Annotated in this window: 41 protein-coding genes and 1 pseudogene; 17 read left to right on the forward strand and 25 right to left on the reverse strand. The window is 68.7% G+C overall.

Annotated features, from left to right (window positions below):
- Window positions 1-551 (forward strand): MATE family efflux transporter (locus AADI75_RS08395; RefSeq protein ID WP_341208584.1); only part of this gene is annotated, 551 nt, incomplete at its 5' end.
- A gap of 3 nt (window positions 552-554) precedes the next feature.
- Here the strand turns inward: AADI75_RS08395 and rpoN are convergent.
- The 5 genes from rpoN to AADI75_RS08420 form a co-directional block, all read right to left on the reverse strand.
- Complete coding sequence (rpoN, locus tag AADI75_RS08400) at window positions 555-2,024, reverse strand: RNA polymerase factor sigma-54 (RefSeq protein WP_341208585.1); 1,470 nt, start codon at window positions 2,022-2,024, stop codon at window positions 555-557.
- 178 nt (window positions 2,025-2,202) lie between these two features.
- Entirely contained in the window at window positions 2,203-2,997 is a 795-nt protein-coding gene (lptB, locus tag AADI75_RS08405; protein WP_341208586.1) for an LPS export ABC transporter ATP-binding protein, read from the reverse strand.
- Between the two features lie 108 nt (window positions 2,998-3,105).
- Complete coding sequence (locus AADI75_RS08410) at window positions 3,106-3,642, reverse strand: LptA/OstA family protein (protein ID WP_341208587.1); 537 nt, start codon at window positions 3,640-3,642, stop codon at window positions 3,106-3,108.
- A gap of 12 nt (window positions 3,643-3,654) precedes the next feature.
- Entirely contained in the window at window positions 3,655-4,287 is a 633-nt protein-coding gene (gene lptC, locus AADI75_RS08415; RefSeq protein WP_341208588.1) for an LPS export ABC transporter periplasmic protein LptC, read from the reverse strand.
- Entirely contained in the window at window positions 4,280-4,900 is a 621-nt protein-coding gene (locus AADI75_RS08420) for a ribonuclease D (RefSeq protein ID WP_341208589.1), read from the reverse strand. The genes lptC and AADI75_RS08420 overlap by 8 nt, the downstream gene beginning before the upstream one ends.
- Before the next feature lie 269 nt (window positions 4,901-5,169).
- Between AADI75_RS08420 and AADI75_RS08425 the strand changes: the two genes are divergently transcribed.
- The gene (locus AADI75_RS08425) at window positions 5,170-6,012 is read left to right on the forward strand and encodes a cold-shock protein (protein ID WP_341208590.1); all 843 of its coding nucleotides are present in this window, start codon (window positions 5,170-5,172) and stop codon (window positions 6,010-6,012) included.
- Between the two features lie 266 nt (window positions 6,013-6,278).
- Window positions 6,279-7,805 (forward strand): peptide chain release factor 3, encoded by a 1,527-nt coding sequence (locus AADI75_RS08430; RefSeq protein ID WP_341208591.1) that lies wholly within the window; start codon window positions 6,279-6,281, stop codon window positions 7,803-7,805.
- Window positions 7,806-7,838: 33 nt separating this feature from the next.
- Here AADI75_RS08430 and mgtE read toward each other — a convergent pair whose 3' ends face one another.
- Window positions 7,839-9,251: a magnesium transporter gene (mgtE, locus tag AADI75_RS08435; RefSeq protein WP_341208592.1), complete on the reverse strand. Its 1,413-nt coding sequence runs from the start codon at window positions 9,249-9,251 to the stop codon at window positions 7,839-7,841.
- 116 nt (window positions 9,252-9,367) lie between these two features.
- On the opposite strand from mgtE, the gene AADI75_RS08440 reads away from it, so the two are divergent.
- Window positions 9,368-9,823: a peptidylprolyl isomerase gene (locus AADI75_RS08440; RefSeq protein ID WP_341208593.1), complete on the forward strand. Its 456-nt coding sequence runs from the start codon at window positions 9,368-9,370 to the stop codon at window positions 9,821-9,823.
- 178 nt (window positions 9,824-10,001) lie between these two features.
- Here the strand turns inward: AADI75_RS08440 and AADI75_RS08445 are convergent, their stop codons facing one another.
- A complete protein-coding gene (locus AADI75_RS08445; RefSeq protein WP_341208594.1) occupies window positions 10,002-10,886 on the reverse strand; it encodes a LysR substrate-binding domain-containing protein in 885 nt (294 codons plus the stop codon).
- A gap of 308 nt (window positions 10,887-11,194) precedes the next feature.
- Between AADI75_RS08445 and AADI75_RS08450 the strand changes: the two genes are divergently transcribed.
- Window positions 11,195-13,489, forward strand: coding sequence for a CDC48 family AAA ATPase (locus AADI75_RS08450; RefSeq protein ID WP_341208595.1), 2,295 nt, complete (start codon window positions 11,195-11,197; stop codon window positions 13,487-13,489).
- Window positions 13,490-13,615: 126 nt separating this feature from the next.
- Here AADI75_RS08450 and AADI75_RS08455 read toward each other — a convergent pair whose 3' ends face one another.
- Entirely contained in the window at window positions 13,616-14,941 is a 1,326-nt protein-coding gene (locus tag AADI75_RS08455; RefSeq protein ID WP_341208596.1) for an MFS transporter, read from the reverse strand.
- 123 nt (window positions 14,942-15,064) lie between these two features.
- Between AADI75_RS08455 and AADI75_RS08460 the strand changes: the two genes are divergently transcribed.
- Entirely contained in the window at window positions 15,065-15,679 is a 615-nt protein-coding gene (locus AADI75_RS08460) for a methyltransferase (RefSeq protein ID WP_341208597.1), read from the forward strand.
- A gap of 49 nt (window positions 15,680-15,728) precedes the next feature.
- On the opposite strand, the gene AADI75_RS08465 is transcribed toward AADI75_RS08460, so the two are convergent.
- Window positions 15,729-17,177: a S41 family peptidase gene (locus AADI75_RS08465; protein WP_341208598.1), complete on the reverse strand. Its 1,449-nt coding sequence runs from the start codon at window positions 17,175-17,177 to the stop codon at window positions 15,729-15,731.
- Window positions 17,178-17,284: 107 nt separating this feature from the next.
- Between AADI75_RS08465 and AADI75_RS08470 the strand changes: the two genes are divergently transcribed.
- Both AADI75_RS08470 and AADI75_RS08475 read left to right on the forward strand, forming a co-directional pair.
- Entirely contained in the window at window positions 17,285-17,635 is a 351-nt protein-coding gene (locus tag AADI75_RS08470; RefSeq protein WP_341208599.1) for a hypothetical protein, read from the forward strand.
- A 139-nt stretch (window positions 17,636-17,774) separates the two neighbouring features.
- Complete coding sequence (locus tag AADI75_RS08475; protein WP_341208600.1) at window positions 17,775-18,479, forward strand: glutaminyl-peptide cyclotransferase; 705 nt, start codon at window positions 17,775-17,777, stop codon at window positions 18,477-18,479.
- A 185-nt stretch (window positions 18,480-18,664) separates the two neighbouring features.
- Here the strand turns inward: AADI75_RS08475 and AADI75_RS08480 are convergent, their stop codons facing one another.
- The 6 genes from AADI75_RS08480 to AADI75_RS08505 all read right to left on the reverse strand — a co-directional run bounded on the left by AADI75_RS08480 (window position 18,665) and on the right by AADI75_RS08505 (window position 23,174).
- Window positions 18,665-18,799 (reverse strand): hypothetical protein, encoded by a 135-nt coding sequence (locus AADI75_RS08480; protein WP_341208601.1) that lies wholly within the window; start codon window positions 18,797-18,799, stop codon window positions 18,665-18,667.
- 210 nt (window positions 18,800-19,009) lie between these two features.
- A complete protein-coding gene (locus AADI75_RS08485) occupies window positions 19,010-20,434 on the reverse strand; it encodes an ammonium transporter (protein WP_341208602.1) in 1,425 nt (474 codons plus the stop codon).
- 11 nt (window positions 20,435-20,445) lie between these two features.
- Window positions 20,446-20,784, reverse strand: coding sequence for a P-II family nitrogen regulator (locus AADI75_RS08490; RefSeq protein WP_028967359.1), 339 nt, complete (start codon window positions 20,782-20,784; stop codon window positions 20,446-20,448).
- A gap of 132 nt (window positions 20,785-20,916) precedes the next feature.
- Window positions 20,917-21,117: a DUF2007 domain-containing protein gene (locus AADI75_RS08495; RefSeq protein ID WP_341208603.1), complete on the reverse strand. Its 201-nt coding sequence runs from the start codon at window positions 21,115-21,117 to the stop codon at window positions 20,917-20,919.
- Complete coding sequence (locus AADI75_RS08500; protein WP_341208604.1) at window positions 21,117-21,668, reverse strand: pyridoxamine 5'-phosphate oxidase family protein; 552 nt, start codon at window positions 21,666-21,668, stop codon at window positions 21,117-21,119. Before AADI75_RS08500 ends, AADI75_RS08495 begins: the two co-directional genes overlap by 1 nt.
- 138 nt (window positions 21,669-21,806) lie before the next feature.
- A complete protein-coding gene (locus tag AADI75_RS08505) occupies window positions 21,807-23,174 on the reverse strand; it encodes an O-antigen ligase family protein (RefSeq protein ID WP_341208605.1) in 1,368 nt (455 codons plus the stop codon).
- Between the two features lie 222 nt (window positions 23,175-23,396).
- Here AADI75_RS08505 and AADI75_RS08510 point away from each other — a divergent pair, with 222 nt between their 5' ends.
- Window positions 23,397-24,470 carry an acyltransferase gene (locus AADI75_RS08510; RefSeq protein WP_341208606.1) on the forward strand — a complete coding sequence of 358 codons (1,074 nt, stop codon included), beginning with the start codon at window positions 23,397-23,399 and terminating at the stop codon, window positions 24,468-24,470.
- Between the two features lie 24 nt (window positions 24,471-24,494).
- Here AADI75_RS08510 and tldD read toward each other — a convergent pair whose 3' ends face one another.
- Complete coding sequence (tldD, locus tag AADI75_RS08515) at window positions 24,495-25,910, reverse strand: metalloprotease TldD (RefSeq protein ID WP_341208607.1); 1,416 nt, start codon at window positions 25,908-25,910, stop codon at window positions 24,495-24,497.
- 35 nt (window positions 25,911-25,945) lie between these two features.
- Window positions 25,946-26,182, reverse strand: a complete 237-nt coding sequence (locus AADI75_RS08520; protein ID WP_341208608.1) for a zinc-finger domain-containing protein — start codon at window positions 26,180-26,182, stop codon at window positions 25,946-25,948.
- 82 nt (window positions 26,183-26,264) lie between these two features.
- Between AADI75_RS08520 and AADI75_RS08525 the strand changes: the two genes are divergently transcribed.
- From AADI75_RS08525 to AADI75_RS08545, 5 genes are all read left to right on the forward strand, one after another.
- Window positions 26,265-27,206, forward strand: coding sequence for an ABC transporter ATP-binding protein (locus AADI75_RS08525; RefSeq protein ID WP_341208609.1), 942 nt, complete (start codon window positions 26,265-26,267; stop codon window positions 27,204-27,206).
- Between the two features lie 163 nt (window positions 27,207-27,369).
- The gene (nadB, locus tag AADI75_RS08530) at window positions 27,370-28,950 is read left to right on the forward strand and encodes an L-aspartate oxidase (RefSeq protein ID WP_341208610.1); all 1,581 of its coding nucleotides are present in this window, start codon (window positions 27,370-27,372) and stop codon (window positions 28,948-28,950) included.
- A gap of 19 nt (window positions 28,951-28,969) precedes the next feature.
- Window positions 28,970-30,205: a serine hydrolase gene (locus AADI75_RS08535; RefSeq protein WP_341208611.1), complete on the forward strand. Its 1,236-nt coding sequence runs from the start codon at window positions 28,970-28,972 to the stop codon at window positions 30,203-30,205.
- 69 nt (window positions 30,206-30,274) lie between these two features.
- Window positions 30,275-33,043 (forward strand): DNA polymerase I, encoded by a 2,769-nt coding sequence (gene polA, locus AADI75_RS08540; RefSeq protein ID WP_341208612.1) that lies wholly within the window; start codon window positions 30,275-30,277, stop codon window positions 33,041-33,043.
- A 247-nt stretch (window positions 33,044-33,290) separates the two neighbouring features.
- Window positions 33,291-34,808, forward strand: a complete 1,518-nt coding sequence (locus tag AADI75_RS08545) for a lipopolysaccharide biosynthesis protein (protein ID WP_341208613.1) — start codon at window positions 33,291-33,293, stop codon at window positions 34,806-34,808.
- 158 nt (window positions 34,809-34,966) lie between these two features.
- Here the strand turns inward: AADI75_RS08545 and purH are convergent, their stop codons facing one another.
- The 4 genes from purH to AADI75_RS08565 all read right to left on the reverse strand — a co-directional run bounded on the left by purH (window position 34,967) and on the right by AADI75_RS08565 (window position 40,457).
- On the reverse strand, window positions 34,967-36,541 hold the full coding sequence (gene purH, locus AADI75_RS08550) for a bifunctional phosphoribosylaminoimidazolecarboxamide formyltransferase/IMP cyclohydrolase (RefSeq protein WP_341208614.1): 1,575 nt from the start codon (window positions 36,539-36,541) through the stop codon (window positions 34,967-34,969).
- Window positions 36,542-36,725: 184 nt separating this feature from the next.
- Window positions 36,726-38,447, reverse strand: a complete 1,722-nt coding sequence (locus tag AADI75_RS08555; protein WP_341208615.1) for a heparinase II/III family protein — start codon at window positions 38,445-38,447, stop codon at window positions 36,726-36,728.
- Complete coding sequence (gene rpe, locus AADI75_RS08560) at window positions 38,444-39,106, reverse strand: ribulose-phosphate 3-epimerase (RefSeq protein ID WP_341208616.1); 663 nt, start codon at window positions 39,104-39,106, stop codon at window positions 38,444-38,446. Before rpe ends, AADI75_RS08555 begins: the two co-directional genes overlap by 4 nt.
- Window positions 39,107-39,134: 28 nt before the next feature.
- On the reverse strand, window positions 39,135-40,457 hold the full coding sequence (locus AADI75_RS08565; protein WP_341208617.1) for an RsmB/NOP family class I SAM-dependent RNA methyltransferase: 1,323 nt from the start codon (window positions 40,455-40,457) through the stop codon (window positions 39,135-39,137).
- Between the two features lie 93 nt (window positions 40,458-40,550).
- On the opposite strand from AADI75_RS08565, the gene AADI75_RS08570 reads away from it, so the two are divergent.
- The gene (locus AADI75_RS08570; RefSeq protein WP_341208618.1) at window positions 40,551-40,712 is read left to right on the forward strand and encodes a DUF1674 domain-containing protein; all 162 of its coding nucleotides are present in this window, start codon (window positions 40,551-40,553) and stop codon (window positions 40,710-40,712) included.
- Window positions 40,713-40,931: 219 nt separating this feature from the next.
- Here the strand turns inward: AADI75_RS08570 and AADI75_RS08575 are convergent, their stop codons facing one another.
- Window positions 40,932-41,447 carry a beta-carotene hydroxylase gene (locus AADI75_RS08575; protein WP_341208619.1) on the reverse strand — a complete coding sequence of 172 codons (516 nt, stop codon included), beginning with the start codon at window positions 41,445-41,447 and terminating at the stop codon, window positions 40,932-40,934.
- Between the two features lie 51 nt (window positions 41,448-41,498).
- Between AADI75_RS08575 and AADI75_RS08580 the strand changes: the two genes are divergently transcribed.
- On the forward strand, window positions 41,499-43,088 hold the full coding sequence (locus AADI75_RS08580; protein WP_341208620.1) for a lysine--tRNA ligase: 1,590 nt from the start codon (window positions 41,499-41,501) through the stop codon (window positions 43,086-43,088).
- A gap of 9 nt (window positions 43,089-43,097) precedes the next feature.
- Here AADI75_RS08580 and AADI75_RS08585 read toward each other — a convergent pair whose 3' ends face one another.
- Genes AADI75_RS08585 through hemC form a run of 3 tightly spaced genes read right to left on the reverse strand, consistent with a single transcriptional unit; the run spans window position 43,098 to window position 45,539 of the window.
- A complete protein-coding gene (locus AADI75_RS08585; RefSeq protein ID WP_341208621.1) occupies window positions 43,098-43,970 on the reverse strand; it encodes a hypothetical protein in 873 nt (290 codons plus the stop codon).
- A gap of 31 nt (window positions 43,971-44,001) precedes the next feature.
- The gene (locus tag AADI75_RS08590; RefSeq protein ID WP_341208622.1) at window positions 44,002-44,649 is read right to left on the reverse strand and encodes a uroporphyrinogen-III synthase; all 648 of its coding nucleotides are present in this window, start codon (window positions 44,647-44,649) and stop codon (window positions 44,002-44,004) included.
- A complete protein-coding gene (gene hemC / locus AADI75_RS08595; RefSeq protein WP_341208623.1) occupies window positions 44,646-45,539 on the reverse strand; it encodes a hydroxymethylbilane synthase in 894 nt (297 codons plus the stop codon). Before hemC ends, AADI75_RS08590 begins: the two co-directional genes overlap by 4 nt.
- 178 nt (window positions 45,540-45,717) lie before the next feature.
- On the opposite strand from hemC, the pseudogene AADI75_RS08600 reads away from it, so the two are divergent.
- Window positions 45,718-46,088, forward strand: a pseudogene (locus AADI75_RS08600) (tRNA (adenosine(37)-N6)-threonylcarbamoyltransferase complex transferase subunit TsaD); the annotation flags it as partial.

Raw genomic sequence — 46,088 nt, forward strand, 5'->3', positions numbered from 1 at the left:
CGATGGCGGTCGGCGCGGCGGTCAGCGCGATGGCGGCGCAGAATATCGGCGCGGGGGCATGGTCGCGGGTCGACCGCATCACGCGCGTCGGGATCGTCACCAACCTGGCGCTGACCGGCGGGTTGGTCGTGGTGCTGGCGCTGCTCGACCGCGACGTGCTGTGGCTGTTTCTTGGGCAGGACAGCGGCGCGATCGACATCGCGGTGCGGATCAACCTGATCGCGGCGTGGAGCTTTGTGTTGTTCGGCGTGTCGATGGTGCTGTCGGCGACGGTGCGCGCCAACGGATCGGTGGTCGGGCCGCTGGTGATCCTGGCGCTGGCGATGTTCCCGCTGCGGCTCGGGATGGCGGCCGGGCTGGAGCCGTCATGGGGGGCGGAGGCGATCTGGTGGAGCTTCCCGGCTGGGTCGATCGGATCGATGCTGATGATGATCGCTTTCTATCGCCACGGCGGCTGGCGCCGCAGCAAGCTGCCCGCCGCGCCGCACGAGGGCGAAGAACAGACGATGGCCGAATGCCAGCCCGCCGCGAAGACGATGCCGGTAGGCTGACCTTCAGGCGCGTTGCAGCGCGCGGGCGCGGCGGCGCTGGACCGAGCTGCCGATCCCCATCGCCTCGCGATATTTGGCGACGGTGCGGCGCGCGATGTCGAAGCCCTTGGCGTTGAGCTGCTCGACCAGCGTGTCGTCCGACAGGATCATGTCGCCTTCACCCGCGATCAGCGCGCGGATCGCGCTCTTCACTGCCTCCGCCGACACCGCATCGCCGCCGTCGGCCGCGGCGATCGCCGAGGTGAAGAAGTATTTCAGCTCGAACACGCCGCGCGCACAGCTGAGATATTTGTTGCTGGTGACGCGGCTGACGGTCGATTCGTGCAGGTCGATCGCCTCGGCGATCTGGCGCAGCGTCAGCGGGCGGAGATGTGCGACGCCGCGCAGGAAGAACGCCTCCTGCTGCTTCACGATCTCGGTTGCGACGCGGATGATCGTCCGTTGCCGCTGATCGAGCGCCTTGACCAGCCAGTTGGCGCTCGCGAGCTTGTCGGCGAGCCACGCCTTGCCCGCCTTGTCCTGCTTGCCGCCCGCCAGTTCGGTATAATAGCCCTTGTTGACCAGTACGCGCGGCAGCGTCGCGGCGTTCAGCTCGATCGCCCAGCCGGCCTTGATGCGCGTCACCGACAGATCGGGGATCACCGGCGCGGGCGGGTCGCCGCCATAGCGGCAGCCCGGCTTGGGATCGTACGCGCGCAGCTCGCGGATCATGTCCGTCATATCCTCGTCATCGACCTGGCACAGCCGCTTGAGCCGCGTCAGGTCGCCGCGCGCGAGCAGGTCGAGATGATCGAGCAGCCGCGCCATACACGGATCGTAGCGATCGACCTCGCGCGCCTGGATCGCGAGACATTCGGCAAGGTCGCGTGCGCCGACCCCCGTCGGCTCGAAGCGCTGGATGATGGTCAGCACCCGCTCGACCCGCGCGACCGCGACGCCCAGCCGCTGCGCCAGCTCCGCGACGTCGGCGCGCAGATACCCGGCTTCGTCGATCTGGTCGATCAACGCGCGCGCGATGAACAGCTCCGCTTCGTCGAACGCCGCTCCTGCCTGCGCGAGCAGCACATCGGCGAGGCTTTCGCTGGTGTCGGCGAACGCGTCCAGATCGGGCGCCTCGCCCGAGCCGCTGGCCGGGGCCGCGCTCGACGACAGGCCGGCATGGTCGGCCTGCGAATCGTCGAAGCGTTCGGCGGCGATATCGACGTCGAGGGTCTCGCCGGTCGCCTCGCCAGAGACGACGAGTTCATCGGCTCCGGCCGGTTCGTCGCGGGTCGGCGTCTCGATCGGAACCGCGTCCGGTGCGTCGTCGCCACCGCGCGTCGCCTCCAGCAGCGGGTTGCGTTCGAGTTCCTCGGCGATGACGCCCTCGATCTCGAGATTGCTCAGCGCCAGCAGCTTGATAGCCTGCTGGAGCTGCGGCGTCATCACCAGCGATTGCGATTGCCGCAGGTCGAGGCGCGGGGCGAGACTCATGCCGCTATGACCCGTCGCCCCTGCGAAGGCAGGGGTCTATGACTGTCGAGTTTCGACGGGCGGCGGGACACATAGCCCGCCAACTGTGTGTCGAGGTTGTACTCGCAATCTGCAGCCATGGGCCCCTGCCTCGCAGGGGTGACGGGTCGGAGAGGGCGCACATCCCGACCCGCATCGCCTACAGCGCGAAATCCTCACCCAGATAGAGCCGGCGGACGTTTTCGTCGCGCACCAGTTCTTCCGGGCTGCCCGTAAAGAGCACCTTGCCGTCGTAGATGATGTACGCGCGGTCGACGATGTCGAGCGTCTCGCGCACATTGTGATCGGTGATCAGCACCCCGATGCCGCGATCCTTCAGCTGACAGACCAGATTGCGGATGTCGGCGATCGAGATCGGGTCGATGCCCGCGAACGGTTCGTCGAGTAGCATGATCGACGGATCGGCCGCCAGCGCGCGCGCGATCTCCGCGCGCCGTCGCTCGCCGCCGGACAGCGCCATCGCGGGGGCGTCGCGCAGCCGGGTCAGTCCGAACTCGCCGAGCAATTGCTCCAGCTTGTCGGCGCGCGCCGCGGCATCCGGCTCGGAAAGCTCGAGCACGGTCGAGATGTTCTTCTCGATCGTCAGCCCGCGGAAGATCGACGTTTCCTGCGGCAGATAGCCGAGGCCGAGAATCGCGCGGCGGTACATCGGCAGCCCGGTGATATCGTCGCCATCGAGCATAATTCGGCCCGAATCGGGCTTCACGAGCCCCATCACCGAATAGAAGCAGGTCGTCTTGCCCGCACCGTTCGGCCCCAGCAGCCCGATCACCTCGCCCCGCCCGACCGTCACCGACACGTCGGTCAGCACCACGCGCTTGTCATAGCTCTTCGCGATCGAGACGACCTGCAGCCCGCGGCCAAGCTCGGCCTCGTGGATCGGCTCCACCCGGTCGAGCCCTTCGCGGTTCAGCGTCGTCGTGGTGCCGTCCATCGTCTGTCGCTCTCTCAGAACAGGGTTACCGCTTCGTCAACGCCGCGACTGGCAGGATTCATGCAGGAAGCCGGCGCGGACGGGAACCCCCGACGTGCCGCGCCGCGATCAGTTGCGCTTGGGCACCGAGAAGGTGCCGGTGACGCGCCCACCCGGCGCCTGCGTGACCGCACCGGTGCCCGCAGCCGCGCCGCCGGCGACCGACGAACCGTCGATCACTGCGCGGCCGCTGTCGAGATTGATCGTCAGCCGCCCGCCGTTGACAGTATTGCCCCCCTGCGTCAGCTTCACCCCGCCCAGCATCGTGATGACACGACGATTGAGATCGTAGACGCCGAACTGGCTGCGCGCGGTCTGGTCGGGGCGCACCACCGTCACCCCGCCGCTGGCATCCAGCCGCGATACCTGCGGGCTGCCGTCGATCACCTGACCGGTATAGGCGACGGTCATCCGCTGAGCGGTCAGCGTCATCTCGGACTGGCGGACCTTGACGTTACCCGACAGCACCGCGCGGTTGGCGCGATCCTGCAATTCGATGTGATCCGCGCCGAAATCGATCGGCGCGGCGGTGTCGTGCCGCGTCTGCGCCGCCGCGGGAACGGCGAGCATCGTCAGCAGGGCAGGGGCGACGGCAAGGCGCAACATGCGAAGGCTTCTCTATTTTCTGGGGGTAAACCGCAAGCGGGCATTGCCGTCGAGCGTGACGGTGCGCGCCTCCAGGTCGGCGCTCATCGTGTCGCCGCTGAACGTGCCCTGGCGCACCGTGCCCGTCGCCGCGCCCGTTGAGCGCAGGCGCCGCGATTTCAGGTCGACGACCGCATTGTCGGTGTCGAGCGTGTAGTTATTCGGCCCGCGCACCTTGATCGGGCCGTCGACGTTTACTTGCTCGCTGTCCATATCGTAACGGCCGGTCGGCGCGGTGAGCGTCGCGGGACCGTCCGACAGCTGGATCGCGGCGGCCATTTCGGCGATCCGCACGATCGGCTCGGCGGAGCTTTTCTGGACCGCCGAGCCGGCGTCGAGTTCGAACGGCTGCCCCTTGGCGTCGGTGCCGCGATAGCGCGCCTCGCGCAGCTTCATGCGTTCCTTGGCGACCTCGACACGATTCTTGTCGAGGACGAACGACGCGTCTCCGCCCATCGTCAGTGGCGCCATCACGAGGAACGCGAACAGCACGCCGATCGAGGCCGGCAACGCGCGGTTGGCGATCGCGATGACGCGATCGTGCCGCCCGCCGGGCTGCGCCCAGCGCTGCCGTTCCGATCGGACGCGGAGCGCAACGTCAGACATGCGCGAAGATGTCCACCTCCGGCCAGCCCGCCAGGTCCAGCTCGGCACGCGCCGGCAGGAAGTCGAAACACGCCTGCGCCAGCGCGGTGCGGCCCTCGCGCGCCAGACGACGGTCGAGCTCTTCCTTCAGGCGGTGCAGGTAGCGAACGTCCGAGGCGGCGTAATCGCGCTGCGCATCGCTCAGCACCGGGCCGCCCCAGTCGGAGGATTGCTGCTGCTTCGAGATGTCCTGCCCCAGCAATTCGCGCACCAGCTCCTTCAATCCGTGCCGATCGGTGTAGGTCCGCACCAGCCGCGACGCGGTCTTGGTGCAATAGACCGGCGCGGCCACGACGCCGAGATAGTGACGGATCGCCGCAATGTCGAAGCGGCCGAAATGATAGAGCTTCAGCCGACCGGGATCGGCCAGCACCTGTCGCAGCACCGGCGCGGCATAGTCGCTGCCCGGCGCGAAGCGCACGAGATGCTCGTCCCCGCCGCCATCCGACAATTGCACCAGGCACAGACGATCGCGCGGGGTGACAAGCCCCATCGTCTCGGTGTCGACGGCGATCGCGGCGCCGGCGGCGAACACGTCGCCGGGCAGGTCTTCTTCATGCAGGTGTACAGCCATATGCGGCCTGTAACGGCGCGGGTCGCCGGGCTCAATCGCTTCGTGACTCGTGCGCACCGCGACGACGGAACGTGGCAACAATGCGACCGATCTGCGGCACTTGGCGGTCATTGCTTGAAAAGATGCGGAAAACGATTCGCAGGGCGGCGCAAGATGGTCTATGGAGGTGATGAGGCGCAGTAGGTCCTGCGTCGAGGGGAGCCGCGTTCGCCGTCCTGCGCGTGGCCCTGATGACAGTTATCGGGCGGACCGGGAAGACGAACAGGGTTATGGGTTACGACAAGGGCGGCCGCGGGCAGCGCGGCGGGCGTGGGCGCGACAAGCGCGACGGCTTCGGCGGCGGTGACGATTTCGGCGGCGGCGGCGGTTTTGGTGGCGGCGGCTTCGGCGGCGGCTTTGAAGATCGTGGCGGTGGCGGCTTTGGCGGCGGTCGCGGCTTCGGTGGTGGCGGCGGTGGCTTCGGCGGCGGCGGTGGCGGTGGTTTCCGCGGCGGCGGTGGCGGCGGCTTCGGTGGTGGCGGCGGTGGCCGCGGCTTCGGTGGCGGCGGCGGTGGCGGCATGCCCCCGCAGGTCGTCGGTGAAGGCACCGGCGTGGTCAAGTTCTTCAACGGGCAGAAGGGCTTCGGCTTCATCGTCCGTGATGACGGCGGCGAGGACGTGTTCGTGCACATCTCGGCGGTCGAGCAGGCGGGTCTGTCGGGTCTGGCCGAGGGGCAGCCGCTCGGCTTCACCCTGGTCGATCGCGGTGGCCGCGTGTCGGCGACCGATCTGAAGATCGATGGCGAGCCGATGGCCGTTACCGATCGTGCGCCGCCGCGTGAAGGTGGCTTCGGCGACCGTGGCGATCGCGGTCCGCGGGCCGGTGGTGCAGCGGGTGGCGCGCAGCGTCAGCTGACGGGCGAGAAGGCGACGGGCACCGTCAAGTTCTTCAACGCGATGAAGGGCTTCGGCTTCATTCAGCGCGACGACGGACAGCCCGATGCGTTCGTGCACATCTCGGCCGTCGAGCGCGCGGGGATGCCGACGCTCAACGAGGGCGACCGCCTGAGCTTCGAGATCGAGGTCGATCGTCGCGGCAAGTACGCGGCCGTGAACCTGGAGTCGGGCAGCTAAGCAGCCCGGTTCCTCGTGAACGAACGGCGGCCCGCGCGACTTCGGTCGGGCGGGCCGTTGTCGTTTGACCTTCCTCCTTCGTCGCCCCGGACGTGATCCGGCTCCCGGCTGTCCTATGCCCGCCCGAAAGAATCAGGATCACGGGTCGAGCCGCAAGAACGGTATAGACGTCCGGCGCGCCCCTGTCCCTCCGCGCGTCATCCTGCTATCCGCGCGCTCCACATCGCCGCGCGACCGCGGCAGTTGCCCGAACCGCTGGAACCCGCATGACGTCTCCCCGCCGTACCTTTGCGATCATCTCCCACCCCGACGCGGGCAAGACGACGCTGACCGAGAAGCTGCTCTATTTCGGCGGCGCGATCCATCTCGCCGGCGAGGTGAAGGCGCGCGGGCAGAACCGGCGCGCACGATCGGACTGGATGAAGATTGAGCAGCAGCGCGGCATCTCGGTCACGTCCAGCGTGATGACGTTCGAAAGCGGCGGGATCACCTTCAACCTGCTCGACACCCCCGGGCACGAGGATTTTAGCGAGGACACCTATCGCACGCTGACCGCGGTCGATTCGGCGATCATGGTCATCGACGCGGCGCGTGGCATCGAGGCGCAGACGCGCAAGCTGTTCGAGGTGTGCCGGCTACGCTCGGTGCCGATCATCACCTTCGTCAACAAGGTCGATCGCGAAGGCCGGCCGACGTTCGAGCTGCTCGACGAGATCGCCGACATGCTGGCGCTCGATGTCTGCCCGATGACATGGCCGGTCGGGATGGGGGGCACGTTCGAGGGCATCCTCGACCTGTCCACCAACCGCATCGCACGCCCCGAGGGCGACAGCCGGTTGTTCCAGGGCAAGATCGAAGAGGCACCGACGCTGCCCGAGGCGGTGGCGGAGGAGATCGAGCTGGCGCAGGCCGGTTACGCGTCCTTCGATGCCGAGGCGTATCGCAACGGCGATCTGACCCCGGTCTATTTCGGCTCGGCGCTCAAGGATTTCGGCCCCGCGGACCTGATCGCGGCGCTCAGCGACTATGCCCCGCCGCCGCGTCCGCAGCCCGCCGAGCCCGCGCCGGTCGCGCCGGAGGAGAAGGAAGTCACCGGCTTCGTCTTCAAGGTGCAGGCCAACATGGACCCGCAGCATCGCGACCGGATCGCGTTCATGCGGCTCTGCTCGGGCACCTTCAAGCGCGGCATGAAGCTGACCCCGACGGGCCATGGCAAGCCGATCGCGGTCCATTCGCCGATCCTGTTCTTCGCGCAGAATCGCGAAGTCGCGGATGAGGCGTTTCCGGGCGACATCATCGGCATCCCCAATCATGGCACGCTGCGCGTCGGCGATACGCTGTCGGAGCGGGCCGATGTCCGCTTCACCGGTCTGCCCAATTTCGCGCCCGAAATCCTGCGCCGCGTCGCGCTCAAGGACCCGACCAAGACCAAGCAGCTTCGCAAGGCGCTCGACGACATGGCCGAGGAAGGGGTGACGCAGGTCTTCTATCCCGAGATCGGCGGCAACTGGATCATCGGCGTCGTCGGGCAGCTGCAGCTCGACGTGCTGCTCAGCCGGCTCGATGCGGAATATAAGGTCGCGGCCGGGCTCGAGCCGGCGCCGTTCGACACTGCGCGCTGGATTTCGGCGGAGGACCCGGCGGAGCTGAAGAACTTCACCGACCTGAATCGCTCGGCGATGGCCAAGGACCGCGACGGCAATCCGGTGTTTCTCGCCAAGAGCGCGTGGGAGGTCGGCTATGTGCAGGACCGCTACCCGAAGGTGAAGTTCGCCGCGACGCGCGAGCGGTAAGTCACTCGCATGCCGGCGGAATGAAGGGGAGGTTTATCCCCCCAATCCCCACAGCGCCGCAAGCCCGAGGAAGGTGAAAAATCCCAGCGAGTCGGTGCAGGTCGTGACGAACACCGACGACGCCACGGCCGGATCGACGTCGAACCGGTCGAGCGTCACCGGTACCAGCACACCCGCGAGCCCGGCGACGATGTTGTTGATGAACAACGCCAACCCGAACACCGTCGCCAGCGCCGGATTGCCGAACCACAGATAGGAGCCCGCCCCGACCAGCAGCCCGAGGCCGACGCCGTTGCTGCCGGCGATGCGCAACTCGCGGACGATCATCCGCATGGTGTTCGAGCCCGTCAGCTGGTTGGTGGCGAGCGCGCGCACGACGACGGCGAGCGTCTGCGTGCCGGCGTTGCCGCCCATCCCGCTGACGATCCCCATCAATTGCGCGAGCACCGCGAAGCGCGCGATCCGTTCGTCGAACAGGCCGACGACGGTCGCGGCCAACATCGCGGTCGGCAGGTTGATCAGCAGCCAGGTCAGCCGGGTACGCACCGTGAACCGGATCGGCTCGTTGATATCGCCTTCGCCTGCGCCCGACAACCGCAGCGCGTCCTCGCCGGCCTCCTGCTGGATGATATGGACGACGTCGTCGACGGTGATCATGCCCACCAGCCGCCCGGAGCCGTCGACGACGGCGGCGGAGATCAGCGCGTACTTCTGGAAGCGCAGCGCGACCTCCTCCTGGTCCATGTCGACCGGGATCAGCGTCTGTTCGCGCTGCATGACGTCGGCGATCGCGATGCTGCGGGGAGTGCGGAGGATCCAGCTCAGCGAGCAGGTGCCGACCGGCTCATGCGTCGGATCGACCACGAAGATTTCCCAGAAATCGGTCGTTAGCGTCTCGTCGGCGCGCAGATAGTCGAGCACGTCGCCGACCGTCCAATGCTCCGGCACCGCGACCAGATCGCGCTGCATGAGGCGACCGGCGGATTCCTCGGGGTAGGACAGCGCCTCTTCGATCGCGGCGCGATCGTCGGGCTCCATTGCGCGCAGGACCTCGCGCTGGTCCTCCGGCTCCATGTCCTCGATGATCGCGACCGCGTCGTCGGTATCGAGTTCGCTGGCGATATCCGCGACCTGCCGCGCGTCGAGCGCGTCGATCAGCGCCTCGCGGACGTAGTCGTTCATCTCCGCGAAGACGTCGGCGTCGAGCAGATCGCTGACCGCCGCGGCGAGATCGCGGCGGCAATCCTCGGGAGTCAGCTCGAACAGATCGGCGATGTCGGCGGGGTGGAGCGGCTCGACCAGCGCATGCGCTTCGGCCACGTCGCCGGCCTCGACCGCGTCGAGCACCGCGCGGACGAACTCGGGCTTGAGCCGGTCGTCTTCGTCGAGGCGCTCCTCGCGGTCGTCCTGCTCCTCATAGGCGTCGCGCAGCTCGGTCTCGCTCATCTGCCGGCTCCCTTGTTGCGCGTCGACGCTCCGGCACCTAGCGCGGGCGTCATGCATTTGCCAGCCGGGCGCGGGACCGATAGGGGCGCGCGCATACGGCAAGAAAGGAACTGCCTGTGACCGAGACCTATTCCACGCTGACCCTGACGCTGGACGGCGGCGACGTGACGATCAAGCTGCGCCCCGATCTGGCGCCCGAGCATGTCGCGCGGATCGCCGAGCTGGCGAACGACGGCTTTTACGACGGCGTGGTGTTCCACCGCGTGATCCCCGGCTTCATGGCGCAGGGCGGCGATCCGACCGGCACCGGGATGCACGGGTCGGACAAGCCGAACCTCAAGCAGGAATTCAGCAAGGAGCCGCATGTGCGCGGCACCTGTTCGATGGCGCGGACAATGGACCCGAATTCGGCGAACTCGCAGTTTTTCATCTGCTTCGACGATGCGCGCTTCCTCGACGGGCAGTACACCGTCTGGGGTCAGGTGACCGACGGGATGGAGCTGATCGACGCGCTGCCCAAGGGTGAGCCGCCCGCGAACCCCGGCAAGATCGTCTCGATGAAGGCGGCCTGATCCGGTCGCGACTCGCCCCGGTGTCCGGATGCCGGGGCGGCTCCTAAGTTGGCAAAGTTTGCGCCACGCGGGGCAGGAGCACGCGCGCCGTTCGATCGCGGTGCGCGGCCCGGCCGCATGATGCCGAATGTTGGACGGTGTAGGACAGCGCTTTCGACAGTCCCCCCGCACACGGAAATCACCCCTCGCGCAGCGTCCGGATCAGCCAGTCGCGGAAGATCTTGACCGGCTTGGTCTGGAGCGCGCGCGGGCGGCACGCGAACCAGTAGCTGTACGGGCTGGTGACATCGATATCGAACAATCGCACCAGCCGCGGGTCGTTCGCGTCCTGGAAGTGATTCTCGTGCATGAAGGCGACGCCCAGCCCCTGCGCCGCCGCCTCCAGAATCAGCACGCCGGTATCGAAATAGTCGATCGCGACCGGCTCCATCCCCGGATAGCCGGCCGCCTGACTCCATGCCGCGAACGTGTCGGGCATGTCGCGGTGGAGCAATACGCTGTGCTGGCGCATCTGTTCGGGTGAGCGCAGTGGATGTTGCCCGTCGAGCAACGCGCGCGCACCGATCGGGTACACCATGTTGCGGTCGAGCCGCTCCGAATAGAGCATCGGGTCGATATCGCGCGCGACGACGATCACCGCATCGAGCCCCTCGCCGAGTCGCGCGAGCGCGTTGCCACCGGTATCGATGTCGAGGTGCAGTTCGGGATGCGCGGCGCGTAGCTCGCCCAGCCGCGGGAACAATCGCTGCGACGCATAAAGCGGCAGCACCCCGAGCCGCAGCCGCAGCACGTCGTTGCCGCTGGTCATCCCCTCGATCGCGTCGGACATGCCATCGAGCGCGGGGGCGATCGCCGCCAGCAACCGCTCGCCATCGGCATTGGGGACCATCGCCTGATGGCGGCGATCGAACAGCGGGCGCGAGATGAAGCGTTCGAGCGTCTGGATCCGGCGGCTGAGTGCCGGAGGCGACAGCGCAAGCTCCTGCGCCGCGGCCTTGATCGAGCCGAGGCGCGCAACGGCCACGAAGGCCTCGATCGCAGTGAGGGGCGGAAGCCGGCGCATGGCGGGATCGCGAATGGTCCAGATTGGCTGTTGCGGTGCATCATGCAACATCCGGTCCCGCGCGCAACAACAATCGCCGCGACACTTGCAGAAAATGCAAGCATACCGCTACCATTTCGCACTTGCGAAGGTGAATGCCGCGGCGCACATAGGATGGGCCTTTCAGGCATCCTCTCCTAAAAACTTCAAACGGCCGGCCCCCTGGGGCTGGCCTTTTTTTCGTCTGCCTCGCGTGGCGCGTCGGCTCGCAATGCGGAACCGCCTCCCTATCTCCTGCGCTCGGCCCCTGGCCGCGCGAAAGGAACGACATGGCGGATGCCGACGAAACAGTGGTGAAGTTGCAGGTTGCGAACGCGCGGCCCGAGGATAGCGGGCGCGGCGTCGCGCATCTGCCGCGTGCGGTGTTCGCCGCGCTGGGGATCACCGACGGCGACGTCGTCGAGATCGTCGGCAAGAAGACCACCCCGGCGCGCGCGATCGGCCCTTATGCCGAGGACGAGGGGCTGGAGCTGGTCCGCATCGACGGGTTGCAGCGTGCCAATGCCGGAGTCGGCTCGGGCGATTTCGTCGAGGTGCGGCGCGCCGAATCGAAGGCGGCGACGCGCGTGGTCTTCGCGCCCGCGCAGCAGAATTTGCGCCTGCAGGGATCGACCAACGCGCTGAAGCGCACCTTCTTCGGCCGGCCGCTGTGCGCGGGGGATATCGTCGCCACCGCCGGCCACCAGCGCGTCCAGAACATGCCGCCGGGGATGGAGCGCTACGTCAACGCGCCTGCCTATGCGCTCCAGGAAATCCGCCTGCTGGTCGTCTCGGCGAGCCCCAAGGGCGTCGTCCATATCGACGAGAGCACCGAGATCGAGCTGCGCCCCGAATATGAGGAGCCGCAGGCCGCGCGCCGTGCCGACGTCACCTATGACGACATCGGCGGCATGGGGCAGACGATCGATCAGCTCCGCGAGATGGTCGAGCTACCGCTGCGCTATCCCGAACTGTTCCAGCGGCTCGGCGTCGATCCGCCCAAGGGCGTGCTGCTGCACGGGCCGCCCGGCACCGGCAAGACGCGGCTGGCGCGTGCGGTGGCGAACGAGTCCGACGCGCAATTCTTCCTCATCAACGGCCCCGAGATCATGGGCTCGGCCTATGGCGAATCCGAACAAAGGCTGCGGCAGGTGTTCGAGGAAGCCAGCAAGGCCGCGCCGTCGATCGTGTTCATCGACGAGATCGACTCGATCGCGCCCAAGCGCGGCCAAGTGTCGGGCGAGGCGGAGAAGCGCGTCGTCGCGCAACTGCTGACGCTGATGGACGGGCTGGAGGCGCGCGCCAATCTGGTGGTGATCGCGGCGACCAACCGCCCCGAGGCGATCGACGAGGCGCTGCGCCGGCCGGGCCGTTTCGACCGCGAGATCATCGTCGGCGTCCCCGACGAGCGCGGTCGGCGCGAGATCCTGGGTATCCACACGCGCGGCATGCCACTGGGCGATGCGGTGGACCTCGACCAGCTCGCACGCCAAACGTTCGGCTTCGTCGGCGCCGATCTCGGCGCGCTGACCCGTGAGGCGGCGATCGAGGCGGTGCGGCGGATCATGCCGCGGCTCAACCTGGAGGATCGCACGATCCCGGCCGAGGTGCTCGACACGCTCGCGGTGACGCGCGAGGATTTCGGCGAGGCGCTGAAGCGTGTCCAGCCGAGCGCGATGCGCGAGGTGATGGTGCAGGCGCCGACCGTCAAATGGTCCGACGTCGGCGGGCTCGATGATGCGCAGATGCGGCTGAAGGAAGGCGTCGAGCTACCGCTGAAGGACCCGGACGCGTTCCGGCGGCTGGGCATCCGTCCCGCCAAGGGCTTCCTGCTCTACGGCCCGCCGGGCACGGGCAAGACGCTGCTCGCCAAGGCGGTCGCCCGCGAGGCGCAGGCGAATTTCATCGCCACCAAATCGAGCGACCTGCTCAGCAAATGGTATGGCGAGAGCGAGCAGCAGATCGCGCGGCTGTTCCAGCGCGCACGGCAGGTCGCGCCGTGCGTGATCTTCATCGACGAACTCGACTCGCTGGTCCCGGCACGCGGCGGCGGGCTGGGCGAGCCGCAGGTGACCGAGCGCGTGGTCAACACGATCCTTGCCGAGATGGACGGGCTGGAGGAACTCCAGTCGGTGGTGGTGATCGGCGCGACCAATCGTCCGAACCTGATCGACCCGGCGTTGCTGCGGCCCGGACGGTTCGACGAATTGGTCTATGTCGGCGTGCCCAATGCGGCGGGGCGGCGGCGGATCCTCGACATCCAAACGCAGAAGATGCCGCTGGCGCCCGACGTCGACCTCGATGCGGTGGCGGCGCGGACCGAGCGCTTCACCGGCGCCGATCTGGAGGATGTCGTGCGGCGCGCCGGCCTGATCGCGCTGCGCGAGTCGCTCGACACGCGCGAGGTGCGCCGCGCGCATTTCGAGCGCGCGCTGGAGGAAAGCCGCGCGAGCGTGACGCCGGAGGTGGAGCGCGATTACGAGCAGATGGCGGCGCGGCTGAAGCAGGAGGCGAATGCGATCCAGCCGATCGGCTTCATCGCGCCGGGCCAGCTGACCGCGCGGCCGGGGGGCAAGGAGGTTTAGGTTCACGCGGAGGCGCGGAGACGCGGAGATGTTGCGCCGCAGGCAAACTATCCATCCGTCACGAAGGATCGTTCGTCAGCCTGCGGCGCAACATCTCTGCGCCTCTGCGTCTCTGCGCGAGAAAACCTATTCCCTGAGCGCCCGCCACCCGAGCGGCAACATCGCCACGCATGCGATCGCGGCGGCATCATAGGGCAACGCATGCCCGACGCCGTAAAGCGCCACGCCGATCGACGGCCCGAGCACGAAGCTCGCGCCGCTGATGCTCGTCACCTTGCCCGCCACCGACGCTTGCAATGACGCGTCGACCGCGAGGCTCGACCCGGCGGTGAACCCCGGCCGGACGAACCCGAAGCCGAGGCTGGCGAGCGCATAGCCGCTGGCGATCGCGGGCAGGGTGGTGGCGTGACCGGTCGCCCAGCAGCCGGCGGCGGCGAGCGCGAGCCCGACCAGCACCAGCGCGCGCGGGCGCAGATCGAGCAGCGGAATCATTCCCCATTGCGCGAGCAGCGATGCGCCCGCCCCGGTCATCAGCACCAGCCCGGTCGCGCCCAGCGCGTCGACCGGCGACACGCCGAGCCGGTCGATGACGAGGAAGCCGATCACCTGTCCGGTCATCGCCTGCGCATGACCCATCACCAGTCCCACCAGCAGCCACCAGCGGAGGCGCGGGTCGAGCGCACCGATCCGTCCGCCGCCCTCCGGCGCGATCGCCGCGGTGACGCTCGCGCCCGAGGATTGGCCGCCGATCGACGGATAGGCGGTGGCGGCGCCGTGCGCGTCGTCGGCGACGCGTCGATCGTCGGGCAGCCGTCGCCACACCGCGACCAGCATCGCCGCGCCGAACAGCGCGAAGACGAACGCCGGTGCCGCAAGCCCGATCGCGACCGGACCGATATGGCCGAGGATCAGATAGGGTGCGAGCGCGGGGCCGAGGATCGTCCCCAGCCCGAACGCGGAGGCGAGCAGGGTCAACGCGCGCGTCCGCTCCTCCCGCGTCGTGCTGCCCGCGACCAGCGCCTGCACCGCGGGCGGGGCGGCGGCGCCGGTCGCGCCGTAGATCACGCGACCGAGGATGAAGAGCACGAACGCCGCGGTGCCGCCGATCCAGCCGTTGATCCCCGCGAGCAGGAACACGCCGCACAGCACGAGGCTGATCGCATAGCCGCCGAGCCCAAGCAGGATCATCGCGCGCCGCCCGTGACGGTGCGAGCGATGCGCCCAGAACGGCGCGGCCAGCACCCAGAACAGCGCCGAGATCGAGAAGGCGAGCGCCACCTCGGCATCGCGCACGCCCAGCGAGCGGCCGAGCGCGGGCAGCACCGACTGCAGCGCGGTGTTGCCGGCCGCGATCGTCAGCATCACCATGAACATCAAGGCGAATGTCGTGTCCCGCGCCTGCTTCACCGCCACCGCTCCCGATCCCTCCCGTGGCCCCGGTCCTGTGCCCATGTCGATTAGGGCCTTGGGGGCCGCGCGCAACCCGGCTATGGCAACCGCTTCGCCTGCAAGGCGTTCGTCATGCGGATGACGCGAAAACGTCATCACACCAGGTTCGGGAGCCGTTTTTTCCACATGACCAGTTCCACCGACGCCGTGCGGCGCGACCGCAGCAAAGCCGCCGGCGTGCCCGGACCGTGGCAGATGTTCTTCACCGGCTTCCTGAAGCACCCCGTCATGGTCGGCTCGATCATCCCCTCGTCGGACCGGCTGATCGCGAAGATGCTGGGCCCGGTGGACTGGGCCAATTGCAAGCTGTTCGTCGAATATGGTCCGGGGGTCGGCACCTTCTGCCGCCCGATCCTCGAGCGGATGGCGCCCGACGCGATGCTGATCGCGATCGACACCAATGCGGACTTCATCCGCTACCTCGACCACACGATCACCGATTCACGCTTCGTCGCGGTGCACGGCTCGGCGGCGGACGTCGAGCGGATCGTTGCGGAACACGGGCATGAGGGCGCCGATTACGTGCTGTCGGGGCTGCCGTTCTCGACGCTGCCCGACGGCATCGGTCCGGCGATCGCCGCCGCGACGCAGCGCGTGCTGCGCGTCGGCGGTGCGTTCCTCGTCTATCAGTTCAGCCCCAAGGTCCGCGACTTCATCGCGCCGCACTTCGACCGCATCGATCACGATATGGAATGGTGGAACGTGCCGCCGGCGCAGCTCTATTGGGGCTGGAAGGACTAGCCGTTCGCCGTCGCCCCGGACGTGATCCGGGGCGACGTCCAAATTTCGCTCAATACAGTCCCGGCGTCTCGCGTTGTGCGGTGGTCGGGTTGGTCGCCAGCACCGGGCGCTGCGAGCCCGCGAACAGCCCCGTCGTCCGCGCCGCCGACGCGCTCGCGCCGATCCGCGTGCAGCCGCGCCCCGCGATCCAGTCGAGCGCGGTGCGCACCGAGGTCTCGTTCGCGTCGCCCAGCTGCCGCGTGTAATCGTCGGCGGCCTGGCAGCTTGATTCCACCTTGGTCGCGAGGCCGTCGTAATAATCGCCCTGCCGCGCCGAATTCTGGAGCGCGAACGCGATCACGCGCAGCCGGTCGTCGCTGCACGACGGATTGTCGCGCGCGATCTGCCCGACCGGCTTGCCGTAGGTGTTGCTGCCGACCAGCGCGAGATCGCCGTGCAGGTACGGGATCAGCGCGTTGATGACATATTCGCTGGCCGACGCGGTCTGCCCGGTGCCGATGAACGCGATCCGCGTCGGGGCGATCGCATTCATCTCGCTGGCGAAGCGGCGGATCTGGTTCTGGCTCGACTTCGACGAGCGGAAGGTGGTGTACGCCTGCACATCGCTGGTCGAGCGCGCGGCGCCGAGCAGGTCGGTGAACGTCTCGGCGGTGTCGAGCAGCCCGCCGCCGTTATAGCGCAGGTCGACGATCACCTGCGTCACGCCCTGCGCGCGGAACGTGCCGAAGGCGCTGCGCAACTGGTCGTCGGCGATGTCGATGAAGGTGCGCAGGTTGACGTAGCCGACCTTGCGCCCGTTATCGTCGATCACCTTGCTGCCATAGCGCGTCGACACCGGCGAGATCGCATAATCGGCGCTCGCCACCGAGATGTCGCGCGTGCCGTTGGCGTCGGTGATGCGCAGGAAGCGGACGGTGCCGGGCCTGGACGTGTCGAGCGCGCTGTCGAGCGCGTCGTTGCCGCTCGCCAGGATGTCGGCGACCGAGCGGATCGACGTCGCGGTGTTGCCGATGCCGACGATCTGCGCGCCGCGATCGATCCCGGCGTTCAAGGCCGGCGCATTCTCATAGGCTTCGGTCACGAACAGCCGGTTGGTCGCATCGAACGCCAGCCGCACGCCGAGCCCCGCGGTCGCGCCCGACGAATAATAGGCATTCTCCTGCGCCAGCGAGGTCAGGTAGGTGAAATAGCGATCCTTGCGCTGCGCCCGCGCGGTGGCGGTGAGCGCGTCGAGGAAGCTGTCGACGTCGGTATAATTGCCCGGATCGATGCTGGTGGGCAGCGTCTCCGGAAAGAGATACCATTCGTTCATCTCCGCCTGCACCCAGTTCTGCCGCGCACGCAGCGCGCAACCGGTGGGGGTGGTGACGCCTCCGGTCGCGCCGCCGCCGGCACTGCCGCTGCTGGACCCCGCACTCGTGCCGCCGCCGTCCCCGCCGCCGCACGATGCCAGCATCGCCAATCCCGCCACCAGCCCGATCGACCGTCGTCCACGCATCACAAAGACCCTCACGATTCGCTCCCCACGACCATCGCAAGGAAGGTGCAACCCGAAGCTGTGAAGAATGTTAAACCGGCGCATCGTTCGCCGTCGAGGGGCCATCCATGATTCGCCACGCCATGATCGCTGCCATCCTGCCGCTGTCGCTCGCCGCCTGCGGCTCGTCGTCGCAGGCGGACAATGCCTCGGCCGCCACGAACAACAGCAGCGGCAATTATCTGGCGCAGATCGGGCAGTTGAACGAGAAAGAGCGCAACGGCGTGCTGTTCCGCGCGATCAGCGACGCGGGCCGCGCGTGCCAGGGCGTGACGCGCTCGATCGCCGGGCCGGCGATCCAGGGCAATCCGAGCTGGGTCGCCACCTGCGACGACGGGACGCCGTGGGTGGTGTCGATCAACGACCAGGGGATCGCAACCGTCAACGCGGTCGCGGGCACACCGGCGAAAGCGGGATGACCGCGCCACGCGCCGCAACGTGATTGCTCCGCGGCGCGCGGCATCGTACCGCAAGCGCATGTCGCGCTGGCTGCTTCTTCCGCTTCTCGCCCTCGCCGGTCCGGCCGGGGCGGCTCCGCCCCAGGCCGCGTCGGCCGTCATGGCGCGCCAGCCTGCGCTGGTCGTCCCAATCGTCGTTCGGCGGCTGCCGCACGATCGCGCCGCCTTTACAGAGGGGCTGGTGTGGCATGGCGGGGCGTTGATCGAGAGTGTCGGGCTGGAGGGGCGATCCGACGTGCGGCGCGTCGATCCGGTCAGCGGCAAGGTCACGCTGCGGCGTACGATCCCGGCGGCGCAGTTCGGCGAGGGGCTGGCGCTGTGGAAGGGACAGGCGATCAGCCTGACCTGGCATGACGGCATCGCGCACCGCTGGACCGCCGCGACGCTCAAGCCGCTGGGGACGATGCGGTATGCCGGCGAAGGCTGGGGGCTGACGTCCGATGCGACCTCGCTGATCCGTTCGGACGGCAGCGCGACGCTGACCTTCCACGATCCGGCGACGATGAAGGTGCGACGGACCGTCACGGTCACCTTCGCCGGGCGGGCGCTCGATCAGATCAACGAGCTGGAGATGGTCGACGGGCAAATCCTCGCTAACGTCTGGCACCAGCCGTTCATCGTCGCGATCGATCCGCGCAGCGGCGTGGTGACGCGCGTGATCGACCTGCGCGCGATCGTCGCCGAGGTCGGCGCGCGCGATCCCGAGGCGGTGGCGAACGGCATCGCCTGGGACGCGAAGGCGCGGCGGCTGTTCGTCACCGGAAAGCGCTGGCCGACGATGTTCGAGATCCGGTTACCGAATTAACCTACCTTTGTCGCCCCGGATCAAGTCTGGGGCGACGGGAATGGCTTTAGAGCGCGGTAGCATCTACTTGCTGCGTCATTGCGAGCGTAGCGAAGCAATCCAGGGCGTCCTGGTCCGGCTCTGGATTGCTTCGCTACGCTCGCAATGACGAGTCAAAGAACCCAATTGCCGTTGTTGCGCGCTCGTCAGCGTATCAGCAGCTCGCCGACATAGACCACTGCATCCGCGGCAAGCTGTGCACCAAGTATCGCAGCGGTGAACATCGCCGCGAGTCCGGCGGCGACCATGCCGTGATGGCCCGCGTTCCTGATCCTCAACATGACCCATCCTCTCCTTCTCGGAGCCGGGGTCTCGCTGGTACGGGATCGCCCGACGCCGGACACTTATATAGCGCATCCCGGGCCCGACGTCATCTTGCAGCGCAGCACGCAAAAAAGGGCCCGGTCGCGTTTCCGCGCCGGGCCTCGAGGTGTTGTCCGCAGGAGGAACATCGGTGGCGGGGCGGCGACCGTCGCCACCCCGCGAAGTCGTCAATAATTGTAGGCGCGTTCGCCATGCTCGTTGATGTCGAGACCCTCGACCTCGACCTCGAGCGAGGGACGCAGCCCCATCGTCGCCTTGATGCCGTAGAACAGCACCGCCGACACGCCGCCCGACAGCACCAGCGTCAGCACGACCGCCTTGATCTGCGTGATGACCTGCGCGGCCATGTCATATTTGCCGGCGACTGACGGGAAGCTGGTGTAGTCGATGAAGCCCTGACCGCCGAGCGACGGGTCGGCGACGATCCCGGTCGCGATCGCGCCGATGATCCCGCCGATGCAGTGGACGCCGAACACGTCGAGCGTGTCGTCATAGCCGAGCTTGTTCTTCACCGTGGTGACGAAGAAGAAGCACACCGCGCTGGCGACGAAGCCGAGGATGATCGAGGTCATCGGCGCCGCGAAGCCCGCAGCCGGGGTGATCGCGACGAGGCCGGCGACCGCCCCCGACACGCCGCCCAGCAGCGACGGCTTCTTGTGGACGATCTGCTCGATCACCGCCCAGGCGACCGCCGCCGCGGCCGTGGCGACGAAGGTGTTGACGAACGCGAGCGCCGCGCCGCCATTGGCCTCCAGGTTGGAGCCGGCGTTGAACCCGAACCAGCCGACCCACAGCAGCGAGGCGCCGATCATCGTCATGGTCAGCGAGTGCGGCGGCATCGGCTCCGACTTGTAGCCGTGGCGCTTGCCGATGATGAGGCAGCCGACGAGGCCCGCGATCCCGGCGTTGATGTGCACCACCGTGCCGCCCGCGAAATCGAGCGCGCCCCAGCCGTACAGCAGCCCGGCGTCGGTCGGCGCGTCGGCCAGGAAGTCCGGGCCCGCCCAGTACCAGACCATGTGCGCCATCGGGAAATAGACGATCGTCAGCCACAGCACGACGAAGATCAGCAGCGGCGTGAACTTCACCCGCTCCGCAAACGCACCGACGATCAGCGCGGGCGTGATGCACGCGAAGGTCATCTGGAAGGCGATGAACGCATATTCGGGCACGTAGACGTTGTTGGAGAAGGTCGCCGCGACCGAAGTCGGCCCGACGCCGGCGAGGAACGCCTTCGACAGCCCGCCGACGAACGCATTGCCGCTGGTGAAGGCCATGCTGTAGCCCCAGCACACCCACACGAGGCTGGCGACCGAGACGATCATGAACACCTGCATCAGCACGCTGAGCATGTTCTTGGTGCGCACCAGCCCGCCGTAGAACAGCGCGAGGCCAGGGATCGACATCATCAGCACCAGCGCCGCCGAGATCAGCAGCCACGAGGTGTCGCCCTTGTTGATCATCGCGACGGCGGCTTCGGCGCCCGGTGCGCGGACCGGGCCGGCAGCGCCCTGCGCCAGCGCCGGCGCGGCGGTGAGCAGCGTGGCGGCCAACGCCCCGGCGCTGCCCGCAATCTTTCTGGAAAGCGTCATCGGTCCCCCCATCACAATGCCGTGTCGTCGGTTTCGCCGGTGCGGATCCGCACCGCCTGTCCGACATCGAGCACGAAGATCTTGCCGTCGCCGATCGCGCCGGTGTTGGCGGCGGCCTGGATCGCCTCGACCACACGGTCGGCGATGTCGCTGGCGCACACGACCTCGATCTTGATCTTGGGCACCATGTTGGTGCTGTATTCGGCGCCGCGGTAGATTTCGGTCTGGCCCTTCTGGCGACCGAACCCCTTCACCTCCGACACCGTCATCCCGGCCACACCGACGGTGGTGAGCGCCTCGCGCACCTCGTCGAGCTTGAACGGTTTGATGATGGCTATGACCAGCTTCATCACGCCCCCTTTGCGTTTGTCCCGTCCGGGAGCTTCGCAAACAGCGTGCCAATTGCACGCAGAGGGCGCGGGCAGGTCGAAAGGTGCTAACGATCGTTAATAATTGTGCAGCGCGTCACCGCTGCTCAAAAATCAGGCAGCGCCCGCGATCGTCTGTGCGGCGAGGAGATCGTCCTCGTCGACCATGACGCGGACCGGGATCAGCAGCCAGCTGCCATCGGCGATGCTCGCGCCCCCGTCGAAGGCGAGCGCGGGAATGCCGTCGGATTCAAGCCGCGCGACGAGGATGTTGGCGAGGTTGCGGTCGTAGCGGCCGAGTTCGACGAGCGCCATCAGGCGGGCACGCGCGTCGGGCTGCGCACGGGCAGCCCGTCGATGCTGTGGGTGCGGACGGCATATTTGCCGAAGCGCGTGGCATCGTCGGTGCTCGCGTGATATTTGTTGAGCGTGTCGCGCTCGCGCTCGAACGCCATGTACGGCACGCCCCAGCCGCACGACGTCTGCACCTCGTCGACCGCGATCACGAAGATCTGCCGCGTGCCGGGCAGCAGCGTGAAATGCGCGGCGAGGTCCGCCCATTCGTCATCCTGCGGCAGCACCGGACGGCCGCGGCCGTAGATGCGGAAGATCAGCGCGGGATTGTCGAAGGCGCAGAACATGATCGTGATCCGCCCGTCGGCGAGCAGATGCGCGTTGGTCTCGTTCCCCGATCCCGCGACATCGAGATAGGCGACCGTCGTGTCGTCGAGGATGCGGAAGCTGTCCATGCCCTTGGGGCTGAGGTTGACGCGCGCATCGGCGGCGGCGGTGGCGACGAAGAACACCGGCTGCTTGGCGACGAACGCGCGATGGTCGGGCGTCAGGGCAGGGAAGAACTTGGCCATCGGTCGGCTCCGCATAAAGGCGCATGGACGATGCCCAGCGCCGTTGGCGCCATGAAGCACGATCCGGTCGCGTCCGACAAGCGTCGACCCGCTCGCGCAAGGAAGAGCGGCCCGCCCGACGGCGGCAGGGCGGGGCAATCAGGCGCCTGCGGGCAGCGGCCCGGCGGCGGGTTCGTCGCCGGAAGCGTCCTTGGCCTGACGACGCGCCGCCAGCGCCTCTCGGCGCGCACGCACGGCATCGGCCTCGACCTGCTCGGCGATCCCGATCCCGAGCCCCAGATAGAAGAACATCACATATTGGACCGGGAAGATCACGAACGCCCATTCGTAGTTCAGGTGCAGCCCGGCGGTGAGCAGGGTCATGCCGAAGCCGATCAGGACGTCGCCGCGCCGGTCGCTGCGGTGGCGGAAGGCGGTGCGCAACATCATCAGCAACCCGCCGCCGATCATCACGACGACGAAGACGATGCTGGCCACGCCGGTTTCGGCCATGACCAGCAGATAGCTGTTGTGGACGTTGGTCGAGCGGCTGCCCTGCGACGCGACCACGCCTGCGCGCGCCGAATAGCCGTCGACGTTGCTGACGATGACATAGCTGTTGGCGCCGACGCCGGCCGGGTGATCGTGGATCATCGCCCAGGCGGCGCGCTTGAACGCCTGTCGCTCCGAGTCGCTGCTCTCGACATTGTTGTGGTTCGACCGCTCGCCGATCATCCGGATCGCGAACGGGGTGACGCACAGGATCGCGACCGCCGCCAGCGCGCTCATCGTCCGCTTGCGCGGGGTCCACCGCCACACGCTCGCCACCACCAGCAACCCGCCCATGCCGATCGCCCCGAAGCCGATCGTCGCGCGCGAGGCGGTGAAGAGGTCGATCAGCAACGCCACCACCGGCCCGGCCTTGGCATACCAGCGACGCCCGCCGGACAGCAGGATCGCCAGCGCCGGCAAGGCGACCAGATTGGTCATCAGCCCCAGCAGGTTCTGCGCGCCGAACGTGCCCACGGCCTGCAGCACCCCCTGGAAATGCTGCTGCACCGCAAAGAAGAGCTGGAACAGCAGCGCGAAGACGCCGCCAGCGACGACCGCCGGCGCGATGCGCGGCGTCGTCGAGAGCCGCAGCGCCGCGAGATACACCAGCAGCATCCGCATGAGCTGCACCGCATAGCCGAGCGCGGCGAGCTTATCGATCGCCCAGGTGACGGTGATCGTCGTCAGAAAGATGTAGAGGAGGAAGGCCCAGACGAACGGGGGGCGCGTGCGCCGTCGCGGCGTGGCGATCAGCACCGCCACCGCCAGCGAATCGATCAGCGATACCTCGATGCCCTTGGTGTGCCCTGGCCAATAAGCGAACGAAACCGGCGCGATATAAAGGTGCAGGAACGACAACAGGAAGGGCAGCGCCCCGAAGGCGAAGCCGAAGATCGGCCGGTAGCGTGGCTGTCGCGCATATTGGATGAACAGCGGACAAAGACCCAGCAGCAGGGCGAGCAAAACCCATTTCAAGGCGTGTGTCTCCGCGACCCGGGCAGGAGGGTGCACGTCACCGCCCTGGCCGCCGTCGATTTATTACCGCGTCAAGGAATCGTCGGTATAGCGGGCGGGTTAAGAATCAAGCTGCAACGTGGACGGTCCTTGGGCAAGAAAGCAGGAACAATGCCTCCCTCCGCTCCGCACGCGCGGGAGGGTGCCGGGACCGTTGCTGCCGGTCCGGCAACACGCTTCGACTTGCTGCAGGTCCTGCGCGGGCTCGCCGCCCTGTGGGTCGTGCTGTTCCATGTCTGGACGCTGCAAAGCATCCGTACCCTCTATACCGCGATGCCGTCGCCGGTCCGCGAGATCGTGTTCGATGACGGGCGCGGCGGGGTGGCGGTGTTCTTCGTCCTCAGCGGGTTCGTGATCGCGCACAGCCTGTGGGGAAAGCGGGTCGACGGCCGCTATGCGGGCACGTTCGCGATCCGTCGCAGCCTGCGCCTCGATCCGGCCTATTGGCTGTCAATCCCGATCGCGCTGGTCGCGAGCGCGGCGGTGGCGATGGTCCACGGCGAACCGCTTCCGTGGCCCGCGCCGGCCACGGTGATCGGACATCTGTTCTACCTGCAGGAATTGCTCGGGCTGCCCGATATCCAGATCGTATACTGGACGCTGACCTATGAGGTGCAATTCTACATCGTCACGCTGCTGGGCGCATGGGCGTGGTGCCACGCGCGGGCGGGCGCGCCGGCCGTCCGGCGTGCGGCCTGGCTGCTGCCCGCCGCCTTCATCCTCGCCGCGGTCGCCTCCAGCGTCGGCGACCAGCATTGGGTGCCGCGCGGCATCTTCCTGAACTTCTGGTTCGCCTTCGCCGCCGGGGCGCTGGCCTATGCCGCGGGCTGGCGGCGCGCCGGCGTCGTGCCGGCGGCGGCGCTGGCGGTGATCGCCGTCATCGCGCTGTGGCGAGCGCCGGGGACCGAGGAGGTGTTCAACACCCCCGCGATGCTGACCGCGATCGGCCTGTTCGGGGCGTCACGCGCCGGCTGGCTCGGGGCGGGCGGGCGGCAGCGGTGGCTGATCGGTCTGGGCGCGATCTCCTACTCGCTGTATCTCGTCCACTTCCCGATCCTGGTGCTGAGCGGCAGCATCGTGCGGCGCGTGTTCGGCGACGGCGTGATCGCGGACAGCGGCAAGGTGCTGGCGTATCTCGTCCTGTGCACCGGCGGCGCGATCGTGTTTTGGCTGGTGGTCGAAGCGCCGACGCATCGGTGGGCGCAGCGCTACGGGCGGGGCAGGGCGCGCGCGGTCGCTGCGGTGCCCGCGGAATAGCACTCGTTCGCGACCGGACGGCGCTCAGGCCGTCCCGCCCACCGTCAGCCCGTCGATCAGCAGCGACGGCTGGCCGACGCCCGCGGGCACGCTCTGCCCGCCCTTGCCGCACACGCCGATCCCCTCGTCGAGCGCGAAGTCGTGGCCGACGCCCAGCACCTTGGTCAGCACGCTCGGCCCGTCGCCGATCAGCGTCGCGCCCTTGATCGGCGCGCCGAGCTTGCCATCCTCAATCCGGTAGGCCTCGGTGCACGAGAAGGTGAACTTGCCCGAGACGATATCGACCTGCCCGCCGCCGAACGATTTGGCGAAGATGCCCTTCTTCACGCGGCTGAGCAGCTCGGCGGGATCGTCCGTGCCGGCCTTCATGAAGGTGTTGGTCATCCTCGGCATCGGCGCATGCGCAAAGCTCTCGCGCCGTCCGTTGCCGGTCGGCGCGACCCCCATCAGCCGCGCATTGAGCCGGTCTTGCATATAACCCTTGAGGATGCCGTCCTCGATCAGGATCGTCTCCGACGTCGGCGTGCCCTCGTCGTCGATCGTCAGCGAGCCGCGCCGGTCGGCGAGGCTGCCGTCGTCGACGATCGTCACGCCCGGCGCCGCGACGCGCTCGCCGATCCGCCCGGAAAAGGCCGAGGTGCCTTTGCGGTTGAAATCACCCTCCAGCCCGTGGCCGATCGCCTCATGGAGCAGCACGCCGGGCCAGCCCGACCCCAGCAACACCGTCATCTCGCCCGCCGGCGCATCGACCGCCTCGAGGTTGACCAGCGCCTGCGCCAGCGCCTCGTCGATCGCGCGGTTCCACATGTCGGGCGTCATCACCCGGTCGTAGAGATAGCGCCCGCCGACCCCGAACGATCCGGTCTCCCGCCGCCCGTTCGCCTCGGCGACGATCGAGACGTTGAGCCGCACCAGCGGGCGCACGTCGGTGGCGACGAAGCCGTCGGCGCGGACGATCTCGACCACGCTCCACGTTCCCGACAGCCCGACCGACACCTGCGCAACGCGCGGATCGCGCGCGCGCGCCGCGGCGTCGATCGTCTGGCACAGGTTCACCTTGTCGGCGAACGGCACGAGATCGAGCGGATCGGCGTCGGTATAGAGGCGATGGTTGGTGCGCGCCGGTGCGGCGGCCCTGGTCGCGGTCGACGGATCGATCAGCGCCATCGTCTCGCCCGCGCGGCGGATCGCTGCCTCGCTCAGCTCGTTGGCGTGCGCGAAGGCGGTCATCTCGCCCGACACCGCGCGCAGGCCGAAGCCGGCGGTGGTGTCGTAGCTGGCGGTCTTCAGCCGCCCGTCGTCGAACCCGAACGCCTCCGCCTTGCGATATTGCAGGAACAGCTCGCCGTCGTCGGCGCGCGCCAGCACATCGGCGGTGACGCGCTGCGCGGTCGCGGGGTCGAGCGTGTCGCGGTACAGGAAGGAGCGGGGATCGGTCATTGCGCCAAGATAGGCGCGCCATGACCGCGCCGCCACTATTGCGGGCTGGCGCCCTCGGAAATGTCGGGCAGCTTGGTGTGGTCGGCCCCGTCCGCCGGCCCGCCGATCAGCACGAAGCGGCGATCGCAATAGCCGCAATCGACATAGCCATGCTCGTCGATCTGCAACCACACGCGCGGATGGCCGAGCGCCGCGCCGCCGGGAATGTCGGTCGCCCCGTCGCAGGCGACGCGGGCGGAGGAGGTGCGGACGAGTTCGGACGGCGGGCGCATGGGCAGGCGATTAGCAAGGCGGGGGCAGCGAAACAATCCTCACGTTATTGGCTTCCGCGCCCCGTGCGCCTATCGCCGCCCCATGACCGAAGCAGCGATCTCGATCCGCGACCTGTGCAAGACCTACGCCGGGGTGAAGGGCGGCGCACCGAAGCGCGCGCTGGACGGCGTGACGTTCGACGTGCCGCGCGGCAGCATCTTCGGGCTGCTCGGCCCGAACGGCGCGGGCAAGTCGACGCTGATCAACATCCTCGCCGGGCTGGTCAACAAGACCAGCGGCGCGGCGTCGATCTGGGGCTTCGACATCGACGACCATCCGCGCAACGCCAAGGCGTCGATCGGGATCGTCAATCAGGAGATCCTGTTCGATCCGTTCTTCACCCCCGTCGAGACGCTGGAGATCCAGGCCGGGCTGTACGGCGTACCCAAGAAGGAGCGCCGTAGCATGGAGCTGCTGCGCGCGGTGCATCTGGAGGACAAGGCCAACGCCTATGCGCGCACGCTGTCGGGCGGCATGAAGCGGCGGCTGATGGTCGCCAAGGCGATGGTCCATACGCCGCCGGTGCTGGTGCTCGACGAGCCGACCGCGGGGGTCGATATCGAGCTGCGCCAGCAATTGTGGACCTATGTCCGCAGCCTCAACGATGCCGGGGTAACGGTCGTGCTGACCACCCATTATCTCGAGGAGGCCGAGGAGCTGTGCGACCGGATCGCGATCATCAACCACGGCCGCGTGATCGCCAATTCGCCGACCGCCGAGCTGCTGGGCAAGGCGCAGGAGAAGATCGTCGCGGTGACGGTCGACCGCGACGTGACTGCGCTGCCCGACAATGACTGTTTCGAAAAGGTCGCGTTGAAGGGCACGCGGACGCTGGAGATCACCTATGCCAAGGATCGCGTGAACGCCGGCGAGGTGCTGGGCGCGATCCAGCGCGACGGCTACGGCATCGTCGACGTCAGCACCAAGGAAGCCGATCTGGAGGACGTGTTCCTCAACCTGACCCGCGCGGCCAACGCGGCATAGCCAGGTCCCCGTCATCCTCGCCGCTGCGGGGTAGACGGGCGAGGGATGACGCAAACGTCTGTCCCTCACGCCCCGATCTATGCCACATGACCGTCATGTATCCCGTGACCGCCGCCAGACCCCGCCAGCGTCTCAACATTCGCAACATTCGCGGGCGTGCGGCATGACGCACAGCGACGTCCTGATCGTCGGTTCGGGTGCTGCCGGGCTTACCGCAGCGCTCAACCTCGCCGACCGTTTCAAGGTGACGGTGCTCGCCAAGGGGGCGCTCAACGAAGGGTCGACCGCCTGGGCGCAGGGCGGGATCGCCGCGGTGCTCGAACCCGGCGACACGTTCGAGAATCATGTCGAGGACACGATGGTCGCGGGGGCGGGGCTCAACGACCGCGCGATCGTCGAATTCGTCGTCGAACGCGCCCCCGCCGCGATCGAACGGCTCCGCGCCTTGGGCGTGCCGTTCGCCGAGGAGGCCGGCGCGCTGCACCTGACGCGCGAGGGCGGGCATTCGCATCGCCGCATCGTCCATGTCGCGGACGCGACCGGCTGGGCGGTGCAGGAGGCGTTGCAGCGCGCCGCCGAAGCGCATCCCAACATCACGCTCGTCCCCGATCAGGTCGCGATCGACCTCGCCACCAGCCGGCATGAGGAGCGCTATTCGGGCGCGGGCAACGTCTGGGGCGTCTATGCGATCGACCGGCGCAGCGGCCGCGTCGCGCTCCACACCGCGCGCGCGACGATCCTGGCGACCGGCGGGGCGGGGCGGACCTATCTGTTCTCGACCGCGCCGCGCGGCGCGACCGGCGACGGAATCGCGATGGCCTGGAGGGCGGGAGCCCGAGTGGCCAACATGGAATTCATGCAATTCCACCCGACCTGCCTGTACCATCTGGAGGTCAAGAACTTCCTGATCACCGAGGCGGTGCGCGGCGAGGGCGGGCGGCTGATCAACCCGACCACCGGCAAGCGCTTCATGCCCTATTACGATGCGGAGCGGCTGGAGCTGGCGCCGCGCGACGTGGTGGCGCGCGCGATCGACGCCGAGATCAAGCGCTACGGGCTGGATTACGTCCATCTCGACATTAGCCACATGCCCGCCGATTTCGTGCGCGGGCATTTTCCGAACATCTACGAGAAGCTGAAGGGGCTGGGGATCGACATGACGGTCGCGCCGATCCCGGTGGTGCCGGCGCAGCATTATACCTGCGGCGGGATCATGGTCGATCGCGACGGGCGCACCGATCTGCCCGGCCTGTATGCGGCGGGCGAGTGCACGCAATCAGGGCTGCACGGCGCGAACCGGCTGGCGTCGAACTCGCTGCTCGAATGTTTCGTGTTCGGCGAGGCGGCGGCGCGGCACATCGCCGATTGCTGGGACACGTTGCCGGTGGTGCCCGCGATCCGCGCATGGGACGAAAGCCGCGTGACCGATTCCGACGAGGAAGTGGTCATCAAGCAGAACTGGACCGAGATCCGCCGCTTCATGTGGAATTACGTCGGGATCGTCCGCACCACCAAGCGGCTGGAGCGCGCGCGGCACCGCATCGACCTGCTCCGCAGCGAGATCGAGGATTATTACGGCCATTTCCGCGTCACCCCCGATCTGATCGAGCTGCGCAACCTGCTCCAGACCGCCGATCTGATCGTCCGTTCGGCGCTGCACCGCCACGAAAGCCGCGGGCTGCATTACACGCTCGACTATCCCGCGCTGCGCGACCCGCCGATCGATACCGTGCTGGTGCCGTGACCCCTAGGGAATCAGCCGGTTGAGCGATACCGACTCGACTCGTCGCGCCGCAGCGGGCGGTCGTCGCAAGCGTGAGTCGCAGGGCTTTGCGCCCGCCGGTGCGCCCGGCACACCCCCGAACGAGGCAGGGGTGACGGCGGCGGACATGGGAAAGACGACATTGGCGCACCGGGTGACGGTGATCGGCTGGTCGCTGCTGATCGCCGGCTGCGGTGCAGGGGCGGGGTCGACGCTGATCCCCGCCGCCCCGCCGCCGCCGATCGTCTCGGTCGCGGTGCCGCCGCCCGCCCCGCCGCGCCCCAAATCCGCGCCGCGCGCCTTGCAGCAGCGCGTGACGCAACTGATCCGCAGCTTCCCCGGCAAGGCGGGCGCGGCGATCCAGGCGGTCGACGAGGACTGGATCGTCCAGGAGGGCGGGTCGCTCTACCTGCCGCAACAGAGCGTCAGCAAATTGTGGGTCGCGATGACCGTGCTGGGGCAGCGCGACGCCGGGCGGTTGAAGCTCGACGATCCGGTGCTGGTGACGCGCGACGATCTGACGCTGTTCCACCAACCGATCGCCGGGCTGGTGACGGGCGAGGGGTATCGCACCACCGTCGCCGGGTTGCTGACGCGCGCGCTGACGCAGAGCGACAATACCGCGAACGACCGACTGCTGACCTATGTCGGCGGGCCGGCGGCGGTGCGGCGCTTCCTTGCGGAAAAGCACATCGCCGGCATCCGCTTCGGCCCCGGCGAGCGCCTGCTCCAGAGCGGCACGGCGGGGGTGACGTGGAACCAGTCGATGGCGCTGGGGCGCGGGTTCGAGGCGGCGCGCGCGCGGCTCGATCCCGAGCTGCGCCGCGCCGCGCTGCAACGCTATATCGACAATCCACCCGACGGCGCGCAGCCGTCCGCGATCGTCGAGGCGCTGGCGCGGCTGGCCCGCGGCGAATTGCTGAGCGAAACCTCGACGCGCGTGCTGCTGGATACGATGGCGAACTCGCACACCGGGCGTGCGCGGTTGAAGGCGGCGACCCCGGCGGGCTGGACGCTCGCGCACAAGACCGGCACCGGGCAGGAACTGGGCAGCCGCAACGCCGGGTTCAACGACATCGGGCTGCTGACCGCGCCGGACGGGCGGCGCTATGCGATCGCGGTGCAGATCGGCGACACGACCGCGCCGATGCGCGTGCGCCAGGTGCTGATCCAGCAGGTCGCCGCCGCGCTGACCGGTGCACAGCCGCGCGCGGGCGGCGCCGACGAGTCGGAATAGTCCTTCCCTCGGTGGAGAGGGCGTAGAACACCGTTCCCCCTGACCCCGATCCGTTATAGGGCAGCCGCCATGCCGCACCTCTATCTCGTCGACGGATCGGGCTATATCTTCCGCGCCTATCATCGTCTTCCGCCGCTCACCAACAAGCATGGCGAGCCGGTAGGCGCGGTCTATGGCTATACGACGATGCTGTGGAAGCTGGCCGACCAGCTCCACAAGGCCGACGGGCCGACGCATATGGCGGTGATCCTCGACAAGTCGAGCCACACGTTCCGCAACGAGCTGTACGACCAGTACAAGGCGCATCGCCCGCCGCCGCCCGAGGACCTCGTCCCGCAATTCCCGATGATCCGCGACGCGACGCGCGCCTTCTCGCTGCCGTGCATCGAGGAACAGGGCTGGGAAGCGGACGATTTGATCGCCAGCTATACCAAGGCGGCGCTGGCGCAGGGCTGGCAGGTGACGATCGTCAGCTCCGACAAGGATCTGATGCAGCTGATGACCGATCCGTCGGTCGACATGCTCGACACGATGAACAACCGCACGCTCGGCCCCGCCGATGTCGAGGCCAAGTTCGGAGTGGGGCCGGAGAAGCTCGGCGAGGTGCTGGCGCTGATGGGCGACAGCGTCGACAATGTCCCCGGCGTGCCGGGCGTTGGACCGAAGACCGCGGCGAAGTTGATCCTCGAACATGGCGACGTCGATGGCGTGCTCGCCGCCGCCGACGCGATGAAGAAGGGCAAGCTTCGCGACAATCTGATCGAACATGCCGAGGCGGCGCGGATGAGCCGCAAGCTGGTCGAACTGGCGTGCGACGTGCCGCTGCCGCAGCCGCTCGAAGAACTGTCGCTCGCCGACGGCATCCCCGATGCGCCGCTGCGCGCGTTCCTCGACCATCACGGCTTCCGCTCGCTGCTGACGCGGCTCGGCGAGGTCGCCGATGCGCCGGTCGCCGAGGCGGTGACCGATGCCGCCTTCAACGCCGACGAGGAGCCGGCGTGCAACCACGACGGTTACGAGACGGTGGTCGATGACGACGCGCTCGACCGCTGGATCACGGTGGCGCGGCATCAGGGCTGGGTCGCGATCGATACCGAGACCACCGCCAAGGACCCGATGCTCGCCGAGCTGGTCGGCGTGTCGATGGCGCTGCACCCGAACCTCGCCTGCTATATCCCGCTGTCGCATGGCGGGAGCGACATGTTCGCCGAGCGCCCGCCGCAGCTCGACCGCGACGCCGCGCTGGCGAAGCTCAAGCCGCTGCTGGAGGACCCCGGCGTCCTCAAGATCGGGCACAATCTCAAATACGACCTGATCGTGCTGGCGCGGCTCGGCATCGACGTCGCGCCCTATGACGACACGATCGTGATGAGCTTCGATCTTGACGCCGGGCTGCACGGGCATGGCATGGACGAGCTGGCCGCGACGCATCTGTCGCACACCTGCATCGCGTACAAGGACGTGGTCGGGACGGGCAAGAAGGCGCTCGGCTTCCACGAAATCGATCTGAAGACCGCGACGCGCTACGCCGCCGAAGATGCCGACGTCACGCTGCGGCTGTGGCGGCGCTTCACCGCGCGGCTGCCGCGCGAGGGCGGGACGCGCGTCTACCAGATGGTCGACCGTCCGCTGGTGGCGGTGATCGCGCGGATGGAGCGGCGCGGGATCAAGGTCGATCGCGAACGGCTGGCGCAGCTGTCGGGCGAGTTCTCGACGCAGATCGCGCAGCTGGAGGGCGTCGTCCACGAACTGGCCGGCGGACCGTTCACGATCGGCAGCCCCAAGCAATTGGGCGATGTGCTGTTCGAGCGGCTGGGGCTGAAGGGCGGGCGCAAGGGCAAGAGCGGAGTCTATTCGACCGACGTCACCGAGTTGGAGCGGCTGGCCGCCGACAAGGATTCGGCGGGCGCGGAGATCGCGACCAAGGTGCTGGAATGGCGTCAGCTGACCAAGCTGAAGAACACCTATACCGACACGTTGCAGGAGCAGATCCATCCGCGGACGGGCCGCGTCCACACCAGCTATTCACTGACCGGCGCGCAGACAGGGCGGCTGTCGTCGACCGACCCCAACCTGCAGAACATCCCGATCCGCACCGAGACCGGGCGGCAGATCCGCGATGCGTTCGTCGCGGAGCCCGGCAACCTGATCCTCGCCGCCGATTATTCGCAGATCGAATTGCGGCTGGCGGCGCATATGGCGGACGTGCCGCAGCTCAAGGAAGCGTTCGCGCGCGGCGACGACATCCACAGCCTGACCGCGCAGGAATTGTTCGGCGAGGTGACGCGCGACACCCGCGCGAGCGCGAAGACGATCAACTTCGCGATCCTCTACGGCATCTCGCGCTGGGGGCTGGCGGGGCGGCTCGATATCTCCGCGGACGAGGCGCAGGCGATGATCGACCGCTATTTCGAGCGCTTCCCCGGCATCAACCGCTACATCGCCGAGACGCTGACGCAGGTGCGCGAGCACGGCTTCACCGAGACGCTGTTCGGGCGCAAGACGCACTTCCCGCGCATCCGCAGCAAGGTGCAGCACGAGCGGCAGGGGGCGGAGCGCGCCGCGATCAACGCGCCGATCCAGGGGACGAGCGCCGATATCATCAAGCGCGCGATGGCGCGGATGGAGCCGGCGCTGCTGGAGGCGGGGCTGCCGGACGTGCGGATGTTGTTGCAGGTGCACGACGAACTGGTGTTCGAACTGCCCGAGGGCGACGTCGAGCGCGCGCGCCCGGTGATCGAGCGCGTCATGGCGGGCGCTGCGGAACCGTCGGTGGTGCTCGACGTGCCGCTGGGCGTGGAGATCGGAGTGGGAGCAAGCTGGGGAGCGGCGCATTGACCGCGCAGCTTGGCAGCCGGCCACGCCCGGCTGACTCAAGCAAGCGCGGCCGGCGGGCAACGCCCGTCCGACGACGCGGCTTTGCCGCGGCGCAACCCGTAACCACTCCCGTTCGCCACGAGCAGCCGTCGAGCGCAACCGAGACGGCGTGTTGCGAGGATGCCATCCGCGATGCCTTCTCGACGGGCGGGTTCTCGGCTGCGCTCGAACCCTGCTTAAAGCGAATGGTTGTGGGTTTGGCGCGGGCATGACCGACCAGCCCGAAGACATCGCCGCGCTCGCGAAGGGCGGGCGGACCAACGTCGCCGGCTTTGTCCTGCGGCTGGGCGCGCGGATCCCGTTCCTGTTCATCGCCGGCCATATGTATGGCGCGGCGCTCGTCGGTCGTTTCGCCATTGCGGTCGTCGTCGTCGAGTTCGCCGCGCTGATCGCCACCCTCGGGCTCAAGCGCGGCCTGGCGCAGGCGCTGTCCTCGACCGAACGACCGCACAATCACGTCGTTTTCGACGCGCTGGCGCTCGCGCTGATCGCCAGCCTGATCGCCAGCGTCCTGCTGTTCACCTTTCCGCAGGCGATGTATCCGAATTCCGCGATCGGCGGGCTCGACCGGCTCTTCCCGCTCATCATCCTCGCGCCCGCGCTGTCCGACGTCAGCCTCGCCGCGCTCGCCTATCGCCACGACGTGAAGGCCAGCGTCACTGCGCGCGCGGTGATCGAGCCGTGGACGCTGTCGATCTTCGCGTTCCTCTTCTCGTTCTTCACGCACAAGGACGGGCTGGTGCTCGCCTATGTCGCGAGCATGGTCGCGGCGCTGACCGCCAGCATCGTGCCGCTGATCCGCAGCTACGGCGTCCCGCACGGCTGGTCGCCGCATGTCGGGCAATTGTGGCAGATGACCCGCGCCAACACGCCGCTGGCGGGGGCGGACGCGCTGGAATGGGGCAGCCGCAACGTCGACCGGCTGATCCTCGGCACGCTGTTCGCGCCGAGCGTGGTCGGCATCTATTACATGGCGCAGCAGGTCGCGAGCCTGCCGCAGAAGCTCAAGACCAGCTTCGACCCGATCCTGGGCCCGGTGGTGACGCAGAGCCTGGCGCGCGGCGATCTGGCGGCGATCGCGCGGCAGGTGCGGCAGGTGGCGTTCTGGATCATCGCCGCGCAGCTCGCGCTCGCAATCACCGCGTCGATCCCGCGCGAGGGCGTGATGGCGACGATCGGGCCGCAGTTCGTCGGCGGCGCGGCGCCGATGGTATTCCTGCTGTTCGCCGAGGTGTTCGCCTCGACCGGCGCGGTGTCCGAATCGGCGCTGGTCTATATGGCGCGGCACCGCAACCTGCTGATCTCGATGACGATGCTCGCGCTGCAGATCGCCCTGTCGTTCGCGCTGATCCTTGCGCTGCGCGTCGCGGGCTACGGCGTCACGACGCAGGCGGCGGGCGCGCCGATTGCGCTGATGCTGGTGGTGCTGCTCACCTCGTTCATCAAGGCGGGGGTGCTCGGGCGGCTGCTCGGCGCGAGCGTGTCGCCGATGCGCTGGCCGCTGGTCTGGGCGGCGTGCGCGGGGGCGGCGGTGGGTGGCGCGTTCGCGCTGCTGCCGCCCGCATGGCGGTGGGCGCAGGTGTCGTTCGGGGTAGCGGCGACGCTGGCGGCGTATCTCTTCGTGATCTGGCGCTATGCTTTCGGCCCCGAGGACCGCGCGTTGTTCAGCAGGATGCCGAGTGCGGAAGAAGCGACCCTACCCAACGAGGGCGGGTTCATCCGGTAGGGCCGTCGCCCCTGCGCAGGCAGGGGCCCATGTCTGTGGCGTGTGCCGGGCCGCTGACACATGAGCCGGCGTGGCCGAGCGAGCGTCACACCATCAATCGACAGAAAATAGGCCCCTGCCTGTGCAGGGGCAACGGCGCTTCGGCCAACCCGCGTCGATCAATGCCGGAAGTGGCGCATGCCGGTGAACACCATCGCCAGCCCGGCCTCGTCGGCGGCAGCGATCACCTCGTCGTCGCGGATCGAGCCGCCCGGCTGGATCACCGCGGTCGCGCCGGCCTCGACCGCCGCCAGCAATCCGTCGGCAAACGGGAAGAAGGCGTCCGATGCCACCGCCGAGCCGGTCGTGCGCGCCTCGCTCCAGCCGGCCTTGTCGGCAGCGTCCTTGGCCTTCCACGCCGCGATCCGCGCCGACTCCAGCCGGTTCATCTGCCCCGCGCCAACGCCTGCGGTGCTGCCCTCCTTGGCATAGACGATCGCGTTCGACTTGACGTGCTTGGCGACCGTCCAGGCGAACAGGCAGTCGGAGAGCTCCTGCTCGGTTGGCTGGCGCTTCGTCACGACCTTGAGGTCGGCGGGGAGCACACGTCCGGCGTCGCGCGACTGGACCAGCCAGCCGCCCGCGATCGACTTGGCGAACAGCCCGTCGCGCGCGGGATCGGGGAGCGTGCCGGTCAGCAGCAGCCGCAGGTTCTTCTTGGCCGCGAACAGCGCCAGCGCCTCCTCGTCGGCGTCGGGCGCGACCACCACTTCGGTGAAGATGCCGGTGATCGCCTTGGCGGTCACGCCGTCGAGCGGACGGTTGACCGCGATGATCCCGCCGAACGCGCTGACCGTGTCGCACGCGAACGCGGCCTCATAGGCTTCCGCCAGCGTCGCGGCGGTCGCCACGCCGCAGGGGTTGGCGTGCTTGACGATCACGCAGGTCGGCTCGGCATCGCGGAACTCGGCGATCAACTCCAGCGCGGCATCGGCATCGTTGTAATTGTTGTAGCTCAGCGCCTTGCCCTGCACCTGCCGCGCCTGCCCGATCCCGGGGGTCGCGTCGCCGGTCGCGGCGTAGAAGGCGGCGTGCTGGTGCGGGTTCTCGCCATAGCGCAGTTCCTCACCCGCGCGATGCAGCGTCAGCGGCAGCACCGCGGGGAAGCGCTCACCCTGGTCGACATTGCCGAACCAGCGCGCGATCGCGCCGTCATACGCGGCGGTGGTGGCGAAGGCCTTGGCAGCCAGCCGCTTGCGATCCTCCAGCGTGGTCGAGCCCTCCGCGACCAGCGCGTAATCGGCGGGATCGGTGACGATCGCGACATAGGCGTGGTTCTTCGCGGCCGAGCGGACCATGCTGGGCCCTCCGATGTCGATGTTCTCGACTACCTCGTCGCGGTCCGCGCCCTTGGCGACGGTCGCCTCGAATGGATAGAGGTTCACGACCACAAGGTCGATCGCGCCGATCTGATGCTCTTCCATCGAGGCGGCATGCGCGGCGTCGTCGCGCACCGCGAGCAACCCGCCATGCACCTTGGGGTGGAGCGTCTTGACCCGGCCGTCCATCATCTCCGGGAAGCCGGTCAGCTCGCTGATGTCGCGTACGGTCAGCCCGGCGTCGCGCAGCGCCTTGGCGGTCCCGCCGGTCGAGACGAGTTCGACGCCCTTGTTGCCAAGCGCAGTGGCGAGATCGACGATCCCGGTCTTGTCGGAGACGGAAAGGAGCGCGCGGCGGATCGGGATGCTGGTCATGCGCGCGCGCTTACGCGGGCAGGGGGCGGGGCTCAAGCGGGTTCGTGACGTCACTATCTTCCGTTCGCTTCGAGTAGCCGTCGAGCCTGCCGAGACGGCGTGTCGAGAGGGCGCCACGCGGGGCCACCTCTCGATACAGGCTCTCGACAAGCTCGATCCTTACTCGAGGCGAACGGAGGTAACCCTACCGCGCGCGCTTCAGCACCCAATTGACGTTCACCCCGGTCGGCGGGGCGAGGCCGTGGATCACGATCTGCTGCGTCGTGAACAGCCGTCCCCAGCCGTCGACCCACACGCTGTCTTCGATCGTCAGCCGTTCGCCACGGCTGCGGAAGTGCCAGAAATTGCCCGCCGCCGTCCGCAGCATCGCCGCCTGATTGTCGGCGGTGGCCACCGCCTCGACTCCGGCGGCGAGGTGGAAGCGCAGCAGGAACGGCGTCATCGCGTCGGCGCGGCGCGGGCGCGCGCCCGGTGCGGCGAGCAACGCATCCTCGCCGCGCAGCTCGCGTCCGTCGCTGAGCAGCAGCAGGGTGCGCTGGTGGTGGAAGCCGTGGCGACGGACATAGCCGTCGTGGCGCGCCTCGATCCGGCTGCCCAACTCCGATTCCTGCCGCGTCAGCTCGACCTCGCGCACACCCTTGCCCAGCGTGCCGTCGGGCAGGATCGCGGTCGAATTGGTGTCGCCGATCGTCAGCGTCGAATGCGCCGCGGTGCTGCGCAGCCCGGTCATCATCGCTGGCGACAGGCGCGCGCCGGTGACGCCCGCACCGCCGCAATTGACGATCAGCCGTTCGGCCCCGTCGCTGAACTCGAACGCGAGCGTCGAGGCGCACCCGCCCTCCGCCACACGCGCCATAGGCGGCGGCGCGGCGTCGACGATCAGCACCGCCGCACCATTGGCGAGCCGCTGATAGCCCCAGTCGCGCGACTGGCGCAGCGGACGACCGTGCGCGCCGCTGGCGATCAGCACGTCGTTGACCGCCTCGGCATCGACGGGAAGTCCACCCTGCCAGCTCGACAGCCCGCCATCGCCCATCGTCGTGCCGAGCAGCGCAGGGGTGGCGAGCGCCAGCGCCTGCATCACCGGCTCCGGCAACGGCAGCCCGCGCGCATCGTACGTGGCGCGCAGCAGCCCGATCGTCGCGAGCACGTCGAGCAAGGCGGCGGGCGAGCGGCTGACGACGCCGCCGTCCGCGCTCATCCCCGTCCCCAGCGCACGTGCCAAGCCGGCCTCGCCGATCGCCAGCCGCGTCTCGCCCGCGGGCAACAGCAGCCCCGCGATCACCACCCCCGCCCAGGCCGCGATGCGCTCCGCACCTGGCGGCGCTTTGTCGGCGGTGCGATCGAGATGCCGCGCGGCGCGCGCGACGCCGTTGAGCACGCGCGAGCGGAAGACGAGATCGGACGAGGCGAGCAGCAGCGGCGCATGGAACGCCCACATCGCCAGCCGCCGCGCGGTGGTCGCCGGGCGCCATGCCGGATCGGAGACGCAGTCGCCATGCACCGCCAGCCAGCCGCCCGCCAGCGCCTCGGCCAGCGGCACCGCGCGCGCGCGGTCATCCAGCGCGGCGACATCGCGCAGCCATGCGAAGGAATGGAGATATTCCACGAATGCCGGCCCGGCGGCGGGCGCGGCGACGTCGATCGTCTCGATCGCATGATGCTCGCCGCCCGCGAACATCCAGCCTTCGAGCAGCGCCTCGCCCAGATCGCTCTCGCCGGGGATTGGATCGACGGGCATGGCGACCAGCTTGGCGGGATGCTGGCCATCGAGCCGCCGGTCGTGGAGCGGGGTGCGCCATGTCAGCCGTTCGAGCCATGCCGCCATGCGGTCGCCGAGCGACTCGCCCTGCCCGGCGGAGATGACGTGCTTTTCGGGATCGATGCCGGTGCGGTCGTCAGTCATCCGCCGCGCAGCGCCCGGATGTTGTCGGCATAACGCTCCGGCCCGCCGCGGAAGGTGGCGGTGCCGGCGACCAGCGCATCGGCGCCGGCGTCGATCGCGCGGCGCGCGGTCTCGACGTCGACGCCGCCATCGACCTCCAGATCGATATCGCGCCCGGACTGTTCGATCATCCTGCGGATCGCGCTGATCTTCTTGAGCTGGCTGTCGATGAAATGCTGTCCGCCGAAGCCAGGGTTGACGCTCATCACCAGCACCAGGTCGACCATGTCGATGAGATAGTCGAGCATCTTGGCCGGCGTGCCGGGATTCAGCACCACGCCGGCGCGCTTGCCCAGCCCCTTGATATGCTGGATCGTTCGATGGATGTGCGGCCCCGCCTCGGGATGGACGGTGATCGTGTCCGCGCCCGCCTCGGCGAAGGCGTCGAGATAGACGTCGACCGGTGAGATCATCAGATGCACGTCGAACGGCTTGGCGGTGTGCGGGCGCAGCGCCTTCACCACCGCCGGGCCGATCGTGATGTTGGGGACGAAATGCCCGTCCATCACATCGATATGGATCCAGTCGGCGCCCGCGGCATCGATCGCGCGCACCTCCTCTCCCAGTCTGGCGAAATCGGCGGACAGGATCGAAGGTGCGATGCGAACGGGCTTGGTCATGATCCCGCCCCGTTAGCGGACGCAGCGCCTAGGCGGAAGCGCGCTCGACCCGCGCGACGAAGAACCCGTCGCATCCACCGACCGTTTCGAGCATTCCCGGCAGCGTGCGGACCCAGCCTTCGGGCTCCGGCGCGATCCCGGCGGGCAGTTCGCCCTCGGCCGGCGCGCGGATCGCGAAGTCGGGATGCTCGCGCAGGAAACGCTCGATCTGCGCCTCGCCTTCCTCGGGCTCCAGCGAGCAGGTGGCGTAGACCAGCGTCCCGCCCGGCGCGACCCAGCCTGCCGCGCGGTCGAGAATGCGCGCCTGCAGCAGCGCCATTTCCGCGACGATCCCGCCGTGCGCGCGGTGGAGCACGTCGGGGTGGCGGCGAAAAATGCCGGTCGCGCTGCACGGCGCGTCGACCAGCACCGCCTGCGCGGGCGCGTCCGGCGACCATTTGAGCACGTCGGCGATCGCGATCTCGAAGCGCAGCCCGGTGCGCTCACGGTTCTCGCGAAGTCGCGCGGCGCGACTTTCCGACATTTCGATCGCGGTCACCTGCCACCCGGCGGCGGCGAGCTGGAGCGTCTTGCCGCCCGGCGCAGCGCACAGGTCCAATGCGGCTTCGGTGCCGCGCCCGATCAGCCGCGCCGGGATCGAGGCGGCGAGGTCCTGCACCCACCATTCGCCCGCGTCATAGCCGGGGAGCGCCGTGACGTCGCTGCCGGCGGCGACGCGCGCATGTGCGGGCGCGAGCGAGGTCGCGTCGGGCAGCACCTTGGCGGCGTCGGCATAGCTGAGGTCGATCGGCGGCGGCGCGGCGATCGCACGCGCGGCGGCCGCGGCGACCGCTTCACCCCAATTGCTGCGCCAGCGCTCCGCGACCGCGGCGGGCAGCGTCGGCACCTCGGGGAGTTTGGCGTCGCCACGCATCAAGGTGCCGAACACGCCGTGGACCAGCTTGCGTGGGCCGCCATCGACCAGTGGCAGCACGGTGGCGATCGCGGCGTGCGGCGGGGTGCCGAGCCCCAGTGCCTGCGCCAGCGCGATCCGCAAGGCGCTACGCGCCTTGGCATCGTCGGGCAGGCGTTGGCGCGTCGCCGAGTCGATCAACGCATCGAGATCGGGGAGCCAGCGCAGCGTCTCGGCGGCGATGGCGTGGGCCAGCCCGCGGTCGGGGCCGCCGACCAGTGCGCGCGTGGCATGGGCGAGCGCCGATTCGAGCGGCTCGCCGCGCCGCAATACGGCATCGAGCAGCCGCAGCGCGGCACGGCGCGGCGCGGTGCCGAGCGGCTCGGGGCCGCCCGGCGTGCGATCGGCGCGAGCGGGGCGGGGCCGGGCGGGGCGGCGGGGCGGGCGGGCGTCAGTCACGCAGAATCTGCTGCAACGGGCTCGGCTTGAAGGCGGTCATGGCGCTGCATATGTGCCGCTGCGCACGCCGGATCAATCGGAAGGACCGAAGCGATGGGCAAGCGCCCCGACCATGTGAAGCCTCCCGCCTATCTCAGCCCCAACCCGCCGGTGCCCGCACCGGGCCCAATGGCGCGTCCGGCCGAGGACCCGCTGGGTCGCGATCCGGTGCGGTTCGGCGACTGGGAATTGAAGGGCATCGCAGTCGACTTTTGAGCGCTTGCGTGTGTCTCCACCGTTCGTGCTGAGCCTGTCGAAGCGCGTGCCCGGACACGCCCTTCGACAAGCTCAGGGCGAACGGTTTAAGATACGTCCGTCCTCTCGGAAGTCGGCGCGACCCTCAACTCGTCGTGCCGGACTTGATCCGGGGCCTCGATTTTTCCGCCCGTGCGTGAAGAAGCGGGAGCCCGGATCAAGTCCGGGATGACGGAATAGTCAGGCCCGCTCGCGCTCCGTTCCGACCGCCGCCCGCACCCCGGCGCGCCCGCGGCGCTTCAGTTCCGCTTTCAGCTCTTCGGGTTTGGGCGCGATCAGGAAGCCGAAGCTGACGTTGCCTTCACGCGTCTCGACCACATGGTGCAGCCGATGCGCCTGCACGATCCGCTTCATATACGCCGACTTCGGCAGATACCGCGTCGGCAGCCTTTTGTGCACGATCACATCGTGGAACCCGAAATAGATCGCGCCATAGGCGGCGATCCCCGCGCCGATCCAAGTGAACCCCGGCCACCAGCCGAGTTGCACCCCGCCGAGGATCATCACAAACGACGGCACCGCGAAGATCGCGGCATACAGGTCATTCAATTCCCAATTGCCGGTGCGTGGGCGGTGATGGCTCTCATGCAGGAACCAGCCGATCCCGTGCATCACCCAGCGGTGCATGACATAGGCGAACCCTTCCATCAGCGCGACGGTGGCGAGGAACAGCAGCAAGGCGGGCCAGAACGACATCGCGCGTGCATATAGCCATCGCGTGCGCGTCTCGCTACGTCGGCGCGCATCATGACCGACGATCTCAGCCCGGAAAGCCTCCGAACCGCCGCTCTCGAATCCAAGGCCTGGCCGTATGAAGAGGCGCGCAAGCTCCTCAAGCGCTATCCGGATGGGAAACCGGGCGGACAGCCGGTGCTGTTCGAAACCGGCTACGGTCCGTCGGGGCTGCCGCACATCGGCACCTTCAACGAAGTGCTGCGCACCACGATGGTCCGCAACGCCTTTCACGCGCTCAGCGACCAGCCGACGCGGCTGATCGCGTTCAGCGACGACATGGACGGGCTGCGCAAGGTGCCCGAGAACGTCCCCAACGGCGACATGCTGCGCGAACATCTCGGCAAGCCGCTGACGCGCATCCCCGATCCGTTCGGCAAGTTCGACAGTTTCGCCGCGCACAACAATGCGACGCTGCGCGATTTCCTCGATCGCTACGGCTTCGACTACGAATTCGCGTCCTCGACCGATTATTATACCTCGGGCCGCTTCGACGACGCGATCCGCGGCGTGCTGCGCCACTGGCAGGGCGTCATGGACGTGATGCTACCGACGCTGCGCGCCGAGCGCCGCGCGACCTATTCGCCGGTGCTGCCGGTCAGCCCGAAGAGCGGCATCGTGTTGCAGGTGCCGGTCGAGGTGATCGACGCCGAGCGCGGGTTGATCGCGTTCGAGGACGAAGGCGAGCGTATCGAACAGTCGGCGCTCGGGGGGCTGTCCAAGCTGCAATGGAAGGTCGACTGGGCGATGCGCTGGGTCGCGCTGGGCGTCGATTACGAGATGGCGGGCAAGGACCTGATCGACTCGGTCGTGCAATCCTCGAAGATCGCGCGCGTGCTCGGCGGACGCCCGCCCGAGGGTTTCAATTACGAGATGTTCCTCGACGACAAGGGCGAGAAGATCTCCAAGTCGAAGGGCAACGGGCTGTCGATCGAGCAATGGCTGACCTACGGCCCCGAAGAGAGCCTCGCTTTCTACATCTATCGCGAGCCGAAGAAGGCCAAGCAGCTCCACATGGGCGTGATCCCGCGTGCGGTCGACGACTACTGGCAGTTCCGCGGCAATTATGCCGGGCAGGCGATCAAGGAGCGGCTCGGCAACCCCGTTCACCACGTTCATGACGGCAAGCTGCCGGAGGGGACGCTGCCGGTGACGTTCGGGCTGTTGCTCAACCTCGTCGGCGTGATGGGCGAGGGCGCGACGCGCGAGCAGGTGTGGGCGTATCTCGCCAATTACGTCGCCGACGCGACCCCCGCCGCCTATCCCGAGCTGGACCGGTTGATCGGCCATGCGCTGGCGTATCACCGCGACCATGTCGCCCCGACGCTGAAGCGCCGCGCGCCCGAAGGCGTGGAGGTGGCGGCGCTGGAGCGGCTGGATGCCGAACTCGCCGCGCTGCCCGAGGAGGCGAGTGCCGAGGACATCCAGAACATCGTCTATGAGATCGGCAAGACCGGCGGCTTCGCGGAGCTGCGCGACTGGTTCAAGGCGCTCTACGAAACGTTGCTCGGGTCGAGCCAGGGGCCGCGGATGGGCAGCTTCATCCGCCTGTACGGCGTCGCGAACACGCGGAGGCTGATCGCCGAAGCCTTGGGCAAGAAGTAACACTCTTCGTTAGAACAAACTCCCACCCGCCGGTGCAGATGGCGACGGAGCCGGCTGCGGCTCTGCCGGCCGCGCCGGCGGCGGGGCGAAGGCACCGGTGATCGCCGCCGTCTCCAACGTATCGAGCGCCGCGCGTGCGTCGATCCAGCGTCGCGCGGCCGCGGTCCAGTTCGCCGCATCCGCCGCGCCGGGCAGCCGCTCGACCTCCGCCAACGCGGTTTCGACATTCCCGTTGTCGAGTTGTCGCCGCGCACGCGCCAGCCGATCGGATGGCAGCGGCGAGGGCGTATCGGCTCGGTGGATGACGACCAGATTGCGCAACTCGCTGCCGATCCCGCTCCACCAGTCGCTCGGCCGTGCCAGCAGCATCGGCGTGGCGACGTTCAGGCTCTCGCGCAGATCCTCCAGCGTGACCGGCTGCCGCGCGGCGCGGATCACCGTCCCGACCTGCGCGGGCAGCGTCGCGCCGAACCGGCGGCGCAACTCATTTTCCAGATAGCCGAGCCCCGCGCCTCGATCGAGCGCACGCCGCGCCGCGAACGTCACGAAGATCGCCTCGGCCTTGCCGGCATTGACCGCCGCTTCGGCGGTATCGGCATCGGTGCGCGCCGCGCGCGCCTCCAGATTGGCGAGCTGCGCCGCCAATGTCGCCTCGCGCAGCGCCAAGGTTGCGGTATCCGCTGCGGGCGCCGCAGGCGCTAGCGCTGCGGTCGGCTTGGCGGCGGGGGAGCTCGATCCCCCGCGCGCAAAGAAGCCCGGCGTGTTGCGCACCGCATAGGCCATCAGGCCCAGCCCGATCAGAAAGGCGAGGATCGCAATCGCCAGCGCGGGGCCGATCCGCGATCGCGCAGGGGTTCGCGTCGTGCCAAGGGGATCGCTCATCCGACGCTTATCTCCGCGCCCGGCGCGCCGGTCAATCAGGTGCGGCGATCGCATCGATCAGCGCGCGATCGTTCGGCTGTCCGGCAACGATCACGCATGCCCAGCCCGAACCCGCCGCGGCGGCGATCGCCGGGCTGAGCGCCGCGATGCGGACGCGGCCGCGCGGAAGGTCGTTGGTCAGCAGCGCGAATCGTGCCGCGGCGCGTGCGGAGTGCAGCATCGCCACGCCGTCGATGGCCGCCGCCAATGCGTCCGATGGAACCGGCAACGGCTCGCTGGCATAGACGGTGATCGTGGCAACGCCCGGCTGCGCGACATGCTCGCGCCCGGCAAGATGGAGCAGGCGCGGAAACGCACCGGCGCGCGCGACCGCCGCCGCCGCATCGCCGTTCCCGACGATCGCGACGTCCAGCCCGGCCGCGCGCGCCACGTCGGCCGTCGCGCCGCCGACCGCGATCACCGGCAGCCCCGCGAGCCGCGCGAGCCCGTCGCCCGCCAGCCGCACCGCCTGTGCGCTGGTGAGCAGCAACGCGTCATACGCCACGGGATCGGGGGGCGACCAGGCGAGCGGCACCGCCTCGAACAGCGGCACTGCAACCGGCGCGATCCCCGCCGCTGCCAGTGCTGCGCAGGTGCGTGCGTTGCCCGGTTCGGGCCGCAGCACCAGCGCACGCGTCATCCGAACAGCACGCGGATCGCCGGCGGTGCGCGCTCTAGCAGTTCTTCGGCAAGGCGCGCGCCCAGCAGCACCGGATCGGCGCCCTCGGCCGTGCCCTCGACCGCCTCCACGCCATCGGGCGTCAGCAATTGCGCGCGGAGCACCAGCGTCTCGCCCCCGACCACCGCCAGCGCCGCGACTGGTGAATGGCAATCGGCGCGCAAGCCCGCGAGCAAAGCGCGCTCCGCCGCGACGGCACGGTGCGTCTTCGCGTCATCGATCGCCGCGACCAGCGCGCGCGCCGGACCCTCGGCCAGCGTCTCGACCCCGACCGCGCCCTGCGCAGGCGCCGGGAGCATCACATCGAGAGGGATCGCCACGCCGGTGTCGTGCCGCCCGAGCCGCTCCAGTCCCGCCGCTGCGAGCAGGGTCGCATCGACCTCGCCCGCCGCCAGCTTGCCGAGCCGCGTATCGACATTGCCGCGGAACAGCACCGCCGACACATCGGGCCGCAATCGCCGCAGCTGCGCGGCGCGGCGCGGGCTGCTGGTGCCGATCACCGCCTTGTCGGGCAGCGCCGCGATCGACGCCGCACCGATCAGCCGGTCGCGCACATCGGCGCGCGGCAGCGTCGCGGCGATCGCGATCGCGTCGGGGCGCAGCGTCTCGACATCCTTCATCGAATGGACGCAGGCGTCGACCTCGCCGGCCAGCAGCGCGCGGTCCAGCTCCTTGGTCCACAGCGCCTTGCCGCCGATCTCGGCAAGCGCGCGGTCCTGCACGCGGTCGCCGGTGGTGCGGATCGTGACGATCGCGACATCATCCCAGCCGTGCGCCGCCATCAGCGCGTCGCGCACCATGCCTGCCTGGGTGAGCGCGAGCGGCGATCCACGGGTACCGAGCCGGAACATGGCGCACCTCTTGGCGGCTCGGCTCGCCGCCTGCAAGCGTTGCAGTGCCACAAGCACCGTCGCCCCTGCGCAGGCAGGGGCGACGGTAAGCGGGCGACTGATTCTTTGCTGGATGGTGGAACCGAACCGGAGTGTCGTCGCGCTCGCAATGGCGGCGGGCCGGGCCTAGATAGCCGCCATGCTGATCCTCGGGCTCGAATCCTCCTGCGACGAAACCGCCGCCGCGCTGGTCACCGGCGAACGCGAGGTACTGGCGCACCGCCTCGCCGGGCAGGAGGCCGCGCATCGCCCTTACGGCGGGGTCGTGCCGGAAATCGCCGCGCGCGCGCATGTCGAGGTGCTGCAACCTTTGGTCGAGGCGGCGCTGGCCGATGCGGGCAAGACGCTCGCGGATGTCGACGCGATCGCCGCCACCGCCGGGCCGGGGCTGATCGGTGGGGTGCTGGTCGGGCTGGTCACCGGCAAGGCGCTGGCGCATGCCGCGGGCAAGCCGTTGATCGCGGTCAACCATCTCGAAGGCCATGCGCTCAGCCCGCGGCTCGCCGACCC

The organism is uncultured Sphingomonas sp. (assembly GCF_964021865.1).
Lineage (GTDB): Bacteria > Pseudomonadota > Alphaproteobacteria > Sphingomonadales > Sphingomonadaceae > Sphingomonas.

Coding starts and splice junctions, on each gene's coding strand:
- rpoN (WP_341208585.1), bottom strand. CDS start 2,024: ATGAGTCTCGCCCCGCGCCTCGACCTGCGGCAATCGCAATCGCTGGTG.
- lptB (WP_341208586.1), bottom strand. CDS start 2,997: ATGGACGGCACCACGACGACGCTGAACCGCGAAGGGCTCGACCGGGTG.
- AADI75_RS08410 (WP_341208587.1), bottom strand. CDS start 3,642: ATGTTGCGCCTTGCCGTCGCCCCTGCCCTGCTGACGATGCTCGCCGTT.
- lptC (WP_341208588.1), bottom strand. CDS start 4,287: ATGTCTGACGTTGCGCTCCGCGTCCGATCGGAACGGCAGCGCTGGGCG.
- AADI75_RS08420 (WP_341208589.1), bottom strand. CDS start 4,900: ATGGCTGTACACCTGCATGAAGAAGACCTGCCCGGCGACGTGTTCGCC.
- AADI75_RS08425 (WP_341208590.1), top strand. CDS start 5,170: ATGGGTTACGACAAGGGCGGCCGCGGGCAGCGCGGCGGGCGTGGGCGC.
- AADI75_RS08430 (WP_341208591.1), top strand. CDS start 6,279: ATGACGTCTCCCCGCCGTACCTTTGCGATCATCTCCCACCCCGACGCG.
- mgtE (WP_341208592.1), bottom strand. CDS start 9,251: ATGAGCGAGACCGAGCTGCGCGACGCCTATGAGGAGCAGGACGACCGC.
- AADI75_RS08445 (WP_341208594.1), bottom strand. CDS start 10,886: ATGCGCCGGCTTCCGCCCCTCACTGCGATCGAGGCCTTCGTGGCCGTT.
- AADI75_RS08450 (WP_341208595.1), top strand. CDS start 11,195: ATGGCGGATGCCGACGAAACAGTGGTGAAGTTGCAGGTTGCGAACGCG.
- AADI75_RS08455 (WP_341208596.1), bottom strand. CDS start 14,941: ATGGGCACAGGACCGGGGCCACGGGAGGGATCGGGAGCGGTGGCGGTG.
- AADI75_RS08460 (WP_341208597.1), top strand. CDS start 15,065: ATGACCAGTTCCACCGACGCCGTGCGGCGCGACCGCAGCAAAGCCGCC.
- AADI75_RS08465 (WP_341208598.1), bottom strand. CDS start 17,177: ATGCGTGGACGACGGTCGATCGGGCTGGTGGCGGGATTGGCGATGCTG.
- AADI75_RS08470 (WP_341208599.1), top strand. CDS start 17,285: ATGATTCGCCACGCCATGATCGCTGCCATCCTGCCGCTGTCGCTCGCC.
- AADI75_RS08475 (WP_341208600.1), top strand. CDS start 17,775: ATGGCGCGCCAGCCTGCGCTGGTCGTCCCAATCGTCGTTCGGCGGCTG.
- AADI75_RS08480 (WP_341208601.1), bottom strand. CDS start 18,799: ATGTTGAGGATCAGGAACGCGGGCCATCACGGCATGGTCGCCGCCGGA.
- AADI75_RS08485 (WP_341208602.1), bottom strand. CDS start 20,434: ATGACGCTTTCCAGAAAGATTGCGGGCAGCGCCGGGGCGTTGGCCGCC.
- AADI75_RS08490 (WP_028967359.1), bottom strand. CDS start 20,784: ATGAAGCTGGTCATAGCCATCATCAAACCGTTCAAGCTCGACGAGGTG.
- AADI75_RS08495 (WP_341208603.1), bottom strand. CDS start 21,117: ATGGCGCTCGTCGAACTCGGCCGCTACGACCGCAACCTCGCCAACATC.
- AADI75_RS08500 (WP_341208604.1), bottom strand. CDS start 21,668: ATGGCCAAGTTCTTCCCTGCCCTGACGCCCGACCATCGCGCGTTCGTC.
- tldD (WP_341208607.1), bottom strand. CDS start 25,910: ATGACCGATCCCCGCTCCTTCCTGTACCGCGACACGCTCGACCCCGCG.
- AADI75_RS08520 (WP_341208608.1), bottom strand. CDS start 26,182: ATGCGCCCGCCGTCCGAACTCGTCCGCACCTCCTCCGCCCGCGTCGCC.
- AADI75_RS08525 (WP_341208609.1), top strand. CDS start 26,265: ATGACCGAAGCAGCGATCTCGATCCGCGACCTGTGCAAGACCTACGCC.
- nadB (WP_341208610.1), top strand. CDS start 27,370: ATGACGCACAGCGACGTCCTGATCGTCGGTTCGGGTGCTGCCGGGCTT.
- polA (WP_341208612.1), top strand. CDS start 30,275: ATGCCGCACCTCTATCTCGTCGACGGATCGGGCTATATCTTCCGCGCC.
- AADI75_RS08545 (WP_341208613.1), top strand. CDS start 33,291: ATGACCGACCAGCCCGAAGACATCGCCGCGCTCGCGAAGGGCGGGCGG.
- purH (WP_341208614.1), bottom strand. CDS start 36,541: ATGACCAGCATCCCGATCCGCCGCGCGCTCCTTTCCGTCTCCGACAAG.
- AADI75_RS08555 (WP_341208615.1), bottom strand. CDS start 38,447: ATGACTGACGACCGCACCGGCATCGATCCCGAAAAGCACGTCATCTCC.
- rpe (WP_341208616.1), bottom strand. CDS start 39,106: ATGACCAAGCCCGTTCGCATCGCACCTTCGATCCTGTCCGCCGATTTC.
- AADI75_RS08570 (WP_341208618.1), top strand. CDS start 40,551: ATGGGCAAGCGCCCCGACCATGTGAAGCCTCCCGCCTATCTCAGCCCC.
- AADI75_RS08575 (WP_341208619.1), bottom strand. CDS start 41,447: ATGTCGTTCTGGCCCGCCTTGCTGCTGTTCCTCGCCACCGTCGCGCTG.
- AADI75_RS08580 (WP_341208620.1), top strand. CDS start 41,499: ATGACCGACGATCTCAGCCCGGAAAGCCTCCGAACCGCCGCTCTCGAA.
- AADI75_RS08585 (WP_341208621.1), bottom strand. CDS start 43,970: ATGAGCGATCCCCTTGGCACGACGCGAACCCCTGCGCGATCGCGGATC.
- AADI75_RS08590 (WP_341208622.1), bottom strand. CDS start 44,649: ATGACGCGTGCGCTGGTGCTGCGGCCCGAACCGGGCAACGCACGCACC.
- hemC (WP_341208623.1), bottom strand. CDS start 45,539: ATGTTCCGGCTCGGTACCCGTGGATCGCCGCTCGCGCTCACCCAGGCA.